The sequence below is a fragment of the Streptomyces sp. NPDC059850 genome, from assembly GCF_042731515.1.
In the GTDB taxonomy this organism is placed as follows: domain Bacteria; phylum Actinomycetota; class Actinomycetes; order Streptomycetales; family Streptomycetaceae; genus Streptomyces.
This window is the reverse complement of the sequence record NZ_JBHWJI010000018.1, coordinates 86,938-139,763: the sequence shown is the minus strand read 5'-3', so window position 1 is coordinate 139,763 and position 52,826 is coordinate 86,938. Positions and strand designations below refer to the sequence as shown.

General features: G+C 71.3%; 41 protein-coding genes and 1 pseudogene. 29 read left to right on the top strand and 13 right to left on the bottom strand.

Annotated elements, in window-relative coordinates:
* Positions 1-134: 134 nt before the first annotated feature.
* The 4 genes from ACFV9T_RS17600 to ACFV9T_RS17585 form a co-directional block, all read right to left on the bottom strand.
* Complete coding sequence (locus ACFV9T_RS17600; protein ID WP_385441102.1) at positions 135-1,070, bottom strand: amino acid ABC transporter permease; 936 nt, start codon at positions 1,068-1,070, stop codon at positions 135-137.
* Positions 1,067-1,714: an amino acid ABC transporter permease gene (locus tag ACFV9T_RS17595; protein ID WP_385441100.1), complete on the bottom strand. Its 648-nt coding sequence runs from the start codon at positions 1,712-1,714 to the stop codon at positions 1,067-1,069. Before ACFV9T_RS17595 ends, ACFV9T_RS17600 begins: the two co-directional genes overlap by 4 nt.
* 84 nt (positions 1,715-1,798) lie before the next feature.
* Complete coding sequence (locus tag ACFV9T_RS17590; protein ID WP_385441099.1) at positions 1,799-2,707, bottom strand: glutamate ABC transporter substrate-binding protein; 909 nt, start codon at positions 2,705-2,707, stop codon at positions 1,799-1,801.
* A 99-nt stretch (positions 2,708-2,806) separates the two neighbouring features.
* Positions 2,807-3,583: an amino acid ABC transporter ATP-binding protein gene (locus tag ACFV9T_RS17585; RefSeq protein ID WP_385441096.1), complete on the bottom strand. Its 777-nt coding sequence runs from the start codon at positions 3,581-3,583 to the stop codon at positions 2,807-2,809.
* 296 nt (positions 3,584-3,879) lie between these two features.
* Between ACFV9T_RS17585 and ACFV9T_RS17580 the strand changes: the two genes are divergently transcribed.
* Positions 3,880-4,596 (top strand): response regulator transcription factor, encoded by a 717-nt coding sequence (locus ACFV9T_RS17580; protein WP_385441094.1) that lies wholly within the window; start codon positions 3,880-3,882, stop codon positions 4,594-4,596.
* A gap of 18 nt (positions 4,597-4,614) precedes the next feature.
* Positions 4,615-6,030, top strand: coding sequence for an ATP-binding protein (locus ACFV9T_RS17575; protein ID WP_385441093.1), 1,416 nt, complete (start codon positions 4,615-4,617; stop codon positions 6,028-6,030).
* Between the two features lie 21 nt (positions 6,031-6,051).
* Here the strand turns inward: ACFV9T_RS17575 and ACFV9T_RS17570 are convergent, their stop codons facing one another.
* Positions 6,052-7,041 carry a TAXI family TRAP transporter solute-binding subunit gene (locus tag ACFV9T_RS17570; RefSeq protein ID WP_385441091.1) on the bottom strand — a complete coding sequence of 330 codons (990 nt, stop codon included), beginning with the start codon at positions 7,039-7,041 and terminating at the stop codon, positions 6,052-6,054.
* 97 nt (positions 7,042-7,138) lie between these two features.
* Here ACFV9T_RS17570 and miaB point away from each other — a divergent pair, with 97 nt between their 5' ends.
* Entirely contained in the window at positions 7,139-8,629 is a 1,491-nt protein-coding gene (gene miaB, locus ACFV9T_RS17565) for a tRNA (N6-isopentenyl adenosine(37)-C2)-methylthiotransferase MiaB (protein ID WP_385441089.1), read from the top strand.
* 113 nt (positions 8,630-8,742) lie between these two features.
* On the top strand, positions 8,743-9,462 hold the full coding sequence (locus ACFV9T_RS17560) for a class III extradiol dioxygenase subunit B-like domain-containing protein (RefSeq protein ID WP_385441088.1): 720 nt from the start codon (positions 8,743-8,745) through the stop codon (positions 9,460-9,462).
* Between the two features lie 93 nt (positions 9,463-9,555).
* Here the strand turns inward: ACFV9T_RS17560 and ACFV9T_RS17555 are convergent, their stop codons facing one another.
* Positions 9,556-9,816, bottom strand: a complete 261-nt coding sequence (locus ACFV9T_RS17555) for an antitoxin (RefSeq protein WP_385441086.1) — start codon at positions 9,814-9,816, stop codon at positions 9,556-9,558.
* A gap of 25 nt (positions 9,817-9,841) precedes the next feature.
* Positions 9,842-9,997: a gliding motility protein gene (locus tag ACFV9T_RS17550; RefSeq protein WP_385441084.1), complete on the bottom strand. Its 156-nt coding sequence runs from the start codon at positions 9,995-9,997 to the stop codon at positions 9,842-9,844.
* A 273-nt stretch (positions 9,998-10,270) separates the two neighbouring features.
* Here ACFV9T_RS17550 and miaA point away from each other — a divergent pair, with 273 nt between their 5' ends.
* The 6 genes from miaA to hflX all read left to right on the top strand — a co-directional run bounded on the left by miaA (position 10,271) and on the right by hflX (position 18,461).
* Complete coding sequence (gene miaA, locus ACFV9T_RS17545; RefSeq protein ID WP_385441082.1) at positions 10,271-11,209, top strand: tRNA (adenosine(37)-N6)-dimethylallyltransferase MiaA; 939 nt, start codon at positions 10,271-10,273, stop codon at positions 11,207-11,209.
* Positions 11,210-11,315: 106 nt separating this feature from the next.
* Complete coding sequence (locus tag ACFV9T_RS17540; RefSeq protein WP_385441080.1) at positions 11,316-11,816, top strand: hypothetical protein; 501 nt, start codon at positions 11,316-11,318, stop codon at positions 11,814-11,816.
* Positions 11,817-11,890: 74 nt separating this feature from the next.
* Positions 11,891-12,826, top strand: coding sequence for a diaminopimelate epimerase (gene dapF / locus ACFV9T_RS17535; RefSeq protein WP_385441078.1), 936 nt, complete (start codon positions 11,891-11,893; stop codon positions 12,824-12,826).
* Positions 12,827-12,963: 137 nt separating this feature from the next.
* Positions 12,964-15,168, top strand: coding sequence for a RelA/SpoT family protein (locus ACFV9T_RS17530; RefSeq protein ID WP_385441077.1), 2,205 nt, complete (start codon positions 12,964-12,966; stop codon positions 15,166-15,168).
* Positions 15,169-15,279: 111 nt separating this feature from the next.
* Positions 15,280-16,839, top strand: a complete 1,560-nt coding sequence (locus ACFV9T_RS17525; RefSeq protein WP_385441076.1) for a M1 family metallopeptidase — start codon at positions 15,280-15,282, stop codon at positions 16,837-16,839.
* Positions 16,840-16,958: 119 nt separating this feature from the next.
* Positions 16,959-18,461 (top strand): GTPase HflX, encoded by a 1,503-nt coding sequence (hflX, locus tag ACFV9T_RS17520; RefSeq protein WP_385441074.1) that lies wholly within the window; start codon positions 16,959-16,961, stop codon positions 18,459-18,461.
* A gap of 90 nt (positions 18,462-18,551) precedes the next feature.
* Here hflX and ACFV9T_RS17515 read toward each other — a convergent pair whose 3' ends face one another.
* Positions 18,552-19,727: a trypsin-like serine peptidase gene (locus ACFV9T_RS17515; RefSeq protein WP_385441072.1), complete on the bottom strand. Its 1,176-nt coding sequence runs from the start codon at positions 19,725-19,727 to the stop codon at positions 18,552-18,554.
* A 250-nt stretch (positions 19,728-19,977) separates the two neighbouring features.
* On the opposite strand from ACFV9T_RS17515, the gene ACFV9T_RS17510 reads away from it, so the two are divergent.
* From ACFV9T_RS17510 to ACFV9T_RS17495, 4 genes are all read left to right on the top strand, one after another.
* Positions 19,978-21,516 carry a diaminobutyrate--2-oxoglutarate transaminase family protein gene (locus ACFV9T_RS17510; RefSeq protein WP_385441070.1) on the top strand — a complete coding sequence of 513 codons (1,539 nt, stop codon included), beginning with the start codon at positions 19,978-19,980 and terminating at the stop codon, positions 21,514-21,516.
* Positions 21,517-21,835: 319 nt separating this feature from the next.
* Positions 21,836-23,791, top strand: coding sequence for an IucA/IucC family protein (locus ACFV9T_RS17505; RefSeq protein WP_385441150.1), 1,956 nt, complete (start codon positions 21,836-21,838; stop codon positions 23,789-23,791).
* A 66-nt stretch (positions 23,792-23,857) separates the two neighbouring features.
* Entirely contained in the window at positions 23,858-24,544 is a 687-nt protein-coding gene (locus ACFV9T_RS17500; protein WP_385441069.1) for a GNAT family N-acetyltransferase, read from the top strand.
* Positions 24,545-24,711: 167 nt separating this feature from the next.
* On the top strand, positions 24,712-26,712 hold the full coding sequence (locus ACFV9T_RS17495; RefSeq protein ID WP_385441068.1) for an ATP-dependent DNA helicase: 2,001 nt from the start codon (positions 24,712-24,714) through the stop codon (positions 26,710-26,712).
* A gap of 132 nt (positions 26,713-26,844) precedes the next feature.
* Here the strand turns inward: ACFV9T_RS17495 and lexA are convergent, their stop codons facing one another.
* Positions 26,845-27,648: a transcriptional repressor LexA gene (gene lexA, locus ACFV9T_RS17490; protein WP_385441065.1), complete on the bottom strand. Its 804-nt coding sequence runs from the start codon at positions 27,646-27,648 to the stop codon at positions 26,845-26,847.
* 465 nt (positions 27,649-28,113) lie between these two features.
* Here lexA and nrdR point away from each other — a divergent pair, with 465 nt between their 5' ends.
* From nrdR to ACFV9T_RS17470, 4 genes and pseudogenes are all read left to right on the top strand, one after another.
* A complete protein-coding gene (gene nrdR, locus ACFV9T_RS17485) occupies positions 28,114-28,635 on the top strand; it encodes a transcriptional regulator NrdR (protein WP_385441064.1) in 522 nt (173 codons plus the stop codon).
* A gap of 115 nt (positions 28,636-28,750) precedes the next feature.
* Positions 28,751-31,615 carry a vitamin B12-dependent ribonucleotide reductase gene (locus ACFV9T_RS17480; RefSeq protein ID WP_385441062.1) on the top strand — a complete coding sequence of 955 codons (2,865 nt, stop codon included), beginning with the start codon at positions 28,751-28,753 and terminating at the stop codon, positions 31,613-31,615.
* Positions 31,616-31,939: 324 nt separating this feature from the next.
* Positions 31,940-33,127 (top strand): annotated as a pseudogene (locus ACFV9T_RS17475) (pyridoxal phosphate-dependent aminotransferase); the annotation flags it as partial.
* 146 nt (positions 33,128-33,273) lie between these two features.
* Positions 33,274-33,879, top strand: a complete 606-nt coding sequence (locus ACFV9T_RS17470) for a YdbC family protein (protein ID WP_385441061.1) — start codon at positions 33,274-33,276, stop codon at positions 33,877-33,879.
* A 43-nt stretch (positions 33,880-33,922) separates the two neighbouring features.
* Here the strand turns inward: ACFV9T_RS17470 and ACFV9T_RS17465 are convergent, their stop codons facing one another.
* Positions 33,923-34,549, bottom strand: coding sequence for a TetR/AcrR family transcriptional regulator (locus ACFV9T_RS17465; protein ID WP_385441059.1), 627 nt, complete (start codon positions 34,547-34,549; stop codon positions 33,923-33,925).
* A gap of 142 nt (positions 34,550-34,691) precedes the next feature.
* On the opposite strand from ACFV9T_RS17465, the gene ACFV9T_RS17460 reads away from it, so the two are divergent.
* The 4 genes from ACFV9T_RS17460 to ACFV9T_RS17445 all read left to right on the top strand — a co-directional run bounded on the left by ACFV9T_RS17460 (position 34,692) and on the right by ACFV9T_RS17445 (position 37,883).
* Complete coding sequence (locus ACFV9T_RS17460) at positions 34,692-35,351, top strand: histidine phosphatase family protein (RefSeq protein ID WP_385441057.1); 660 nt, start codon at positions 34,692-34,694, stop codon at positions 35,349-35,351.
* 11 nt (positions 35,352-35,362) lie between these two features.
* A complete protein-coding gene (locus ACFV9T_RS17455) occupies positions 35,363-36,265 on the top strand; it encodes an ADP-ribosylglycohydrolase family protein (protein ID WP_385441056.1) in 903 nt (300 codons plus the stop codon).
* Positions 36,266-36,456: 191 nt separating this feature from the next.
* Entirely contained in the window at positions 36,457-37,158 is a 702-nt protein-coding gene (locus ACFV9T_RS17450) for a ribonuclease HII (RefSeq protein ID WP_385441054.1), read from the top strand.
* A gap of 68 nt (positions 37,159-37,226) precedes the next feature.
* Entirely contained in the window at positions 37,227-37,883 is a 657-nt protein-coding gene (locus tag ACFV9T_RS17445) for a hypothetical protein (protein WP_385441052.1), read from the top strand.
* An 80-nt stretch (positions 37,884-37,963) separates the two neighbouring features.
* Here ACFV9T_RS17445 and ACFV9T_RS17440 read toward each other — a convergent pair whose 3' ends face one another.
* Both ACFV9T_RS17440 and ACFV9T_RS17435 read right to left on the bottom strand, forming a co-directional pair.
* Positions 37,964-38,584: a hypothetical protein gene (locus ACFV9T_RS17440; RefSeq protein WP_385441050.1), complete on the bottom strand. Its 621-nt coding sequence runs from the start codon at positions 38,582-38,584 to the stop codon at positions 37,964-37,966.
* Between the two features lie 220 nt (positions 38,585-38,804).
* Positions 38,805-40,994, bottom strand: a complete 2,190-nt coding sequence (locus ACFV9T_RS17435) for a DEAD/DEAH box helicase (RefSeq protein WP_385441049.1) — start codon at positions 40,992-40,994, stop codon at positions 38,805-38,807.
* 110 nt (positions 40,995-41,104) lie between these two features.
* Between ACFV9T_RS17435 and ACFV9T_RS17430 the strand changes: the two genes are divergently transcribed.
* The 6 genes from ACFV9T_RS17430 (at position 41,105) to ACFV9T_RS17405 (ending at position 49,714) form a co-directional block, all read left to right on the top strand.
* A complete protein-coding gene (locus ACFV9T_RS17430; RefSeq protein WP_385441047.1) occupies positions 41,105-42,490 on the top strand; it encodes a DUF4192 domain-containing protein in 1,386 nt (461 codons plus the stop codon).
* Positions 42,491-42,657: 167 nt separating this feature from the next.
* A complete protein-coding gene (locus tag ACFV9T_RS17425) occupies positions 42,658-43,419 on the top strand; it encodes an NUDIX domain-containing protein (RefSeq protein ID WP_385441046.1) in 762 nt (253 codons plus the stop codon).
* A 130-nt stretch (positions 43,420-43,549) separates the two neighbouring features.
* Positions 43,550-45,622 (top strand): ATP-binding cassette domain-containing protein, encoded by a 2,073-nt coding sequence (locus ACFV9T_RS17420; RefSeq protein WP_385441044.1) that lies wholly within the window; start codon positions 43,550-43,552, stop codon positions 45,620-45,622.
* A gap of 119 nt (positions 45,623-45,741) precedes the next feature.
* Positions 45,742-46,692: a FadR/GntR family transcriptional regulator gene (locus ACFV9T_RS17415; RefSeq protein WP_385441043.1), complete on the top strand. Its 951-nt coding sequence runs from the start codon at positions 45,742-45,744 to the stop codon at positions 46,690-46,692.
* Positions 46,693-47,101: 409 nt separating this feature from the next.
* Positions 47,102-48,673 carry an RNA polymerase sigma factor gene (locus ACFV9T_RS17410; protein WP_385441041.1) on the top strand — a complete coding sequence of 524 codons (1,572 nt, stop codon included), beginning with the start codon at positions 47,102-47,104 and terminating at the stop codon, positions 48,671-48,673.
* Positions 48,674-48,883: 210 nt separating this feature from the next.
* Positions 48,884-49,714: a S1 family peptidase gene (locus ACFV9T_RS17405; protein WP_385441038.1), complete on the top strand. Its 831-nt coding sequence runs from the start codon at positions 48,884-48,886 to the stop codon at positions 49,712-49,714.
* Positions 49,715-49,909: 195 nt separating this feature from the next.
* Here ACFV9T_RS17405 and ACFV9T_RS17400 read toward each other — a convergent pair whose 3' ends face one another.
* Positions 49,910-50,140 (bottom strand): hypothetical protein, encoded by a 231-nt coding sequence (locus tag ACFV9T_RS17400; protein ID WP_123103422.1) that lies wholly within the window; start codon positions 50,138-50,140, stop codon positions 49,910-49,912.
* Positions 50,141-50,582: 442 nt separating this feature from the next.
* On the opposite strand from ACFV9T_RS17400, the gene ACFV9T_RS17395 reads away from it, so the two are divergent.
* A complete protein-coding gene (locus ACFV9T_RS17395) occupies positions 50,583-52,706 on the top strand; it encodes a type IIA DNA topoisomerase subunit B (RefSeq protein ID WP_385441037.1) in 2,124 nt (707 codons plus the stop codon).
* Positions 52,707-52,826: the final 120 nt, after the last annotated feature.

Here is a 52,826-nt window from a genome sequence, read left to right as displayed (position 1 = left end):
GTCCGTCTCGTAGGATTCGGGCTTTTTTAACCCGGTGTTGGTAAAAATTAACGCCTCCCCGGGCGGGGGTGGCCGCGCGACTGGGGGGGCGGGGGGGGGGCGGGCCCCCCCCCCCCCGTCAGGACCCGCTTGCCTCAGCCGGTCTTACCGGCAGGCTGGTCCGGAGCGGACGGGTCCACCGTCTCGAGCGGGTCGGCGGCCGCGAGCGGCTGGGCGGCGTCCGCGACCGGGATGCCGGTCTTGGCGCGACGGCCGCGCCGTTCGATCCACGTGGCCAGGGCGGAGAGAGCCAGGCACATCGCGATGTAGATCGTGCCCCCGACGATGATCACCGGCACGAAGGGGTTGTCGTCGTTGACGACGATGTTGTTGGCGAGCTGCTGGAGCTGGAACAGCAGCTCCTGGTAGGTGATGACGTAGCCGAGCGAGGTGTCCTTCAGGGTCACCACGAGCTGGCTGATGATGGTCGGCAGCATCGCCCGGACGGCCTGCGGAATCAGGACCGTCGTCATGACCTGGGTCTTGCTCATACCGAGGGCGTAGGCGGCCTCACTCTGCCCGCGCGGCACCGAGTTGATGCCCGCACGCAGCACCTCGGCCTGCACCGAGCCGTTGTAGACGGTCAGTCCGATGACCAGCGCCCAGAAGCCGGTGCTGTCACCGGTGAGGCCCAGGTCGGTCCGGTAGGTGAGGAAGAGCACCCACAGCACGTAGATGGTGATCAGCAGCGGGATGGCCCGGAACAGTTCGATGAATCCGGTCGCGAGCCAGCGTATGGGCCGGTGGTCCGAGAGCCGGGCGACCGCGAGCACGACCCCCAGGACCAGCGAGAGTACCGCCGCCACGGCGAACACCTGGAGGGTGGTGAGCACGCCGTCGCGGATGCTGGTCCGCACGCCGGCGTTGTTGAAGATGTCCCACATCTCCGGCGCGAACTGTCCCTTGGCGTTCAGCCGCAGGACGATGAAGACGATCAGTCCGAGAACGGCGAGGGAGCCGATGACCGAGTAGACGCGGTTGCGGATACGGGCCTTGGGGCCGGGCGCGTCGTACAGGACGCTCGCGCTCATCGGGCCACCTCCAGACGGCTCTCCAGCAGTCGGAAGGCACCGCTGATGGTGAAGGTGATGACGAGGTAGCACAGGGCGACCCAGAGGAAGATCCACCCGATCGCGAAGCCCTTGTCGCTGAGCAGCTTCGAGACGTTGAACAGTTCGGTGTTGCTGAAGGCGCCCGCGATGGCCGAGTTCTTCGTCAGAGCGATGAAGATACTGCTCATGGGAGGTATCACGGTCCGGGTGGCCTGGGGGAGGACGATCATCCGCAGCGTCTGGGTGAAGGTCATGCCCAGGCTGCGGGCGGCCTCCGCCTGGCCGAGCGGCACGGTGTTGATACCGGACCGCACGGCCTCGCAGACGAAGGACGACGTGTAGCAGCCCAGCGCCAGCATCGCGAGAACGAACGGACTCGTCCCCGGGAACAAGATCTGCGGGACCACGAAGAAGGCGATCAGGAACAGCAGGGTCAGCGGGGTGTTGCGCAACAGGGTGACCCACGCCGTGCCGAAGGCGCGCAGCGGCGGAATGGGGGACACCCGGAAGCCGGCCATGATGATGCCCAGGATGAGGGCGAGCGCCGCACTGGCCGCCGTGAGGGCGAGGGTTCCGAGGAACCCCTCACGGAATTGGGGCAAATGATCGAGGAGTACGTTCATCGATTCTCCGCGGTAGCGGTCGGGTCAGCGGCGTGCGGAGCGCACCGGCTTCACGGGTGAACGGGGGACCGGGGGCCGGACCGCTCAGTAGCGGGGCAGCGGGGTCTTCGGCGCGACGTAGGAGGAGCCCGACTTGCCGAGCGTGCCGACGTACGCCTTCTTGTAGTCGCCGTTCTTGATGTGCTTCTCCAGCGAGTCGGTGATCGCGTCGCGCAGCACCTTGTCGTCCTTGTTCATCCCGATGCCGTACGGCTCCTCGGTGAACGGCTTCTCGACCAGCTTGAGCTTCGACGGCCGCTGGGCCGCGTAGCCCTTGAGGATCGCGTCGTCAGTGGTGACCGCGTCGACCTGGCCGTCGAGGAGCTGCTTGACGCACAGCGAGTACTTGCTCAGCTCGGTGGTCTTGGCGCCGTACTTCGCCTTCTTGATCTCCTGGAGCGGAGTGGAGCCGACGATCGAGCAGACCTTCTTGCCCTTGACGCTGTCCGGGCCGGTGATGCCCTTCTCGTCCTTGCGGACCAGCAGGTCGGCGCCGGCCTGGTAGTACGGGCCCGCGAAGCCGACCTGCTTCTTGCGCTCGTCGTTGATCGTGTAGGTGCCGACGTAGTAGTCGACCTGGCCCTTGGAGATGGAGGTCTCGCGGACGTTGGAGTCGACCGTCTTGAAGGTGATCTTGTCGGCCGAGAAGCCCAGGTCGGCGGCGACCATCTTGGCGATCTCGATGTCGAAGCCGGAGCGCTTGCCCGCGGTGTCCACGAAACCCAGGAAGGGCTGGTCGGCCTTGGCGCCGATGACGATCTTGCCGCGCTTCTGGGCCGCCTGCAGGGTCGGCGAGTCCAGCTTCACGTCCTTGGCGACCGTGTACGAGCCGTCGAAGACGTCGCCGCCCTTCGGCTTGTCGCCGGCTGTGCCCGACTCGCCGCCACAGGCGGTCGCGGTCGCCGCCAGAGCGAGTGCCACCGCTGCGGCCGCTGCCGTGTTACGCATCCTCATGGTGCTGCCCCATCCTTGGTTCCGTACGTCTTCGCGGACTTGACGTCATCGCAAACTTGGTGCGCCGAAGCGGGCTCACTGACTCACTGGCTGAGCGGCTCAGTGGTGGAGGATCTTCGAGAGGAAGTCCTTGGCCCGGTCGCTGCGCGGGTTGTTGAAGAACTGGTCCGGCTCGGCCTCTTCGACGATCCGGCCGTCCGACATGAAGACCACGCGGTTCGCGGCGGAGCGCGCGAAGCCCATCTCGTGGGTGACGACGACCATCGTCATGCCGTCCCGGGCGAGCTGCTGCATGACCTCCAGCACCTCGTTGATCATCTCCGGGTCGAGGGCCGAGGTCGGCTCGTCGAAGAGCATCACCTTCGGGTCCATGGCCAGTGCCCGCGCGATCGCCACGCGCTGCTGCTGGCCGCCGGAGAGCTGGGCGGGGTACTTGTCCGCCTGGGCGCCGACGCCCACCCGGTCGAGCAGCTTGCGGGCCTTGTCCTCGGCGGCCTTCTTGTCGGCCTTACGGACCTTGATCTGGCCCAGCATCACGTTCTCGAGCACCGTCTTGTGCGCGAAGAGGTTGAAGGACTGGAACACCATTCCGACGTCCGCGCGAAGGCGGGCCAGCTCCCTGCCCTCCTGGGGCAGCGGCTTGCCGTCGATCGTGATGGAACCGGCGTCGATCGTCTCCAGCCGGTTGATCGTGCGGCACAGCGTGGACTTTCCGGACCCCGACGGCCCGATGACGACGACCACCTCACCGCGGGATATGGTCAGGTCGATGTCCTGGAGGACATGCAGCGCGCCGAAGTGCTTATTGACTCCGGACAGCGAGACCAACGCGTTCGCCACTGATGCGGCGTCCTTGGTCACCGATACTTCGCTCATTCGGCTTTCCGCTCCCGTCCTCCTTGGTTGGGAGGACATTAATGAGCAGCCACGATCAGCGTCATTACATCTGAGCGGAAATTGAGGATAACGATCTGGCCTCGGCCCGGCACACTGTGTAAAGGGCCCTAAGGGCGTCGTACCGGCTGCATAACGGAAACCTCCCTGTGACTGTATGCGTCTTGACGCCCGCGCGTGGATCGGAGTGGATTCCCTGGGGCCGTGTCTTCGGTCACGTTCGGGCCGCGCGCACCTGAGTCGCGTAACCCATGAGGTGGAAGGTGGAGGAGGGGCTGGTGAGGCTGCTGCTCGTCGAGGATGACAACCATGTCGCCGCGGCCCTGTCCGCGGTGCTGTCCCGGCATGGCTTCGACGTCACCCACGCCCGCAGCGGCGAGGAGGCGCTACGGGCACTGCTGCCCGGCGCGGGCGCGCCCTTCGGCGTCGTACTCCTCGACCTCGGTCTGCCGGACCAGGACGGCTTCGAGGTGTGCGGACGGATCCGCAAGCTCACCGCGACACCCGTGATCATGGTGACCGCGCGTTCCGACGTACGGTCCCGCATACACGGGCTCAACCTCGGTGCGGACGACTACGTGGTCAAGCCGTACGACACCATGGAGCTGCTCGCCCGTATCCACGCCGTCAGCAGGCGTACGCTCCCCTCCGACTCCGGTGCCGGGGCGGGTACTGAAGAGAGCGGAGAAGGCCCGCAGCCGCCGCTGCGGCTCGGCCCGGTCACCATCGAACTGCCCACCCGCCAGGTCTCGGTCGACGGCGCGACGATCTCGCTCACCCGCAAGGAGTTCGACCTGCTCGCGCTGCTCGCCCAGCGCCCCGGCGTGGTCTTCCGCCGTGAGCAGATCATCAGCGAGGTGTGGCGCACCAGTTGGGAGGGGACCGGGCGCACCCTGGAGGTGCACATCGCCTCGCTCCGCTCCAAGCTGCACATGCCTGCCCTGATCGAGACGGTGCGTGGCGTGGGCTACCGTCTCGTCGCCCCGGTCGGCTGAGCGGCCAGGGCCTTACGCGTGCGCACTCGCCTCCTCCCGCTGCTCATCGTCCTCATGGCGGGCGTCCTGCTGGCGCTCGGCTTCCCGCTCGCCGGGAGCCTGGCCGCCCGTGAGCAGCAGCGCGTGGTCGTCGACCGGATCGACGACACCGCCCGCTTCGCCGCGCTCGCCCAGTTCGTCACCGCGGGGCCGACGGCCGTGGCGGAGGAGGAGGGCGAGGGGGGCAACGAACGGCTCAATACGCTGAGTTCGGAACTCGCGCGCTACCACGATCTGTACGGCATCCGGGCCGGGGTGTTCTACCGGGACGGCCTGCGGATGGCCAAGGCGCCCGCCGACTGGCGGCTGCCCCGGAGCGGGCACGGCGCAGAGGCCTTCGACGAGGCCCTGGCCGGGCGCCGCAGCCACGATCCGCCGCAGGTGTGGCCCTGGCAGCAGGGCAGGCTCACGGTCGCCTCCCCCGTCGTACGGGACGGGGACGTGGTGGCCGTCGTGGTGACCGACTCGCCCACCGGCCGGATGCGCTCGCGCATCCTGCACGGCTGGCTGGTCATCGCGGGTGGGGAGTGCGCCGCGATGCTGCTCGCGGTGGGGGCCGCGATCCGGCTCACCGGCTGGGTGCTGCGGCCCGTACGCATCCTGGACACCGCCACGCACGACATCGCGACCGGGCGCATGCAGTCGCGGGTCGCGGCCGCCTCGGGCCCGCCGGAGCTGCGCCGGCTGGCCCGCTCGTTCAACGAGATGGCCGACAACGTCGAGGAAGTCCTGGAACAGCAGCGGGCCTTCGTCGCCGACGCCTCCCACCAGCTGCGCAACCCGCTCTCCGCGCTGTTGCTGCGCATCGAGCTGCTGGCGCTGGAACTGCCGGACGGCCATGAGGAGATCGCCTCGGTACGTACCGAGGGCAAGCGCCTGGCCCGTGTCCTGGACGATCTCCTCGACCTGGCCCTGGCCGAGCACACCGCGGCCGACCTGCGGCTCACCGATATCGCCGAACTGGCCGCCGACCGGGTGGACGCCTGGCTTCCGGTCGCCGGGCGCGAGGAGGTCGGCCTGGCCTATACGGGCCCTTCGGCCATCACCGGCTGGGCCGATCCGGTGGCCCTGTCCAGCGCTCTGGACGCGATCGTCGACAACGCGCTGAAGTTCACGCCCCAGGGGTCGCACGTCGAGGTCTCGGCGCGGGCCGAGGGCGAGACCATCGCCCTGACCGTCTCAGACGGCGGCCCCGGCCTCACCGAGGAGGAGCTGTCCCGGGTCGGTGACCGCTTCTGGCGCAGCAACCGGCACCAGAACGTCTCGGGTTCCGGGCTGGGCCTGTCCATCTCCCACGCCCTGCTCACGGCGGGCGGCGCCACCATGGACTACGCGCCCAACGAGCCCCGCGGGCTGCGCGTCACCATCACCCTGCCGCGCGGCAAGCCGCAGTGAGCCGCGTGCTGTCCCGGAGTCTTACGGCTTCTCGGAGCGGTAGTAGCGCGCCGCGCCCTTGTGCAGCGGCAGCGGATCGGTGAAGACGGCCGTCCGCAGGTCCACCTTCTGCGCGGCGTGCACCTTCGCCCCGATGCGGTCCCGGTTCTCTATCACCGTGCGGGTGACGCCCTTCGCCAGCTCCGGGTCCACCCGGTCCGTGGTGACCAGGAGATTCGGTACCGCGATCGTCTTGACGTCATCTGGCTGGCGCATCTCCTGATACGCGTCGGCGGGCACGGTCGCCGCCCGGTAGTAGCGCGTCACCCCGCCCTGCCGGTGCAGCGGGCCGGTGAGGTCGCCGAGCTGGACGAGCCGGATCGGATACATCCGGGCCAGGGTGCGCACCGCGGTGGTCGGCAGCCCGCCGGACCAGAAGAAGGCGTCCAGCTTCCCCTTCCGCAGCAGCTTCGGCATCGTGTCGATACCGGAGCGCACGGCCGTGATGTCCTTGTCGAAGCCGAGCCCGGCGGCCTTGAGCAGCCCCCGAGTGATCAGCTGTACGCCCGAGCCGTCGTCCCCGACGCCGACCCGCAGGCCGCGCAGATCCCGCGCCGAGCGCACCTTCGAGCCGCGCGGCACGATCAGCTGCATGTAGTCGTCGTACAGCCGCGCGCAGGCGCGCAGCCGCCCGGCGTCCTTGCCGTGGTAGGCGGCGACGGCGTCGGTGGCGGCGATGGCGAAGGTGGCCCGGCCCCGGGCCAGCCGCTCCACGTTGTCGGGCGACCCCCGGGTCTCCTGAAGCGTGACGTCCACATCGGGCAGGTCCCGGGACAGGTCCCGCCTCAGCATTTCGCCGTAGGTCTGGTAGACGCCGGTGGAGACCCCCGTCGCGAAGGTCACCTTCCCCCGGGGCTTCTCTCCGCCGCCGACCGGCAGGAGCCACCACAGCAGCAGCGCGAGCACGACCACGCCCGCCGCGGCGGACTGCAGGGCGCGGCGCCGGTCCGGGCGCGGAAGGTGGACGGCCATGGGCAGGATCCTGCCAGGCCCCGTCCCAGGAAGGGAGAGGGGTCCCGGGAAGGGAGGGGCGGGGGAGCGGGACGAACACGTACCCTGGTCGATTGAGATGAGTGCGAAGACTTACGAGGTGCGCACCTACGGGTGCCAGATGAACGTCCACGACTCCGAGCGCCTGTCCGGCCTGCTGGAAGGCGCCGGTTATGTCCGCGCGCCCGAAAGTACGGGTGAGGGCGAGGCCGACATCGTCGTCTTCAACACCTGCGCGGTGCGGGAGAACGCCGACAACCGGCTGTACGGCAATCTCGGCAGGCTCGCACCGATCAAGGCGCGGCGCCCGGGCATGCAGATCGCCGTGGGCGGGTGCCTGGCCCAGAAGGACCGGGACACCATCGTCAAGAAGGCCCCCTGGGTCGACGTCGTCTTCGGCACCCACAACATCGGCAGCCTGCCGGTGCTGCTGGAGCGCGCCCGGGTCCAGGAAGAGGCCCAGGTCGAGATCGCCGAGTCGCTGGAGGCCTTCCCCTCCACCCTTCCGACGCGGCGCGAGTCCGCGTACGCCGCGTGGGTCTCCATCTCCGTCGGCTGCAACAACACCTGCACGTTCTGCATCGTCCCGGCGCTGCGCGGCAAGGAGAAGGACCGCCGCCCGGGCGACATCCTCGCCGAGGTGGAGGCACTGGTCGCCGAGGGTGTCACCGAGATCACCCTGCTCGGCCAGAACGTGAACGCGTACGGCTCGGACATCGGCGACCGCGAGGCGTTCAGCAAGCTGCTGCGGGCCTGCGGGAACGTGGAGGGGCTGGAGCGGGTCCGGTTCACCTCGCCGCATCCGCGTGACTTCACGGACGACGTCATCGCCGCCATGGCGGAGACGGAGAACGTGATGCCGCAGTTGCACATGCCGCTGCAGTCCGGTTCGGACACCGTGCTGAAGGCGATGCGCCGCTCGTACCGGCAGGAGCGCTACCTCGGCATCATCGAGAAGGTGCGCGCCGCGATGCCGGACGCCGCCATCTCGACCGACATCATCGTCGGCTTCCCCGGCGAGACGGACGAGGACTTCGAGCAGACCCTGCACGTGGTCCGCGAGGCGCGGTTCGCCCAGGCGTTCACCTTCCAGTACTCCAAGCGGCCCGGGACGCCCGCCGCCGAGATGGACGGGCAGCTGCCGAAGGCGGTCGTCCAGGAGCGGTACGAGCGGCTGGTCGCCCTCCAGGAGGAGATCTCCTGGGAGGAGAACAAGAAGCAGGAGGGGCGGACGCTGGAGGTGCTCGTCGCCGAGGGCGAGGGCCGCAAGGACGACGCCACCCGGCGGCTGTCCGGCCGCGCCCCCGACAACCGCCTGGTGCACTTCACCCGGCCCGAGGAGCCGGTGCGCCCCGGTGACGTCGTCACCGTCGACATCACGTACGCCGCGCCGCACCACCTGCTGGCCGAGGGCCCGGCCCGGGGCGTCCGGCGCACGCGCGCGGGCGACGCCTGGGAGCGGCGGAACACGGCCGGGGAGAAGAAGCCCGCGGGCGTGATGCTGGGGCTGCCCACCATCGGCGCGCCCGCCCCTGCCCCAGCGCCCGCGACGGGCTGCGGCTGCGACTGACGACCGGCCGCTGATCCGCCACTGTCCGGCCTCAGACCGGCCACTGACCGGCCAGTGTCCGGCCGCTGGCCGACCGCGACGGCGGGTCCGCCCCGCCGGATAGGCTGGCGATCATGCTGATCGCCGCCGCCGTCTGTCCCTGTCCGCCGCTGCTGGTGCCCGAGGTGGCCGCCGGAGCGGCCCCCGAGCTAGACGGGCTGCGCGCGGCCTGCCTGGACGCGGTGGCGGCGCTGGCGGCGGCCCGGCCCGAGCGGCTGATCGTGGCCGGACCGGCGGAGCAGGCCGGGCGCGGGGCCCATGCGCAGGGTGCCACCGGATCGTTCCGCGGCTTCGGCGTGGACGTGGAGGTACGGCTCGGGGGCGCGGCGCCCGGGGGCGGCGCGGTCGGCGGGCCGCTGCCGCCGTCGCTGGCGGTCGGCGCCTGGCTGCTGGAACGCGCGGGGTGGGACGTTTCTCCCGTCGAGGGGCTGGGCGTGGGGGAACCTCTCGAGGCCGAGCGGTGTATCCAAGTCGGAAGGAAGCTCGCCGCGTCGGCGGAGCGGGTCGCGCTGCTGGTGATGGGCGACGGCAGCGCGTGCCGGACGCTGAAGGCACCGGGCTATCTCGACGAGCGCGCCGCCGCGTTCGACGCCGAGCTGGCGCGTGCGCTGGCGGCGGCCGACACCGCGGCCCTCGCGGCGCTCGACGAGCAGCTGGCCTACGAGCTGAAGGCGGCTGGCCGCGCACCGCTGCAGGTGCTCGCGGGAGCGGCCGAAGGGGCGGGGCTGAAGGGGGAGTTGCGGTATGACGAAGCGCCATACGGCGTGGGGTATTTCGTGGCCCGCTGGGCGTAGCGCGGGCATCGCGCACCGCGGGCGCGGTGGGGCGCGGGCACAGGACCGCCGCGGCCGCGAGGCATCCGCTCCGCGGCCGCGTAGCGGCGGGGGTCAGGCGCTGTCGCCGCCCTGGTCCTTGCGCTCGTTCCCGCCGCGGTCCTCGTTCCGGTGGGAGAGGCGGTTGAGGGCGCCCTTCGCCTTGCCCGTGCCAGTCTCGATCCTTGCGCTGTACTTGCCCTTGGTCCTGGTGTCGACCGTCTTGGCTGCCTTGTCGAGACCCCGCTCGATCTTGGCCTCGTGCTGCTGCGCGAAGCTGCCGGCCCGGTCCTTCATGACACCGGCCTTGGCCTTGAGATTGTCCAGCAGGCCCATGGGCCACCTTCCCTCATCGGATCCCTTATGTGCGGGCGCCCTCACCGGCCTCGCTGTCGGCCGTCTCGGCCGCGGACTGCTGCTTCGGGATGGCTGCCGTCCCCTCTCCCGTCGCGGCCCCCTCCTCGCTCCGCTCCGGCTCCGCCTCGGCGGAGGCCCCGGGGGCCGGTGCCGCTGTCACGGCGTCGGCCGCGGACTGCTCGGATGGCGCTGCTTCGGACGGACGGCTCGTCTCCTTCGACGCACGACGAAACCTGGAAAACACGCCCATATCTACTCCATAGCCTACTCGTGTGGGCGAAATCCCGTGCCGCTCGGAGCGTCCCATTGCGCCGCTCGCGGGCACCGGTCCCCCGAACCGGTCCTCGGAACCTCGCAACAGGCAACGAACACGGCCGTCCCCCGTCACGTCGCTCGTTCGAGGAGGCCCCCGGGGGTTTGCGAGACTGGGCGGGTGAATACAGCAGGCCATCCGCCGCGAGTCATCGCCGTCGTCGGCCCCACCGCGGCCGGTAAGTCCGATCTGGGCGTCGCGCTCGCCCGGCACCTCGACGGCGAGGTCGTCAACGCCGACTCCATGCAGCTCTACCGGGGCATGGACATCGGCACCGCCAAACTGACGGAGGAGGAGCGGCAGGGGGTGCCCCACCGTCTGCTCGGCATCTGGGACGTCACCCAGACGGCCAGCGTCGCCGAATACCAGCGACTGGCCCGCGCCGAGATGGACCGGCTGCTCGCCGAGGGCCGTACACCGGTCCTGGTCGGCGGCTCCGGTCTGTACCTCCGCGGCGCGATCGACGCGCTCGACTTCCCGGGCACCGACCCCGCCGTGCGGGCCCGGCTCGAAGCCGAGCTGGCGGAGCTGGGCCCGGGAGTCCTGCACACCCGGCTGGCGGCCGCCGACCCCGAGGCGGGCCGGGCGATCCTGCCCAGCAACGGGCGGCGGGTGGTGCGGGCGCTGGAGGTCATAGAGATCACCGGCCGCCCCTTCACGGCCAACCTCCCCGGTCACGAGGCCGTCTACGACACCCTCCAGATCGGCGTGGACGTCGAGCGGCCCGAGCTGGACGAGCGGATCACCGTGCGCGTGGACCGGATGTGGGAGGCCGGCCTGGTGGACGAGGTCAGGGGGCTCGAAGCGGCCGGGCTGCGGGAGGGACGTACGGCCTCCCGAGCCCTCGGCTACCAGCAGGTGCTCGCCGCCCTCGCCGGAGAGTGCACGGAGGACGAGGCCCGGGCCGAGACCGTGCGCGCCACCAAGCGGTTCGCGCGCCGCCAGGACTCCTGGTTCCGCCGCGATCCGAGGGTCCACTGGCTCAGCGGAGCGGCCGCGGACCGGGAAGAACTCCTGGCGAGCGCGCTCGCGTTGGTTGAACGGGCGGTCACAGCCTGATCACGTGATGGCATCGGGACGCTCCGCTCGTCATCGAGGCCCCCGCGAGCATGCCATCATCGAGCTCCGATCGTGCGTGTGTCTGGAGTGGGGAGGGCGTGTGGCGATGGAGGCCGGCCCTCGCAACGCATCGCAGCCAGCAGCGCGGGACTCGCCGCACGGCGAGCCCGGGCCGCTGACCCCGGACGGCCCCGACGAGGTGCCCGCGCTCCCCGAGCTGGGGGACCCGGTTCTCGACGAGGCGGGGGAGCCCGGCGAAGCGGGCTCCGGGGAGTCCTTCCGCGAGCTGCGCCCGCCCCGCCGGATGCGGATCTGGCAGATCGCGCCGATCGTCGGCCTCGCCATCCTCGGCTCGCTGATGTTCGCCTTCCCGCTCGCCTTCGAGTTCGGCGACGGAGGCGCGGTCGTGGCCATGCTCGGCCTGCTGCTCAGCTGCTGCGCGGCGGGCTGGGGCCTGATGGCCGCCCGCCGGGTGGGCTACACCTGGCCCGGCCTGCCGCCCCGGGGCTCCGGCCGCCGCCCGGACTGGCGTTTCGTCGTGCTCTACGTGGTGATCGTGGTGCTGCTCGCGGCCCTCACCATCTGGCGCGTGGCCCGCCTGCGCTAGAAGGGGTCCCCGGTGCTCCCGGGCCCGCCCGGCACGGAGCGACGGGCTGTGCCGAGCCCCCGTAGGATCGAGGAATGAGCAACGCGCCCCGGCTGCGGTTCCTGAAGGGCCACGGCACTGAGAACGACTTCGTCATCGTCCCCGACCTGGACGGTCACCTGGAGCTGTCCGCGGCCGCCGTCGCCCGGATCTGCGACCGCCGCGCCGGTGTCGGCGGCGACGGGCTGATCCGCGTCGTGCGGTCGTCGGCGCACCCTGAGGCGCGGGCGATGGCCGCCGAGGCCGAGTGGTTCATGGACTACCGCAACGGCGACGGCAGCGTCGCCGAGATGTGCGGGAACGGCGTCCGCGTGTTCGCCCGGTACCTGCAGCGGGCGGGGCTCGCCGAGGAGGGCGACCTGACGATCGCGACCCGGGCCGGGCTGCGGCATGTCCACATCGCCAAGGCCGCCGGGGACGCCAAGGCGGCCGGGGAGCCCGGGGGCGCCCCGGACGGCGGCGCGATCACCGTCGGCATGGGCAAGGCCGCGCTGCCCGAGCCCGGCCCCGACGGCGGCATCACGGTCACGGTCGGCGACCGGACCTGGTCCGCCCGCAACGTGAACATGGGCAACCCGCACGCGGTCGCCTTCGTCGACGACCTCGACCAGGCCGGGACCCTGTTCACGGCTCCCGCCGTGCACCCCGCCACCGCGTACCCGGACGGCGTCAACGTCGAGTTCGTCGTCGACCGCGGCCCGCGGCACGTCGCGCTGCGCGTGCACGAGCGCGGCTCCGGCGAGACCCGTTCCTGCGGCACCGGCGCCTGCGCCGTCATGGTGGCCGCCGCGCGCCGCGACGGGGCCGATCCGGGCGTCACCGGGCACCCCGTCACGTACACGGTGGACGTACCGGGCGGGCGACTTGTGATCAGCGAGCGGCCGGACGGTACGGTGGAGATGACGGGCCCTGCCGTGATCGTTGCCGAGGGGGAGCTTGATCCCGTATGGCTGGACGCGGCCCTCGACTGAACTCGTCCCTCTCATGGGTGATCCGTTTCACTCTGGGCGAGAGCCGGTCAGCCGTGCGTGGTGGGCTCGATAGCATCAAGCACCGGCCCCGGGGGAGTGCCCACGCCGGTTGACGCTCGACGCCGCCGGAGGTGCCCATGAGCGCAGAGGCTCCAGATCAAGCCGCTCTCGGCCGCAGGCGCGGCCTCCCCCGCATCGACCTGCGCAATATCCGCAGATTCGGCCGGGCCGCGCTGCAGGGACCGGCATCCCGGGACCGGCTGCCGGACGCGATCGAACACGTCGCGAAGGTGCACCGCGCGTACCACCCGGGCGCCGATCTGGACGTGCTGCGCCAGGCGTACGTCCTCGCCGAGTCCTCCCACCGCGGCCAGATGCGCAAGAGCGGTGAGCCGTACATCACCCATCCGCTGGCCGTCACGCTCATCCTCGCCGAACTGGGCGCCGAGACCACCACGTTGACGGCGTCTCTGCTCCACGACACGGTCGAGGACACCGAGGTGACGCTCGACCAGGTGGGGGAGCAGTTCGGCGAGGAGGTGCGCTATCTCGTCGACGGCGTCACCAAGTTGGAGAAGGTCGACTACGGGGCGGCGGCCGAGCCCGAGACGTTCCGCAAGATGCTCGTGGCCACCGGCAACGACGTCCGGGTGATGTCGATCAAGCTCGCCGACCGGCTGCACAACATGCGCACCCTCGGCGTGATGCGCCCCGAGAAACAGGCCCGCATCGCCAAGGTCACCCGCGACGTCCTGATCCCGCTGGCCGAACGGCTCGGCGTGCAGGCGCTCAAGACCGAGCTGGAGGACCTGGTCTTCGCGATCCTCCACCCCGAGGAGTACACCCGCACCCGGGAGCTGCTCCAGTCCCACGCGGACCGCCCCGACCCGCTCACCCGCGCCGCCGGGGACGTACGGGCCGTGCTGCAGGAGGCGGGCATCACCGCCGAAGTCCTGGTGCGCCCACGGCACTTCGTCTCTGTCCACCGCGCCGGGATCAAGCGTGGCGAGCTGACCGGATCCGACCTCGGGCGGCTTCTGGTCCTCGTCGCCGACGACGCGGACTGTTACGCGGTCCTCGGCGAGCTGCACACCTGTTTCACCCCGGTGATCTCGGAGTTCAAGGACTTCATCGCCGTCCCCAAGTTCAACCTGTACCAGTCGCTGCACACGGCCGTGGCCGGGCGCACCGGTGAGGTCGCCGAAGTCCTCATCCGCACGCACCAGATGCACCGGGTCGCCGAGGCCGGGGTGATCGCCCTCGGCAATCCGTACGCCCCGACCGAGACGGCCACCGCGCCCGAGGGCGAGCGGGCCGACCCCACCCGCCCCGGCTGGCTGTCCCGGCTGCTCGAATGGCAGAGCGCCACCCCCGACCCCGACATCTTCTGGACCGCGCTGCGCGACGACCTCGCCCAGGACCGGGAGATCACGGTCTTCCGGTCCGACGGCGGCACCCTGGGCCTGCCCGCGGGCGCGAGCTGCGTGGACGCCGCGTACGCCCAGTACGGCGAGGACGCCCACTCCTGTATCGGGGCCCGGGTCAACGGGCGGATCGCGACGCTCAGCACCGTGCTGTGCGACGGTGACACGCTCCAGCTGCTGATGACGGGGGACGCGGCCTCGTCCGGGCCCTCGCCGGAATGGCTCGACCACGCCCGTACCCCGGCCGCGCGCATCGCCATCAACCGCTGGCTGGCCGCCCACCCGGCCGACCCGGCGCACGAGCCGCCGCAGGGCCAGGCGCCCGGCGCCGAGCATCTGCACGGCCCCGAGGATCCGGACGAGGCCGATCCGGACGATGTCGATCCGGAAGACGCGGGCGACGAGGGCACCGCCGCGCTGCCCGGGGTCCCCGCGGGCCGCCCGGAGGCGGGCATCGTCGTCGACCTGCCCGGCGTGATCGTACGGCTGGCCCGGTGCTGCACCCCCGTACCGCCGGACGCCATCACCGGCTTCGCGGTGCGCGGCGGCGCCGTCACCGTCCACCGCGAGCGGTGCCCCGCCGTGGCGCGGATGACCGCCGCCGGGCGGGAGCGGGTCGGGGTGCGCTGGTCGGAGGAGGACGACGGGGACGGGGGCGACTACCGGGTCACCCTCTTCGCGGAGGCGTTCAGCAGGCCCCATCTGCTCGCGGACCTCACCGAGGCTATCGCCGCGGAGGGCGCCGAGGTGGTCGCCGCCGCCGTCGAACCGCCGCGTGAGCAGCGGGTCCGCCATACGTACACGCTCCAGCTGTCCGACGCGGGGCGGCTGCCGACGCTGATGCGGGCCATGCGCGACGTTCCCGGCGTCTACGACGTGACCCGGGAGGGCCGCCGAGTGGCGACCGCCCGTTCCTGAACTCCTTCGGGTGGATCGGGCCCGGGTGGGACTGCGCCCCCGCCCGGGCGCTGATAGCCGTAAGGCATGACGCATTCTCCGGGCCCCCGCCCTCCCGGTCCCCTTCCGCCGATGGGGCGCCGCAGGACCGCCCTCGTGGCCGTCGCCCTGGCCGCCGTCCTCGCCTCGGTCGGCCCGTCCTCCGCCGCCTTGCCGGTGAGCGCCACGGGCCCGCGGGCGCTCGGCATCGGCGACCCGCTCTACCCGCGGCTCGGCAACCCCGGCTATGACGTCACGGCGTACGACATCGCCCTGGACTACCGCCGCGCGGACCGGCCGCTGAACGCCGTCACCACCATCGACGCCCGCGCCACCACCGGATTACGCACCATCAACCTGGACTTCACCCAGGGCACCGTGCGCTCCGTGAGCGTCGACGGCGCGCCCGCCGCGTTCACCACCGCACACGAGGACCTGGTCATCACCCCGCGCGCCAAGATCGCGCGGGGCGCCGGGTTCCGGGTCACCGTCCGGCACACCAGCGACCCCGGGGACGGCGCGGGAGGCGGCTGGGTCCGCACCCGGGACGGGCTGGCCATGGCCAACCAGGCCGACGCCGCCCACCGGGTCTTCCCGTGCAACGACCATCCGTCCGACAAGGCGCGCTTCATCTTCCGGGTCACCGCGCCGAAGAACCTCACGGTCGTCGCGGGCGGCCTTCGGACCGGGCGCGTCCACGAAGGGGCGCGCACCACCTGGACGTACCGCCTCGCCCACCCCATGGCCACCGAGCTGGCGCAGGTCTCCATCGGCCGGTCCGCCGTGCTCCACCGCACCGGCCCGCACGGGCTGCCGGTGCGCGACGTGGTGCCCGTAGCGGACCGCAAGAAGCTCGCGAAGTGGCTCGCGCGCACTCCGGGGCAGCTGGCCTGGATGGAGAAGCGGGTCGGACCGTACCCGTTCGAGGACTACGGTGTGCTGATCTCCCACGCCACCACGGGCTTCGAGCTGGAGACCCAGACGCTCTCGCTCTTCGAACGCGGTCTCTTCATCGGCGACGAGTTCCCGCGGTGGTACGTGGAGTCGATCATGCTGCACGAACTGGCGCACCAATGGTTCGGCGACAGCGTCAGCCCGCGCCGCTGGTCCGATCTGTGGCTCAACGAAGGCCACGCCACCTGGTACGAGGCGCTGTACGCGGAGCAGTACGGCAAGGCGAGCCTGGAGCGGCGGATGCGGCTGGCCTACGAGCAGTCCGACGCCTGGCGCGCCGAAGGAGGGCCACCGGCCGCCCCCAGGCCCGCCGCACCCGGCAAGCAGATCGGGCTGTTCCGGCCGATCGTCTACGACGGCAGCGCGCTGATCCTGTACGCGCTGCGGCAGCGGATCGGCCGGGCGGACTTCGAGCGGCTGGAGCGGCAGTGGGTGGTCCGCCACCGTGACGGCGTGGCCTCGACCGCCGACTTCATCCGGCTGGCCTCGGAGGTGGCGGGCCGTGACCTGACGGGCTTCCTGCGCGCGTGGCTGTACGGGGAGAAGACGCCGAAGATGCCCGGGCACCCCGGCTGGAAGCCCGACCCGGTGCCGGACGCGAGGCCGGGCGCGAAGCAGGGCGCCAAGCCGGGTGCGAAGCCTGGCGCCAAGCCCGCGACCCATGGCCCGGCGGCGCGCCATACCGCGAAACACGGGTGACGGCCCCGCCGCCGCGTGCGACCATCGAGGAGTCGGCGTCGCCGCCGGAGCGGTGGGGAATCCCACGGGTCCGTCGCGCGTTGACGACAGTGACGATGTCCCTCGACGTAAGGATTCCTTTGACCCACTCCTCTTCCCTTCCGCAGGACCGGCAGCGCCTCGCCGAGAGCCTTCGGGCCGACGCCCTGATGGAAGAGGACGTCGCCTGGAGTCACGAGATCGACGAGGAGCGTGACGGCGACCAGTACGACCGCTCCGACCGTGCCGCGCTGCGGCGCGTGGCGGGGCTCTCCACCGAACTCGAGGACGTCACCGAGGTCGAGTACCGGCAGCTGCGCCTGGAGCGCGTGGTGCTGGTCGGCGTCTGGACGTCCGGCACGGTGCAGGACGCGGAGAACTCCCTCGCCGAGCTGGCCGCGCTCGCGGAGACCGCGGGCGCCGCGGTGCTCGACGGCGTCATCCAGCGCCGTAACAAGCCCGACCCGGCGACGTACATCGGCTCCGGCAAGGCCGAGGAACTGCGCGATGTCGTGATCGACTCCGGTGCCGACACCGTCGTGTGCGACGGTGAGCTGAGCCCCGGCCAGCTGATCCACCTCGAGGACGTCGTCAAGGTCAAGGTGGTGGACCGTACCGCCCTGATCCTCGACATCTTCGCCCAGCACGCCAAGTCCCGCGAGGGTAAGGCGCAGGTCTCGCTCGCCCAGATGCAGTACATGCTGCCGAGGCTGCGCGGCTGGGGTCAGTCGCTGTCCCGGCAGATGGGTGGCGGTGGCTCCGGATCGTCGGGCGGCGGTATGGCCACCCGTGGTCCCGGTGAGACCAAGATCGAGACGGACCGGCGCCGCATTCGCGAGAAGATGGCGAAGATGCGTCGCGAGATCGCCGAGATGAAGACCGGCCGCGACATCAAGCGGCAGGAGCGCAGGCGCCACAAGGTCCCCTCGGTCGCCATCGCCGGGTACACCAACGCGGGCAAGTCCTCGCTGCTCAACCGGCTCACCGGCGCGGGCGTGCTGGTGGAGAACGCGCTGTTCGCCACCCTGGACCCGACCGTGCGCCGGGCCGAGACCCCCAGCGGGCGGCTGTACACGCTGGCGGACACGGTCGGCTTCGTGCGCCATCTGCCGCACCACCTGGTCGAGGCGTTCCGTTCCACCATGGAGGAGGTCGGCGACGCCGATCTGATCCTCCATGTGGTGGACGGCTCGCATCCGGTGCCGGAGGAGCAGCTGGCCGCGGTGCGCGAGGTGATCCGTGATGTGGGCGCGGTCGATGTGCCCGAGATCGTGATCATCAACAAGGCGGACAAGGCCGACCCGCTCGTGCTGCAGCGGCTGCTGCGCATGGAGCGGCGCGCGATGGCCGTCTCGGCGCGCTCCGGGCAGGGCATCGACGAGCTGCTCGCGGTGATTGATGACGAGCTGCCCCGGCCGCAGGTCGAGATCGAGGCGCTGGTGCCGTACACCGAGGGCAAGCTGGTCTCGCGTGCGCACGCCGACGGTGAGGTGATCTCCGAGGAGCACACCCCGGAGGGCACGCTGCTCAAGGCACGGGTGCACGAGGAACTGGCGGCCGAGCTGCGGCGGTTCGTACCGGCCGCGGCAGGCATCCAGCAGTAGTACCGAACGGCCTCACGGCCCGAACGGCCTCACGGCGAAGGCCCGCCCCCGATCCGGGGGCGGGCCTTCGCCGCTGCTGAGCGCGGGTGACTACTGGCCCGCGAACTTCTTGCTGACCGCGTTGTAGATGCCCTTGGCCTCGGGGCCCAGGTGAGGGCCCGCCAGCCAGGTGGCGTCGGACGGGCCTATCGAGGTGTTGGAGACCAGCGCGGGCTTGCCGTCCGCACCGTTCGCGACCCAACCGCCGCCGGAGGAACCCGCGGTCATCGTGCAGCCGATGCGGTACATGGTCGGCTGCTTGGCGTCCAGCGAGAGCCTGCCCGGCTTGTCGGCGCACTGGTCCATCTTCTGGCCGTCGAACGGCGGGGCGGCCGGGTAGCCGGTGGCCGTGATCTCGTCGATGGACTTCACGGCCGGTGCGTTGAAGTCGACCGGCAGCGCGCCGCCGACCGTCTCCTCCAGCGACTTGCCGCCGCTGACCTCAGGCTTCACATGCATGACCGCGAAGTCGTACGGAGCGCCCTTGCCGCCGGTGGCCGCGCCGCTGTCGATCCACTGGGAGGAGGTCTGCGCCCAGTCGGCCCACCAGACGCCCTTGGGGGCGAGTTCTTCCCTGGTGGCGTTCTTCAGCTCGGCCGCCGACTTGCCGGAGTCGTTGTACGAGGGCACGAACATCAGGTTCTTGTACCAGCCGCCGCCCTTGCCCGCGTGGACGCAGTGGCCCGCCGTCCAGACCATGTTGGACTTACCGGGGTGGGCGGGGTCCTCGACCACGGTCGCGGAGCAGACCATCGACCCCTCGGGGCCGTCGAAGAAGACCTTGCCCGCGTAGGGGACGCGGGAGCTGTACGGGCTGTCGACCTCCTTGGCCTCCACCGGCTGCGGATCGGGGTCGGTCACGCCCTGGTCGTCCGCGATGTCGCTGTCGTCGACCTGCTCCTCCGGCTCCTGGGCATCCCGCATCCGGTCCGGCTTCCACAGCCCCTTGATGATCGGGTTGATGAAGTCGCCCGCCTCGCGGAGCCAGTCGTCCCGGTCCCACTTGTTCCAGGCGCCGTTCTTCCACTGGTCCAGGTCGACGCCGAGGTTCTGCAGCTTGTCGTTGAGATTGTCGGGCAGCTTGATGTCGTCCGCGCCCTGCTGGCCCGACGATGCGGAGGCCTTGGCATCGGCCGAGTCGTCCGACGATCCGCACGCGGTGGCGGTGAGCGCCAGCACGGCGGCGACGGCCGCCGTGGCGAGGGCGGGCCGGCGTTTGAAAGGCATGGGCGGAACTCCCCCTGATGTTCTGAACTGCTTCACGGCCTGACTGCTCACGGCCTGTCTGGATTTGTCATGCTCCCCCCGACAGGGGGGTGATCCCCCACTATGCCGGTGCCGCCTACGACGACTTCAGGCGGGTCCTTGGTTCCCGGCGGCAAGGATCTTCGGTCAGCCCGTGATCCCCGGCCCCACCTGTCGTTGGTACGTACGGGGGACTGCCGGAGGGTGTTCAGCAGCGAGAGGACCGTGAGCCGTGGCCATGACCCAGCTCCCGCCGATGACGCCGGACCCTTCGCCGCCCGCCGGACCGGACGGCGACGGGTCCGGCGAGGACGCTCCGGCCATCCTGCGGCGCCAGTCACTGCGGGAGTCGGCCGCCCGCACCTACGCCCGGGCGCTGCCCATCGTCCCGGTGCGCGCCCGCGGGCTGACGATCGAGGGAGCCGACGGCCGCCGCTACCTCGACTGCCTCTCCGGAGCCGGGGCGCTGGCGCTCGGGCACAACCATCCGGTGGTGCTGGAAGCGATCCGCGCCGTGCTGGACTCGGGAGCCCCGCTCCAGATCCTGGACCTGGCCACGCCGGTCAAGGACGCCTTCACGGACGAGCTGTTCGCCACGCTGCCCCCCGAACTCGCCGCGCACGCACGGGTGCAGTTCTGCGGGCCCGCGGGCACGGACGCCGTCGAAGCCGCGCTCAAGCTGGTACGCACCGCCACGGGGCGGGACGGCCTGCTGGCCTTCTCCGGGGCCTACCACGGCATGACGGCCGGGGCGCTGGCCGCCTCGGGCGGCGCCCCCTCGGTGAGCGTGACCCGGCTGCCGTATCCCTACGACTACCGCTGCCCGTTCGGGGTGGGCGGTGAGCACGGCGCGGAACTCGCGGCGCGCTGGACCGAGCGGCTGCTGGACGACCCGAAGGGCGGGGCGGGCGCACCGGCCGGGATGATCCTCGAACCGGTGCAGGGCGAGGGCGGGGTGATCCCCGCCCCGGACGGCTGGCTGCGCCGGATGCGGGAGATCACCACGGCCCGCGGCATCCCGCTCATCGCGGACGAGGTGCAGACCGGCGTGGGGCGCACGGGTTCCTTCTGGGCGGTCGGACACAGCGGCGTGGTGCCCGATGTGATGGTGCTGTCGAAGGCCATCGGCGGCAGCCTGCCGCTGGCCGTCGTGGTCTACCGGGAAGAGCTGGACACCTGGCGGCCCGGCGCCCACGCGGGCACCTTCCGGGGCAATCAGCTGGCGATGGCGGCGGGCGCGGCCACGCTCGCGTACGTTCGCGAAAACGGTCTCGCGCAGCGGGCCGCGGTCGTCGGCGAGCGGATGCTGACGCGGCTGCGCGCGCTCGCCGCGCAGTGGCCCCACATCGGGGACGTCCGAGGCCGCGGCCTCATGATCGGCCTCGAACTGGTCGACCCGGCGGATCCGGCCCCCGGCCCTGGGCACCCCGGTGCTACGGCCGACACCGCCGTGACGACCGGTGCCTTCACCGGTACGAACGGCCGCTTCGCCGACCGTACGGAGACCGGCCCCGCCGCCCGCCCCGCCGCCCCGACGCTGGCGGCCGCCGTGCAGCGGGAGTGCCTGCACCGTGGCCTGATCGTCGAACTCGGCGGCCGCCACTCCGCGGTGATCCGCCTCCTTCCGCCACTGACCATCACCGACGAGCAGGCCGAAGCCGTCCTGGACCGGCTCGCCGATGCCCTGGACGCCGCGATCCGCGCCCTCGGTGACCGCGCCGCCCATGAACTCCCGCCACCTGCCCCGCCCTTCACCGGAGGCCACCGGTGACGCGCCCCGCGGCCGTGAGACCGCACCACCACCGCACCATCGAAGGAGGCAGGCGCCAGGCTCCCGGCGTGAAGGCCGTGACGCGAGCGCCGCACCCACCATGCCGCACTCCCCTGGGCGAACCCCCCTGTATCCCCAGCCGGACCCGGAGGACGGTGCCATGAGCGACCGTACGGCCCCCGTCCCCGCCCCCGTCGCCGGGCACTCCGGAGCCGGAGGTGAGGCCCCGCCCTCCAGGCCCTCCGCGCCGCCAGCGTCCGCCGCGGAGACGACGGCGGGATTCCCACCCGGGACCGCGCTGACGGAGCCACAGCGCCGGATGCCCCACCCGGCGGCGGCATCGCCCCAGCCTCCAGCCCTGCAGCCCGAGTCGGCAGCACCTCCAGCCGTGCCACCGACCGCCGCGCCGCCCCTCGCCATGACGGCCCCGGTACCACGGCAGGATCACAGCGGTCACGACGTACCCGAGGACCCCGCGCCCACCACCGGGCAGGACCCGCTCGACCATCCCGATCCGCAGGTCGCCGCCGACGCCGCGGGGGTCGAGAACCTGCTGCGCTGCTGGGTACGGGAGACCGCCGCAGGGCCCCCGGACCGGGACATCCTGCGCCTCCCCCTCGCCGCGAGCGGCACCTCCCTCCAGGTGCCCGTGCGCTACTGGTCGGCCACCGGCTGGCACCGCTTCGGTGAGCCGGTGCTGGAACACGGCCCCTGGGACGCCCCCGCCGTCGGCGCGGTGGCCCTCGCGGCGCTGCTCACCCGGGAGGCGGCGTACGCGGCCCGCCAGGAGGAGACCGACGCGGAGGCCTCCGAACTCATCGGCCGGGTAGCGGACTCCGTACGACGCACCGCCCAATTCCTGGCCCACCGCAGGGCCGCGCCCGCCGACCCCGGCGCCGGGACCCCCTTCCTCAGCGCGGAACAGGCCCTTCTCCTCGGACACCCCCTTCATCCGACGCCGAAGAGCCGTGAAGGTCTCTCCGACGCCGCGTCACCTGTGTGCTCTCCCGAATCGCGTGGCTCCTTTCCCCTGCACTGGTTCGGCGTCGACCGGTCCGTGCTCGCCTGCGAGTCGGCCTGGACCGAACGCGGCAGGACCGTGCCGGCCGAGCGGCTGGCCCTCTCCCTCGCGGGCAGCGGTCTGCGACTGCCCTCCGGAACCGTGCCCTTGCCCCTGCACCCGTGGCAGGCCCAGGAGATCCGGCACCGCCCGGCCACCGCCGCGCTGTTCGACGCGGGCCTGCTGCACGACCTCGGCCCGGCCGGCGGACACTGGCACCCCACCTCCTCCGTGCGCACCGTCTACCGGCCCGGCGCGGCAGCGATGCTCAAGCTCTCCCTCGGGCTGCGGATCACCAACTCCCGCCGCGAGAACCTCCGCAAGGAGCTGCACCGCGGCGTCGAGGTCCACCGGCTGCTGCGCAGCGGGCTGGCCGAGCAGTGGCGGGCCGCCTTCCCCGGATTCCCCGGCTTCGACATCGTCCGTGACCCGGCCTGGCTCGCGGTGGACGGGCCGGACGGCGACCCCCTGACCGGGCTCGACGTCGTCATCCGGCACAACCCGTTCGGCCCGGGCGACGACGCCGTCTGCGTCGCCGGGCTCCTCTCGCTCCGGCCCTGGCCGGGGCGGCCCGCCATGCGCTCACACCTGGCCCGCCTCGTCGCCCGGCTCGCCGCCCGCACCGGCCGCTCCTCGGCCGCCGTCAGCGCCGAGTGGTTCCTGCGCTATCTGCACACGGTCGTACGCCCCGTGCTCTGGCTGGACGGAGAGGCGGGCATCGCCCTGGAGGCACACCAGCAGAACACCCTGGTGCTGCTGGACCCGGACGGCTGGCCGGTCGGGGGACGCTACCGGGACAACCAGGGCTACTACTTCCGCGAGTCCCGGTATGACGATCTCCAGCGGCGGCTGCCCGGCATCGGCGGGGGCAGCGACACCTTCGTATCCGACGAGGTCACCGATGAGCGCTTCGCCTACTACCTCGGCGTCAACAACATCCTCGGCGTGATCGGAGCGTTCGGGTCGCAGCGGCTCGCCGACGAGCGCGTGCTGCTGGCCGCGTTCCGCCGCTTCCTCGCCGACGCCGCGTCCGGCCCCGGCAAGCTCCGCTCGCGGTTGCCCGCCCGCCTCCTGGAGACGCCCACCCTGCGCTGCAAGGCCAATCTGCTCACCCGCCTGCGCGGCCTGGACGAACTCGTGGGGCCGGTCGACACCCAGTCCGTCTACGTCACCATCGCCAACCCCCTTGTCACGTCCGCCGCTTCCACGGCATGACCTCCGTCCACCCCGCCGATCACGCCCTCACGGCGCGTCCGAGATCCATGAGAGGAGAGCGTCCCCGTGCCGCACTCCGACTCCAGCACCGACGACACCCTCGACATGCGGACGCGCCAGGAAGAAGAGACCGCCCGAATTCCCGAGGGCCAGCTGACCGGCCCGGAGTTCGGCACTCGCCCCGACCTGCTCGACCGCATCGCCGAATGGGGTCCCACCAGCACCCCGGCGGGCACCTTTCAGCTGGTCCCGGTCCGCGTCGGGCGCGATCTGCGGCTCATCGCCCGGTGGATGAACGACCCGGCCGTGGCCGCCTTCTGGGAACTCGGCGGCCCCGACGACATCACGGCGAGCCATCTGGGCGGCCAGCTCGACGGTGACGGCCGCAGCGTGCCCTGCCTGGGAGTGCTGGACGGCGTCCCGATGAGCTACTGGGAGGTCTACCGCGCCGATCTCGACCCGCTCGCCCGGCACTACCCGGCCCGGCCGCACGACACCGGCGTCCATCTGCTCATCGGCCGCGTCAGCGACCGTGGCCAGGGCCTGGGCACGACCCTGCTCCGCGCCGCGGCCGATCTCGTACTCGAACACCGCCCGTCCTGCGCGCGGGTCGTGGCCGAACCCGATCTGCGCAACGCCCCCTCCGTCGCGGCCTTTCTCGGCGCCGGTTTCCGCTTCTCCGCCGAGGTGGACCTGCCCGGGAAACGCGCGGCACTGATGCTGCGCGACCGCGCCCTGCGCCACCTGCTGTGAGCCATCGTGACCCCCTGTGTTCCGCGACGGCTTCCGAGCGCCGCCTTTTCCTGTGATACACCGCTCGGCCCGTCCAGGTTCCGCCCATACCACGCGTTCCCTCCACGGAGGGTGATACGACCGTGGGCGGGAGTGATGTCGGTGCCGCCGCGTAGGCTGACAGCCCTATGACTGACACGTCCTCGCCTCCGCTCGCAGACCTGCTGCACGCCGCCGTCGACGCCGTCGGCGGTACCGAACGCCCTGGCCAGACAGCCATGGCCGAAGCCGTGGCCGAGGCGATCGACGACACGTCCCATCTGCTGGTCCAGGCCGGTACCGGCACCGGAAAGTCGCTCGGCTACCTGGTGCCCGCCCTCGCCCACGGCGAGCGCGTCGTCGTTGCCACGGCGACCCTCGCCCTGCAGCGCCAGCTCGTCGAGCGCGATCTGCCGCGCACCGTCGACGCCCTGCATCCGCTGCTGCGCCGCCGCCCCGAGTTCGCCATGCTCAAAGGGCGGTCCAACTACCTGTGCCTGCACCGCCTCCACGAAGGCGTGCCGCAGGAGGACGCCGACGAGGGCGGGCTGTTCGACCCCTTCGAGGCGGCCGCGCCCACCAGCAAGCTGGGCAAGGACCTGCTGCGGCTGCGTGACTGGTCCGACGATACGGAGACGGGCGACCGCGACGACCTGACCCCCGGTGTCTCCGACCGCGCCTGGTCCCAGGTGTCGGTCACCTCCCGCGAATGCCTCGGCGCGTCCAAGTGCGCCTATGGCGCGGAGTGCTTCGCCGAGGCCGCCCGCGAGCGCGCCAAGCTCGCCGAGGTCGTCGTCACCAACCACGCGCTGCTCGCCATCGACGCCATCGAGGGCGCCCCGGTGCTGCCCAGCCACGAGGTGCTGATCGTCGACGAGGCGCATGAGCTGGTCTCCCGCGTCACCGGCGTCGCCAGCGGTGAGCTGACCCCCGGCCAGGTCAACCGGGCCGTGCGGCGCGCCGCCAGGCTGGTGAACGAGAAGGCGGCCGACGCGCTCCAGACCGCCTCGGAGACCTTCGAGCGGATCATGGAGCTGGCGCTCCCCGGCCGCCTCGAGACCATCCCCGAGGACCTGAGCTATGCCCTGATGGCGTTGCGTGACGCGGCCCGTACGGTGATCTCAGCGCTCGGCGCCACCCGTGACGCCTCGGTGCAGGACGAGGACGCCGTCCGCAAGCAGGCCCTGGGCGCGGTGGAGAACATCCACCAGGTGGCGGAGCGGATCGTGGAGGCCTCCGAGTTCGACGTGATCTGGTACGAGCGGCACGACCGCTTCGGGGCCTCGCTGCGCGTCGCCCCGCTGTCCGTGTCCGGTCTGCTGCGCGAGAAGCTGTTCGAGGACCGCTCGGTGATCCTCACCTCCGCCACCCTCAAGATCGGCGGGGACTTCAACGGGGTGGCCGCGTCGCTCGGCCTCGCTCCGGAGAGCCCGCAGGACCCCGAGGGCGGCGAGGACGCCGCTCCGCGCTGGCAGGCCCTCGACGTCGGCTCGCCCTTCGACTACGCGAAGCAGGGGATCCTCTACGTCGCCAAGCATCTCGCCCAGCCCGGCCGCGAGGGCAGCCGCGGCGACATGCTGGATGAGCTGGCCGAGCTGGTGGAGGCCGCGGGCGGGCGCACGCTCGGGCTGTTCTCGTCCATGCGCGCCGCCCAGGCCGCCGCGGAAGACCTGCGCGGACGGCTCGACGTGCCCATCCTCCTCCAGGGCGAGGAGACTCTCGGCGAGCTGATCCGGGCCTTCGCCGCCGACGCCAGGACCTGCCTGTTCGGCACGCTGTCGCTGTGGCAGGGCGTGGATGTGCCGGGCCCGAGCTGTCAGTTGGTGGTCATGGACCGGGTGCCCTTCCCGCGCCCCGACGACCCGCTGATGAGCGCGCGGCAGAAGGCCGTGGAGGAGGCCGGTGGCAATGGCTTCATGGCGGTCGCGGCCACGCACGCCGCGCTCCTGATGGCGCAGGGCGCGGGGCGGCTCGTGCGAGCCTCCGGGGACCGTGGCATCGTCGCCGTTCTGGATCCGCGGGTCGAGCGGGCCCGCTACGGCTCGTTCCTGCGCAAGACCATGCCGGACTTCTGGTACACGACCGACCGCAACCAGGTGCGCCGCTCCCTGGCCGCGATCGACGCGGCGGCCAAGGCCGAGGGGGCGTAGCGCGCGAGGGCGGGCATCGGGTCGGGGCGGGTATTCGGGCCAGGCCGGGCATACAGCAGGGCCCCGGAACCGGCGCAGTGGTCCCGGGGCCCGGTCGTTGGGCACGCCGGGGGCGTGCCTCGGTCCGTCGGCTCAGACGCGCCGCAGCACTGCGACGACCTTGCCCAGAATGGTCGCCTCATCACCGGGGATCGGCTGGTACGCGGCGTTGTGCGGGAGCAGCCAGACATGGCCGTCCTCGCGCTTGAAGCGCTTCACCGTCGCCTCCCCGTCGAGCATCGCGGCGACGATGTCCCCGTTCTCGGCGACGGGCTGACGGCGCACCGTGACCCAGTCCCCGTCGCAGATGGCGGCCTCGATCATGGAGTCGCCGACCACCTTCAGAACGAACAGCTCACCGTCGCCGACCAGCTGGCGGGGGAGCGGGAAGACATCCTCGACCGACTCCTCCGCGAGGATCGGCCCGCCGGCCGCGATCCGGCCCACCAGCGGGACGTAGGACGCAGCGGGCTTGCCGGTGGTGTCCGTCGGCTGGGTGCTGGGCTGGTCCGAGCCACGGACCTCGTACGCCCGGGGCCGGTGCGGGTCACGCCGCAGGAAGCCCTTGCGCTCCAGGGCCATCAGCTGGTGGGCGACGGACGAGGTGCTGGAGAGGCCCACCGCCTGGCCGATCTCCCGCATGGACGGGGGGTACCCACGCCGCTGCACAGAGTCGCGGATGACCTCGATGACGCGACGCTGCCGGTCGGTCAGCCCTGAGCTGTCCGCCCGGATTCCTGGAGGTCGCCCGGGTAGTGATCGGGTCGTCTTCTGCCCCTCAGGGTTCGTGCTCGCGTCGTTGATCGCGTGCGTTTGATTCATCGCGTGCGTCTGTTCGAGTCGGCTCTGGGAGCGCTCCTGGGCGGTAACAGTGGCGCTCTCTGCGGTGGTGGTCACGACGGCCCCTCTCGAGATGTTCTCCCTAGTTGGACAACGGTAGTTGCTTTCGAAAGGTTGCGCCAAACACACGTTCGAGTGAAATATCCAAGATGAGCTGACGTGATCACAGGCTTGGGTGTATGGGGCAGTCTCGGGCGCGGGTTGGCGAGTGAGTTTCGGCCCCGTCCGGCGGTGGGGCCCAGTCTTGCACCCCGGGTCCTGTGGAGCCGGGACCCGTGGGGTTCGCGTAGTCTCGTGCCTGCTCCCGAGCCATGACACGCCATGCGGTGCGGTTGGGTGCCAGACACCAGATCTAGTGGTTTGATGGATGTCAGCCACCCACAGCTTGTGGTCCCTGGTGATTCGTTGCCGAGATCTTCGCCTATGCTTGTGGTCGCTTCGACGGGCCTGCGCGGCCGGTCGGGGCTTGTCAGTCATGCTCAGTCATGCGCCGTTTTTGAGGGTGAGGGAGGGTACGGAGCCATGCACTGCCCCTTCTGCAGGCACCCCGACAGCCGCGTCGTCGACAGCCGGACCACGGATGACGGCTGCTCGATCCGCAGGCGCCGCCAGTGCCCCGACTGTTCGCGTCGCTTCACGACCGTGGAGACCGCGTCACTGATGGTGATCAAGCGGAGTGGGGTCACCGAGCCCTTCAGCCGCGACAAGGTCATCTCCGGGGTTCGCAAGGCATGCCAGGGCCGTCCCGTCACCGAGGACGCCCTCGCCAAGCTCGGTCAGCGCGTGGAAGAGGCCGTACGGGCCACCGGAAGCGCCGAGCTGTCCACCCACGACGTGGGGCTCGCCATACTCGGTCCGCTCCAGGAGCTCGACCTCGTCGCCTACCTGCGCTTCGCCTCCGTCTACCGCGCCTTCGACTCGCTCGAGGATTTCGAGGCCGCGGTCACGGAGCTGCGGGACCAGCAACGGCCTCCCGCGCACGACCGCGGACCCGGCGCCGACGGGGTCGAGGAGGCCCCCGCGCCCGTCACCGCCGCCGACTGACCGGCGGCCGAATACCTGCCCGGGGCGCATCGCGCCTCCGGGTGAAAGACAAGAGACACCGTGCCCGGGAAGAAATGGGCACATCAGGGCGTTTTCGCCCGTACAGGGAGGCGGAATGACAGAGACGGCGAGCGGCCCCGCACGAGGCTCCCGCTCCAAGGGAAGCAAGAACAAGGGTCTGCGTATCGAGCGCGTCCACACCACCCCCGGCGTGCACCCGTACGACGAGGTGGTCTGGGAGCGCCGTGACGTCGTCATGACCAACTGGCGTGACGGGTCGGTCAACTTCGAGCAGCACGGTGTGGAGTTCCCCGACTCCTGGTCGGTCAACGCGGTCAACATCGTCACGAGCAAGTACTTCCGTGGGGCGGTCGGCTCCCCGGATCGCGAGGCGAGCCTGAAGCAGCTCATCGACCGAGTGGTGGGCACCTACCGCGCGTCCGGCGAGGCCAACGGCTACTTCGCCTCCCCGGCGGACGCCGAGATCTTCGACCATGAGCTGACGTACGCGCTGCTCCACCAGGTCTTCAGCTTCAACTCGCCCGTGTGGTTCAACGTCGGCACCAAGCAGCCGCAGCAAGTCAGCGCCTGCTTCATCCTCTCCGTGGACGACTCCATGGAGTCGATCCTGGACTGGTACAAGGAAGAGGGGATGATCTTCAAGGGCGGCTCCGGCGCCGGCCTGAACCTCTCCCGCATCCGCTCCTCCAAGGAGCTGCTCTCCTCCGGCGGCAACGCCTCCGGGCCCGTCTCCTTCATGCGCGGCGCCGACGCCTCCGCCGGAACGATCAAGTCGGGCGGCGCGACCCGCCGGGCCGCCAAGATGGTCGTCCTCGACGTCGACCACCCGGACGTCGAGGCGTTCATCGAGACCAAGGTCAAGGAAGAGGAGAAGGTCCGCGCCCTGCGCGACGCGGGCTTCGACATGGACCTGGGCGGCGACGACATCACGTCCGTCCAGTACCAGAACGCCAACAACTCGGTCCGGGTGAACGACACGTTCATGAAGGCCGTGGAGTCCGGTTCGCAGTTCGGCCTGCGCAGCCGCATGACCGGTGAGCCCATCGAGGAGGTCGACGCCAAGTCCCTCTTCCGGAAGATGGCCGAGGCGGCCTGGGCCTGTGCCGACCCGGGCATCCAGTACGACGACACGATCAACCACTGGCACACCTCGCCGGAGTCGGGCCGGATCACCGCGTCCAACCCGTGCAGCGAGTACATGCACCTGGACAACTCCTCGTGCAACCTGGCCTCGCTCAACCTCATGAAGTTCCTTGAGGACGACGGCTCCGGCAACCAGCGCTTCGACGCCGAGCGCTTCGCCAAGGTCGTCGAGCTGGTCATCACCGCGATGGACATCTCCATCTGCTTCGCGGACTTCCCGACCCAGAAGATCGGTGAGACGACCCGCGCCTTCCGCCAGCTGGGCATCGGCTACGCCAACCTCGGCGCCCTGCTGATGGCCACCGGTCACGCCTACGACAGCGACGGCGGCCGGGGCCTGGCCGGAGCCATCACCTCCCTGATGACCGGCACCTCGTACAAGCGCTCCGCCGAGCTGGCGGCCGTCGTCGGCCCGTACGACGGCTACGCCCGCAACGCGGACGCCCACAACCGCGTCATGAAGCAGCACTCGGACGCCAACGCCATCGCCAAGCGCGTGGACGACCTGGACACCCCGGTCTGGGCGGCGGCCACCGAGGCATGGCAGGACGTGCTGCGCCTCGGCGAGAAGAGCGGCTTCCGCAACGCCCAGGCGTCGGTGCTCGCACCCACCGGCACCATCGGCCTGATGATGGACTGCGACACCACGGGCGTCGAGCCGGACCTGGCCCTGGTGAAGTTCAAGAAGCTGGTCGGCGGCGGCTCGATGCAGATCGTGAACAACACGGTCCCCAAGGCGCTCAAGCGGCTCGGCTACCAGCCGGAGCAGGTCGAGGCGATCGTCGCCCACATCGCTGACCACGGCAATGTGATCGACGCGCCGGGGCTGAAGCCCGAGCACTACGAGGTCTTCGACTGCGCGATGGGCGAGCGTTCCATCTCGCCGATGGGCCATGTGCGGATGATGGCCGCCGCTCAGCCGTTCCTGTCCGGCGCGATCTCCAAGACGGTCAACATGTCGGAGACGGCCACCGTCGAGGAGATCGAGGAGATCTACTTCGAGGGCTGGAAGCTGGGCCTCAAGGCGCTGGCGATCTACCGCGACAACTGCAAGGTCGGCCAGCCGCTCTCCGCCAAGAAGAAGGAGGAGAAGGCGGTTGAGCAGGCCGAGCCGGAGGTCGAGAAGGTCGTCGAGTACCGCCCGGTCCGCAAGCGCCTGCCCAAGGGCCGTCCCGGCATCACCACCTCCTTCACGGTCGGCGGCGCCGAGGGCTACATGACGGCGAACTCCTACCCGGACGACGGGCTCGGCGAGGTCTTCCTGAAGATGTCCAAGCAGGGCTCGACCCTCGCGGGCATGATGGACGCCTTCTCCATCGCCGTCTCGGTCGGCCTCCAGTACGGGGTGCCCCTGGAGACGTACGTCTCGAAGTTCACCAACATGCGCTTCGAGCCGGCCGGAATGACGGACGACCCGGACGTGCGGATGGCCCAGTCGATCGTCGACTACATCTTCCGCCGCCTGGCGCTGGACTTCCTGCCCTTCGAGACCCGGTCGGCGCTCGGCATCCACTCCGCCGAGGAGCGCCAGCGTCACCTGGAGACCGGTTCGTACGAGGCGTCCGAGGACGACGTCGACGTCGAGGGCCTGGCCCAGTCGGCGCCGCGTCGGCTGGAGGCACCGAAGGCCACCACGGCCGTGTCCCAGTCCGAGACGTCCGCCCCGAAGGAGGCCCACAGCTCGACCGAGCTGGTCGAGATCCAGCTGGGCATGAACGCGGACGCACCGCTGTGCTTCTCCTGCGGCACCAAGATGCGCCGCGCGGGCAGCTGCTACCTGTGCGAGGGCTGCGGCTCGACGAGCGGCTGCAGCTGATCGTCCGCCCTGGCGGGTGACCTCTGACGCGGGGCGTGGCCTTCGGGCCGCGCCCCGCTCGCATGGGCGGAGGCGGTCAGAAGTCGGGGGGACTGTAGCGGTTTCCCCATCTCCTGTCACTCGACTTCTCACACGCACCATGAAATTCGACAACGCCCCGACTGGCGGTGGCTCGTGCGCCACGCTCTGTGCAGCGGAGTCGAACGTCGTGCGCAGCACGGCCCATGTGACCGAGGAGGTCTTGCTGTGACTGTCGCCGCCATCGGCAACACGGGTAATGCCGCACAGCTTTTCCGGGGCACCAACCACAGTCCGTCGTACTTCATGCTGAACCGCGCCGGGGTAGCGGGCGGCGGACAGGACATCGTGGATTTCTGTATCCCCTGTAATCCCTACTTCCCCACCCCTGGCATGTTCGACGAGCTGTCGGCCATGCTGCGCGACATTCTCACCTATTACCCCAGCTCCGCCGATACGATCACAGCCGAACTGGCGCATCTGCTCGATCTCCAGCCACAGACCATGGCGATGGGCAACGGCTCGACGGAACTCATCACCTGGATCGACCATTTGCTGGTCAAGGACAGCCTGGCCGTGCCGATCCCCACGTTCGGCCGGTGGACGGATCAGCCGGACGAGACCGGCAAGCGCGTGGACATGTTCCGGCTGCCGGAACGGCACGGCTTCGCCCTCGATCCCGATGCCTTCGTGTCGTTCATCCGGCAGCGGGGATCGCGCACCGCCGTCATCTGCAATCCCAACAATCCCGACGGCGGTCTTCTCTCCCGCGACGCCGTCATATCGTTCATGGATGCCCTCGCGGACCTCGATCTGGTCGTCATCGACGAGTCCTTCCTGGAGTTCGTCGACCCTGATTCCGGTCCGTGGCCGAGCGTCGTCGACGAGGCCGTGGTGCGTCCGAACGTCGTTGTCCTGCGCAGCCTGGGAAAGAACTTCGGCCTGCACGGCGTGCGCTTCGGCTACCTGGTGGCGAACCCCTCGCTCGCCCGGAAGGTCCGCTCCAGGCTGCCGAAGTGGAACCTCAATTCCTTCGCCGAGATCATCGTCTTCATGCTCAAGGACCACCAGCAGGATTACGAGATGAGCCTGCGGATGCTCGCCCGCGACCGGCAGGAGATGATTTCGCAGCTGGGCTGTCTGCCGGGGATGACCGTCTACCCCTCCCAGGGCAACTTCGTGTTCGTCAAACTGCCGGAAGGGGCGGACGGCGTGCAGGTGCGGGACCGGCTGCTGTCCGAACACGGCGTGCTGGTGCGCGAGTGCGGCAACAAACTCGGCAGCAGCAGCCAGTTCATGCGGCTGGTGGTGCGTTCGGAACCCGATGTGCAACGGCTGTTGTCCGGGCTCAGCAGCGTCCTGTATGGAAGCGCCTGGTACGCGCCCCTACCCGGAGGGCAGCAGCTGCAGGCGGCGTACGCGCCGACTCCGGGCATGCGGCTGGCGGGGCCCGGCGGAGGCATGCAGGGTGCCGGTGTGGGCCATCCGGGGCCGGGGACGGGGCGCAGGAGGCGCTGACCGGATGCCGCTGGCGCAGACGTACGTGCTTCCCGCCGCGGCGCCCCGCGTCCATCTCCGGGGCGCGGGGTGGACCGATTCCTGTGTGATGCGGGCCACCGTCGGGGCCGTAGGATGGCGCGGTGCTGGTCAAGTGGATTCGCTGCACCGTGGTGGACCGCCCGGGGTTCGAGCGGGGGCAGCGGAAGTGGGCGGGGATGCCCGGTGAGCCTGGCTTCCGGGGGCAGGGCGGTGGCTGGAGCCGGGGGCGGCCGAACGTGGCGCACATCTTCGCGTTCTGGGAGAGCCGGGCGTTCTACGACTCCTTCATGGCGCGGTCGCACAATCGGTTGGCGGCCGCGCAGACGGGCACGTACCGGAACATGCAAGTCCGGCTCTTCGAGCATCGCTTCGATGTGAAGGTCGGCTTCCAGCCCCGGTTCAACGACGCGGACGTGCTGCGGGTCGCGCACTGCCGGGTGCACGCGGACCGGGTGGAGCACTTCACGCTGGTGCAGGAGAAGGTGTGGAACCCGGCGATGGCCGGGTCGCCCGGCATGCTGCGCGGGGTTTTCGGCGAGGCACCGGGAAACGAGTTCCTCGTGCTGTCGATGTGGGACTCGGCCGCCGAACACGGCAAGTACCGGGTGGAGCGGGTGGAGCGGCTGGGGCTGCGCGCCCAGACGGAGGCGGATGTGGCCGCGATAGCCGGGGACGTGGTGGGCGTCGAGTCCGCCTGGACGGTCTGACGGCGCGACCGTGCCCGGCTTTCCGGAGGGAGGCCTCCGAGCGTCACCCGGCCGGGAGATACGCCCCGGCCCGTACGGCGGCGGCGACGGCTGCCGCCGATTGGTCGGCGAGCGGTCCATCGATGGGTTCACGGGTGATCAGCGCCCGGAAGAACAGCGGAGCGGACACCGCCCGCACGACCGCCGCGGCGTCGGTACCGGCGGGTGCCTCACCCCGGTCGACCGCCCGCGCCACCACGGATTCACACCGGGCGAACCGTTCGGCATAGAAGTCACGGAGCGCCTCCGCCGCGCGCCGGGAATGGAACGCGGCGGCGACGAAGGCGGTCGGCGCGGCCGTGGCGGGTGCGCCGCCGAAGGTCTCGGTCACTTCGTGGGCCAGGGCCCGCAGATCGCCGTCGAGGCTGCCGGTGTCGGGAGGCGTCCAGGAGGCCTCCCCAGTGAGCTGGAGGGCGTCGGCCACCAGCCCCTCGACGCTGCCCCAGCGCCGGTAGACCGTCGTCTTGTGGACACCGGAGTGTTCGGCGACGTACTCGACTGTCAGGCCCGGGTAGCCGTGCTCGGCGAGACCGGTGAGCACGGCGTCGCGGACCGCGGCGCGGGTGCGCGCGGTGCGCCCGCCGGGGCGGATGGTGCCCGGGGTGTGGGCCGCGTTCTCCGACAATTGCAACTCCTGTTGCCTTAGCGGGTTTCTCGTGTCATCCTGAGGGTAATGCGACTGTGGTTGTGTTTACAGGGCGCGATCGAGCCACCGGAGGCGGCGGAGGAGGGGAGCAAGGCGCTCGTCGCACGCCCGATCTAGGGTGGGCGGCATGGCACGACCCCGGCGCATCATCCTCATACGGCACGGAGAATCAGAGGGGAATGCCGATGACTCGGTGTACGAACGCGTGCCCGACCATGCCCTGAAGCTGACCGAGACCGGGCGGCGGCAGGCACAGGAGGCGGGCGTCCGGCTGCGTGCCACCTTCGACGAGGAGCGGGTTTCGGTCTATGTGTCGCCGTACCGGCGCACCCATCAGACCCTCGGGCTGCTCGGCCTGGATCCGTCCCGCACCCGGGTCAGGGAGGAGCCGCGGCTGCGCGAGCAGGACTGGGGAAACTGGCAGGACCGCGAGGACGTGAAGAAGCAGAAGGCGTACCGCGACGCCTACGGGCACTTCTTCTACCGCTTCGCACAGGGGGAGTCCGGGGCGGATGTCTACGACCGGGTGGACGCGTTCCTGGAGAGCCTGTGGCGCAGCTTCGAGGACCCGGCGCACCCGCCGAACGTCCTGCTGGTCACCCATGGGCTGACCATGAGGCTGTTCTGCATGCGCTGGCTGCACTGGAGCGTCGCCGAATTCGAGTCACTGTCCAACCCGGACAACGCCGAGACGCGGACGCTGCTGCTGGGCTCCGACGGCCGCTACCACCTCGACCGCCCCTTCGAACACTGGTGTACTCCCGAGCCCTACGGGCTCACCGGTTAGAGTGCGCAGCGATGACCGCTGACCGTTACCACCGGGCTCTGGCGAGCCTGCGCGGGCTGTCCGTGGGCGATGCCCTCGGCTCCCAGTTCTTCGTCCCCGCCAACTATCCCTTCCTCAAGCGCCGGGAACTGCCGCCCGCCCCCTGGCAGTGGACCGACGACACCGAGATGGGCTGCTCCGTGCTGGCCGTCCTGGCCGGGCACGACCGGATCGACCAGGACGCTCTCGCCCGGTCGTTCGCCGTGCGCCACGACTTCGACCGGGGGTACGGCCCCGCCGTGAACCGGATGCTCCGGCTGGTCAGGGAGGGCGGCGACTGGCGCGATCTGGCCGCCGGACTGTTCCAGGGGCAGGGCTCATGGGGTAACGGCGCCGCCATGCGGATCGCTCCGCTGGGCGCCTGGTACGCGGGCGACGTGGAGCAGGCGACGCATCAGGCGGAGATCTCCGCGTACACCACGCACCAGCACCGGGAGGCCGTGGCCGGGGCGATGGCGGTGGCCGCCGCGGCAGCCGTGGTGGCCGATCCGGCGGGCCACGGCGGGCCGGAGGCCCTGCTGGACCGGGTGGTCGGGGCCGTCCCGCGCAGCGCCGTCCAGGCGGGGCTGCGGCGCGCCCGCGACATGCTGGACTACGCGGACGCGGGTACCGTCGCCGCGGTGCTGGGGTGCGGCCGCCGCACCAGCGCCCATGACACCGTGCCCTTCGCGCTCTGGGCCGCGGCCCGGCACCTGGACTCCTTCGAGGACACGTTCTGGACCACCGCGCAGGCTGGTGGGGATGTGGACACCACCTGCGCGATCGCCGGCGGAGTGGTCGCGTCCGGTTCCCGTGGGGCACCGCCTCGCGCATGGCAGGAGCACACGGAGCCGCTCCCGGCCTGGATCCCGGCCTGGATCCCGTCCGCGGACTGACGAACGGGACCTGCGTCGTCCCAGATCACGGCGGTGTTCGCGGCGACGCCGAACCGCCCCCGCGCCGCGCCGCGTTGGCTACGGAGGGCCGGCGGAGCCGTCCGCGGCCGGGCCCGTTCCGGCGGCCCGGGGGCGTAGCGCTTGATCCGGGTACACGGCGCCCGGGTGAGCGGCGTAATGTTGTCCTCGCCATGGCCTACCAACCGCCCACCCACAGTGTCGAGCGCTCGCTCCGCGCCACGACAGGAGCCAAGATCGTCGTCGGTGTCGACGAGGTCGGGCGAGGGGCTTGGGCGGGCCCGGTGACGGTCTGCGCGGCGGTCACCGGTCTGCGGCGCCCGCCGACCGGGCTCACGGACTCCAAGCTGCTGAGCCCCAAGAGGCGCACGGAGCTGGCGCGCGAATTGGAGTCGTGGGTCACCGCGCACGCCCTGGGTCACTCCTCACCCGAGGAGATCGACGATCTGGGGATGACGGCCGCCCTCCGGCTCGCCGCGACCCGGGCTCTCGACGGGCTGCCCGTCCGTCCGGACGCGGTGATCCTCGATGGCAAGCACGACTACCTCGGCGCTCCGTGGAGGGTCCGCACGGTCATCAAGGGCGATCAGTCCTGTGTGGCCGTCGCTGCCGCCTCCGTGATCGCCAAGGTGCGGCGGGACGCGTTGATGGCCGAACTGGGAGACGCGCACGCGGACTTCCGGTTCGGGGACAACGCCGGATATCCGTCGCCCGTGCACCGCGCCGCCCTGCGGGAACAGGGGCCCACGCCCCACCACCGGCTGTCCTGGGCCTACCTGGACGGGCTGCCCCGCTGGCGGCATCTCAAGCGCGTGCGCACGACACCTGGACCGGTCGAGCTGGAGGTCGGCGGCCAACTCGGCTTCGACTTCTGAGCAGACCGACCGGTCCAAACCACCACCCGCTGGTGCGACTCGCACCGACGTTTGATAGACATCAGCCCATGCCTCTCATCCCCGAGGAGCCTCAGATTCACGAGAGTGTCCCGGGTCCTCGCGCGACACCGGCCGCAGGCCGCACCGCGCCGACCCCTCGTCCTGTCCCTGGTCCCGGCCCCCGGCCCGCCCCGCGGCGACCCGGCAGCCCCGGCCCGAACCGTGGTCCCGCCGGGACCTCGTCGGCACCGTCGCAGCGCACCACGAGCGACGCGGCGAAGCCCGCGCCGACCGCACCGGCGGCCTCGGCTGCCACGACCGCTCCCGCTTCGACGGCCGCGCCCCAGATCCAGCTGATCCCCGCCCCGGTGGACGGCGCCCTGGACGCGGCGGACGAGGCGGTCGACCTGCTGCTGGATTCCGGCCGGGCGCCAGGCGACATCCTGGTGCTGACCACCGGGGGCCAGCATCCGTGGGCGGCACACGAGTTGTCCTTCGGCGAGGCGTCCTACTGGGCGCAGCACGACGCCGGTGACGACGTCTTCTACGCCGCCGCGGAGGCCGACCGTCCCAAGGGCCGTTCGGTCGTGGTCGTCGCGGTCAACGGCGGGTCGGATGATGCCGTGGCCGGCGCACTGCCCCAGGCGATGAGCCGTGCCTCGGCGCTGCTGATCGTCTGCGGTGACCCGCAGCGCATCAACACCCTCATGACCGCGGGCGTCTGATTCCGCACTTCCCGTACGCCCGGTGCCCGGCAGCCCCTGACGCTCGTCAAGGAGCTGTCCGGCGTCCGGACGGCCGGCGGTCACACGGCCGCTGAGCGGCGCAGCACCTCGTGTGCCCTGTCCAGGGGCCGCGGCAGGGGCGCCGCGTCGCCCTCGGGCGCGGGAGCGATCTCCAGTGCGGTCCGGAGCGAAGCGGAGTGCGGCCGACGGCCGCCCCGCCCCTCTCCCAGGACCTGCCAGCCTTCCCGGGTCAGCGTGATGTACGCACCACAGCGCAACCCGTGCAGGGTGCAGGCATCCCGCAGCCCCCACATCCAGGCGCCGTCCTCCTCCGTCCACCGGCTCTCACCCTCGCGGCAGTAGAGCAGCACGGCGGTGCGGACCGGTGAGCGGCGCCGCAGATCGTGCGGGATCACCCGGCGCAGCCGCGCCAGGAGCGCGTTGCGGAACTCCCATCCGTCGGGTGCGGCGGAGCCGTGCTGGCTGAACGAGGCGCTTGCCGTGAGGCGTTCCTCCGGATCGAGGACCGCGACGACGGCTGTCGAGGGAGTCGGCAGATGGCGGCTGTGCAGCCCGAGAACGACCTCACGCGGATTGCGCAGCAGCGGAATGCCCGCGGCGGCCCATTCGGCGGGTTCGAGCATCCGGCCCAGCCGGACAGCGGGATCGGCGGACGGCGGCGGAGCGAAGCCGAAGGTCACAGTCCTCCCTTCGTCTGCGCGCCCATGGTCCGTGCGAGGGTCGGGCGCGGGCGCACACCACGACACGGCCCCGTCAGGACCAAGAGAGGACCGGCGCGGGGAGCTTCTGACAATTCTTGCGGGAAGCGCTCGCGTGCGGCAATGAGCAGGTGCCACACCCGGCCGGTTTGCGGCGATGTGCCTCCTAAATTCCTCACCCCCTCCCGGACACCGCCGTGACTCAGCCCTGCACGGCGAGGACCAGCGGAAACACCGCGGCCGCACCGGCCCGCCGGAGCAGCCGGGCCGCGACGGCCAGCGTCCAGCCGGTGTCTGCCAGGTCATCGACGAGCAGTACCGGGCCACCGGCCTCGGCAAGGGCCTCCGCCAGTGCGGGCGGCACGGTCAGCGCCCCGTGCAGCGCCCGCAGCCGCTGTGCGCTGTTGGTGCGCGGCACGCGGGTATCCGCCTCGGTGTCGTGGTACGAGACGGTGCCCAGCAGGGGCATCCGGCCGGTGGCGGCGATCCGCTCGGCGAGGCTCTGGATGAGCTGGGGCCGGGTGTGCGAGGCGACCGCGACCACACCCACCGGACGGGCCGGTGCGTCCGGGGCGCCCGATGCCCATCCGCCGGGGCCCTTGGCCCAGTCCGCGAGGACGGTCACCACCGCGCTCGCCACATCGTCGGGAACCTGGGTGTCCGGAGCCTGCGGTGCGAGCAGCGGTCGCAGCCGGTTTCCCCAGCCGATGTCGGAGAGGCGGCCGAGTCCCCGGCCGGTCGCGGCCTGCTCGCCCGCCGGAATGCGCCCCTTGAGGTCGACGCCGACCGCGGGCAGCCCGGTCGGCCACATGCGGCGCGGCTCCACCTCCACACCGGGCCGTCCCAGCTCACCGCGCGCCGCGTCGAGGGAGGCGTCGGACACCTCGGTGGTGAACCTGGCCCCCGCGCAGTTGTCACAGCGACCGCAGGGCGCCGCCTTCTCGTCGTCCAGCTGCTGCCGCAGGAACTCCATCCTGCATGCGGCCGTCGAGGCGTAGTCGCGCATCGCCTGCTGCTCCGCCTCGCGCTGGCGCGCCACCCACGCGTACCGCTCGGCGTCGTAGGTCCAGGGCCGGCCGGTGGCCGTCCAGCCGCCGCGCACCCGCCGCACCGCCCCGTCCACGTCGAGCACCTTGAGCATCGTTTCCAGACGCGACCGCCGCAGCTCGACCTGCGGCTCCAGGGCGGGCAGGGACACGGGCCGGTCCGCCGCCGCCAGGACGTCGAGTGTGCGGCGCACCTGCTCCTCGGGCGGGAAGGCGAGCGAGGCGAAATAGCGCCAGATCGCCTCGTCCTCGCGGCCCGGCAGCAGCAGCACCTCGGCGTGCTCCACACCGCGCCCGGCGCGGCCGACCTGCTGGTAGTAGGCGATGGGGGAGGAGGGCGAACCGAGGTGCACCACGAAGCCGAGATCCGGCTTGTCGAAGCCCATGCCCAGCGCCGAGGTGGCGACCAGCGCCTTCACCCGGTTCGCCAGGAGGTCCTCCTCGGCCTGCTGGCGGTCCGCGTTTTCCGTCTTGCCGGTGTAGGAGGCGACGGTGTGGCCGCGCTGCCGCAGAAAAGCGGTCACTTCCTCGGCCGCGGCGACGGTGAGGGTGTAGACGATCCCGGAGCCCGGCAGCTCGTGGAGGTGGTCGGCGAGCCAGGCGAGCCGGTGCGCGGCGTCCGGCAGAGGCAGCACGCCCAGGCTCAGGCTCTCCCGGTCCAGCGGCCCGCGCAGCACCAGCGCCCGCGCGCTCCCCTCGTCGTCGCCCGGCTTCTCGCGGCCGCCCGTGCCCAGCTGCTCGGCCACATCCGCGGTCACCCGGGCGTTGGCCGTCGCCGTCGTGGCCAGCACGGGCACGCCCCGGGGGAGGTCGGCCAGCATGGTGCGCAGCCTGCGGTAGTCGGGACGGAAGTCATGGCCCCAGTCGGAGATGCAGTGTGCCTCGTCGACGACCAGCAGCCCGGTGGCGGCGGCGAGTCGGGGCAGCACCTGATCGCGGAAATCGGGGTTGTTGAGCCGCTCGGGGCTCACCAGCAGCACATCCACCTCACCCGCGGCCACCTCCGCCTGGATGGTGTCCCACTCCTCGGCGTTCGCGGAGTTGATGGTGCGGGCGCGGATACCGGCGCGCGCCGCGGCCTCGACCTGGTTGCGCATCAGCGCCAGCAGCGGGGAGACGATCACGGTCGGGCCGCTGCCGCGCTCGCGCAGCAGCGCGGTGGCGACGAAATACACTGCGGACTTGCCCCAGCCGGTGCGCTGCACGACCAGCGCCCGGCGGCGGTCGGCGACCAGCGCCTCGATGGCCCGCCATTGATCCTCCCGCAGCCGCGCGGAGCCGGTGGTGTCCCCGACGAGGCGGGCCAGGACGCGGTCGGCCGAGATACGCAGATCTTCGTCGCTCATGCCCCCATGCAACCCGATCCCACCGACAACGCGCGAACGGGGCCCGCGGCCTGTGGATAACGTTATCCACAGGGCTGGCGGAGCCGACGGGGCTGAGGGACCGTCTGGTCATGACTCGAGACAACGACACGGCCGGCCTGTCCGGCCAGGAGCAGGTCACCCTCCGCAGCCCCGCCGAGCTGGCCGACGCCCTGCCCTATGTGCTGGGCTTCCACCCCGACGACAGCGTCGTGATGATCGCGTTGCACGGACCGCGCGGCCGGTTCGGCGGCAGACTCCGGCTCGGCATCCCCGGCGTCCGCGAGGAGTGGCCCGAGGTGTGCGATCAGCTCGCCGAGTGCCTGATCGGGGGCAGCGAGCGGCGCGGCGACCGGCCCGATGGGATCGTGCTGTTCCTGTGCCAGGAGCCTGCCGAGGGCGAGTCCGGGCGGGATGTGATGGAGCGGCTGCGGCCTCTCGCCCAGCGCCTGCGCACCGCGTGCGGCGGCTTCGAGGTGCCGGTCTTCGAGGCGCTGTGCATTTCCGGCGGCCGGTTCTGGTCGTATGTCTGTCCCGACCGGCGCTGTTGTCCGCCGGAGGGGGTGCCGCTCGCCCTGCCGGGCACTTCGGTGATGGCCGCGGCGGCGACCTTCGCGGGGGTGCGGGTGCGCGGTTCGCTGCGCGAGATGGAGGCCCGGCTCGCGCCGTTCTCCGGGGCCCGCGCCGACGGGCAGGAGCGGGCTCTGGACACGGCGGGGGGCCGGCTCGTACCGAGGATTCTGGGAGGTGTGGACGGTCCCGCCGTGCGGGAGGAGACCTTAGGTCTCGCGCGCCGGATGCTGGAGCGCCTGCGGGGCGCGCCGCCGATCGCCGATCCGGGCGCGGCCGATGTCCGCGACGACGGCCTGCTGGATGTGGAGGAAGCCGCCTCGGTGATCATCGGGCTGCAGGACCGGGTGGCGCGTGACCGGGCCGCCCAGTGGATGGAGGGACCGGACGCCGAGGCGGCGCTGCGGCTGTGGCGCGCCCTGGCCCGCCGCTGTGTCGGCTCGTACGGAGAGCACGCCGCGGCCCCGCTCACCCTCGCGGGCTGGGTCGCCTGGTCGTCCGGTGACGAGCCCTCGGCCCGGGTCGCGCTCGGCCGGGCGCTGCGCGTCGATCCGCACTACCTCTTCGCCAAGCTGCTCCATCAGGCGTGCAACGAGGGGCTCGATCCCGAGCTGTTGCGCCAGTGTCTGCGCCGGGACGGTGCGGACCACGCGGTGCACGCCGCCGTGCACGAGGAGCTGCGGCGGCTCGACGGCAGGGCGGCCGAGACGGCCCCAGAGACTGCGGGAGCCGAGGCGGAGGCGGACGGCACAGGGGTTCCGGAGCGGACCGGGCGGCGATGGCCCGGTCGCACCACCGGACCCGGCGGCCCGACCGGACCGGGCGCGTCCGGTGCCAGGCGCAGGCCGGAGGGCAGGGCGCGGACCCGGCGCAGGACGGGCGGGCGCGGCACGCGCAGCCGCCGCTGACCAGGGCGGCGCCGGACGGACCGTCAGGAACGCCTCGCATGTGATCGCCCCATACGGAAGGAGGTGCGAGGGCCGCACGGGAAAACGCCTGGGAGAGCGGTTTCGGGAACATTGCCGATCATGCTCAACGGCCTGATTATCGTCAGGCAGACGACTATGATCGACTCATGCCCTACGACCCATCGGCCTTCCCGGCTTTCGCCGTCACCGTGGATCTGGTCGTGCTCACCGTGCGGCGGCACGCGCTCTGTGCGTTGGCCGTCCGTCGCGGCGAGCCGCCCTTCAAGGGGCGATGGGCGCTGCCCGGCGGTTTCGTACGTGCCGACGAGGACCTGACCGCCGCCGCGGCCCGGGAGCTGGCCGAGGAGACCGGGCTGCTCGCCCATGACCCGGCGCTCCCGGTTCCACCGAACGCGGCCCACCTCGAACAGCTCGCCACCTACGGCGACCCGAAGCGGGATCCCAGGATGCGGGTGGTCAGCGTCGCGCATCTGGCGCTGGCTCCCGACCTGCCCGCACCCCGGCCCGGGGGAGACGCCCACAGCGTCCGCTGGGCCCCGGTCGAGTCGCTCCTCGACCAGGAAGGGGCCTTCGGCCGGGACGCGGACCTGGCCGCCCCGCTCGCCTTCGACCACGCCCGCATCCTGGCGGACGGCGTCGAGCGCGCCCGCTCCAAGATCGAGTACTCCTCGCTGGCCACGGCCTTCTGCCCCCAGGAGTTCACGGTCGGCGAGCTGCGCCGGGTGTACGAGGCGGTGTGGGGCGTGGCCCTGGACCCGCGGAACTTCCACCGCAAGGTCACCGGAACCCCGGGGTTCCTGGTGCCCACCGGGGGCACGACGACCCGTCAGGGCGGGCGGCCCGCTCAGCTGTTCCGGGCCGGGGGCGCCACGCTGCTCAATCCGCCCATGCTGCGTCCCGAGGTGTGACGGCCTGTGACACGACGACTCGTCAGGGGGTGTATGTGCCGACGAAATAGGACATAGCGGGTTACCGTGCTCCGGTACGTCACCAGTCCCCACGTGCCACCGAGCGGTTCCATGCCCCGCGGGAGAAGCCATGATCCAGGCCACCGGACTGACCAGCGCCCGCCGCCGCAACCACGCGCCCGCCATCGACGACCTCACGTTCGAGGCCCCGCCGGGCCGTGTCACCGCCCTGCTCGGCGGCCCGGGCGCCGGAAAGACCAGCACCTTGCGGCTGCTGCTGCAGCTCGACCGGGGTCACGGCTCCGTGTTCTTCCGGGGTCGCCCCCTGCACCGCATCCGGCGCCCGGCCCGTGAGATCGGCGTCCTCCTCGACGATGTCCCGGGCCATCCGGGACGCACCGTGCGCGGTCATCTGAGAATGCTCGGAGCCGCGGCCGGGGTGCCCGCCGCCCGCGCCGATGTCGTCCTCGACGTCGTCGGCCTCACCGACCTGGCGGACGAGCGCCTCGGCGACCTGGCCCTCGGGATGGAGCGTCGCCTCGCCATCGCCACCGCGCTGCTCGGAGATCCGCACACCCTGATGCTGGACGAACCGGGCCGGGGTCTGTCGGCCCGTGAGACCGACTGGCTCAACGGACTGCTGCGCGGATTCGCCGAACAGGGCGGGGCCGTGCTGATCACCGCCGAGGACGCCGAAGGGGTCACCCGGGTCGCGGACCGCGTCCTCACCCTGGAAGCGGGTCGGCTGGTGGCCGATCAGCCGGTCGACGAGTTCGCCCGTACCCGGCTGCGTCCCCGCATCGTCGTCCGCTCACCGCTCGCCGGGCGGCTGGCCGCCGTCCTGGAGGACGAGGCGCACGCCCTCCGGGAGGCGGCGGAGGCCGAGCGGCGGGCGGAGCGTGCGGCGGCGGCCGAAGCGGCGGCTCACGCCGAGGCGGAAGAGGCCGCGGCGGAGGGGGAGGGCAAGGCCGGGATCAAGGTCAAGGCCAAGGTGAAGGCCAGGATCGGCGGCCTGGGCCGGGCCAAGGACACGGGGAAGGCCGAGGGCGACGCCGTGCCCACGGGGGTGAGCGTTCCCGAGGCGGATGCCGAGCCCGTCACGGGCCCCGTCCCCGTACCTGTCCCCGCCACGGTCCCTGTTCCGGCGCCCGCCGCCGCGGCCCCCACGAGTGCCGTGGTGGCCGACCCGGAGCCCGAGGCCGAGGAGGAGCCGGTCGCCGACCCGTTCTCCGTGGTGCGGGACGACGAAACCCGCATCTCCGTCTACGGCCTCCCCGGCGCCTCCGTCGGCGAGGCCGCCTACCGCCACGGCATCGTGGTGCACCGGCTGGTCGAGGAGACCGCCGACCTGGGGCCCGCGACCCCCGCGGGAGTCCGCGCCCGCGACCCCGAGGCCACGGCGCCCCGGGTGCTCCACAGGCTCCGGCTCCCCGGCCCCGCCTGGCCGATGCGCTACGAACTGCGCCGCGCCACCGGAGTGCGGAGCGGCTGGCTGATCGGTGCCGTGGCGCTCGCCATCTCGCTCCTCGCCTCGGTTCTCCTCGCCCGTGAGGGCGGCGCCGGGGAGCTGCACCGGCTCACCGGCTGGCCCGCCGACCTCCCGCTGCCGCCCATCGCGATCGCCGCCGGGCTGCTGGGCGCCCTCGCCTTCGGCGATGAGTTCCGCTATCCGGCGCTGGCCCCCGCCCGGGACGCCGTACCGCACCAGATCGGTCTGCTGGCGGCCAAGTTCGTCGTCTGCGCGGTCGGTGCCACGCTGCTGTCGCTCGGCGCCATCGTCCTCGACAGCGCGGCGCTGCTGCTGCTCGTCGGCGGGGACGCGGTGCCGCTTCCGAGCGACTGGCCGGTGCTGATGGCGAGCGTTTTCGGCCTCACCATCGGCTGCTCGTGGGCCGGACTGCTCGCCGCGGGCGTCTTCCGGTCCACCGCGCTCGGGCTGGCCACGCTCCTCGCGGTGCCGATCCTGGCGGTTCCCGTGGTCCGGCGCGCGATGGAGGAGCCTTCGCTGCACGCGCTCGTCGCGCTGCCGCACCGGCTGCGCGCCGTGGCGCTGGACCGTCCGCCGTCCGTGCTCAACCGGGGAGTGGCGGCCGTGCTGCGGCTCGCGGGCCAGCCCGTGGGGCAGGCCCTGATGCTGTCGGTCGCGGTGCTGCTGTTCGCCTACGCCCTCACCGGGCTGCGCGGCAGAAGAGCCCGCCCGTAGGCGGCCCCGGAAGTGGTTGTGCGGATGCGGCTCATGAAGTGGTCGCGACTTCGGTGAAGGGTGCTGCTTTCTGTCCGAATCAGCGTCAATTGTGAGGTAATGGGCGATCACCCTTTCGTGTGCTTTTCACCAAAGACCTCAAGGGCCTCCGGAGCGTCGCCGACAAAGGATGCGTGAGTACCCTTGCGCACACCACCATGACCGCGGCTCGCCCCGCCGACTCCGGCCTCGCCGGCTCGGGCGAGCTTGACCGCTACTCCTACGCCGACGCCCCCGGCGCCGACCGCGGCAGCGCCCCCTCCTGGGACGGCGCGGACGCGGAGATCGGCCGGGTGGGCCGTCGCACGGCCGGCAACCGGGGCCGCGGGCTGCACGGCCAACTCGTCCAGCAGCTCGGCCAGATGATCGTCTCCGGCGACCTGGGCGCGGACCGCCCGCTGGTCCCGGAGGAGATCGGCCAGCGCTTCGAGGTCTCCCGCACCGTCGTCCGGGAATCGCTGCGCGTCCTCGAGGCCAAGGGCCTCGTCAGCGCCCGCCCCAACGTCGGCACCCGGGTCCGCCCGGTCAGCGACTGGAACCTGCTGGATCCGGACATCATCGAGTGGCGCGCCTTCGGGCCACAGCGCGACGACCAGCGCCGCGAGCTGTGCGAGCTGCGCTGGACGATCGAGCCGCTCGCGGCTCGCCTCGCCGCGGGGCACGGCCGTGAGGACGTGCAGCAGCGGCTGGCCGACATGGCCGAGATCATGGGGCACTCGCTGACCCAGGGCGACACCCTCACCTTCTCCCGCGCCGACGCCGAGTTCCACGCCCTGCTGCTCCAGGTCGGGGGCAACCGGATGCTGGAGCACCTGGCGGGCATCGTCGCCGCCGCCCTCCACGTCTCCGGCTCCCAGGCCAGCGGCTGTGACCGGCTCACCGAGGCGAGCGTCGGCCACCACCGCCGGATCGTCGAGGCGGTCGGGTCGGGCGACGCCGCGGCGGCCGAAGGGGCGATGCGCCAGCTTCTGACCGTCCACCCGGACCTCGATCACGCCGAGGTCGGGGTGCCCGCGCCGCGCGAGCACTGACCCGGCCCGGCCTGTCGGCGTACGGAGCGGCGTCGCCGGATCCCGGCCGCGGGTTCGGCGGCGCGGCGCGGAAAGTGTGACAGCGCGGGACGTGGCATGAGACGCAGTTCGGGCGGACCGGGAGAGCCGCCCGGGGGGCAGTGGGTGATCGACTCGGAGTTATCTGTCCCGTTGGGTGGGTATTAAGACCGATATGTGGTGTGACTCGGGCCACGACGATTGGGCGTAACGCTCTTTGGGGCAGCGCGATGATTAAAGAGGTGGCAGCCGCGGAGGGAATACGGATGTCGGTCGCGACGCTGTACTTCTCCGCACTCCGCCCGCGCGCCGTCGGTTCATCCCTGCCGGCGGTCGTCGGCTCCGGTCCACAGCGGACGGGGCCGGAAGCCGTTTCCAACGTTCCGAGAGGTTGTTCGTGTCGGCCAGCACATCCCGTACGCTCCCGCCGGAGATCGCCGAATCCGAGTCTGTCATGGCGCTCATCGAGCGGGGAAAGGCTGAGGGGCAGATCGCCGGCGATGACGTGCGTCGGGCCTTCGAGGCTGACCAGATTCCGCCAACCCAGTGGAAGAACGTTCTGCGCAGCCTCAACCAGATCCTCGACGAGGAGGGTGTGACGCTGATGGTCAGTGCCGCAGAGGCGCCCAAGCGCACCCGCAAGAGCGTCGCAGCGAAGAGCCCGGCAAAGCGCACCGCCACCAAGACCGTCGCGGCCAAGACGGTCGCCGCCAAGAAGGCCCCCGCCGCTCCGGCCGCCCCCGCGACCGCCGCGGGCGGCCCGGCCGAGGATGCCTCGGCGGCTCCCGCGAAGAAGGCCGCCGCCAAGAAGACCACCGCCAAGAAGGCGGCGGTGAAGAAGACGGCCGCGGCCAAGAAGACGGTCGCGAAGAAGACGACCACCAAGAAGGACGTCACCGACGAGATCCTCGAGGCCGAGGACGTCATCGAGGAGGTGCCGGCGCCGGGCAAGCCGACCCCCGAGGGTGCCGAGCCCGAGCCGGAGAACGCGGGCTTCGTGCTCTCCGACGAGGACGAGGACGACGCCCCGGCGCAGCAGGTCGCCGCAGCCGGTGCCACGGCCGACCCGGTCAAGGACTACCTGAAGCAGATCGGTAAGGTCCCGCTGCTCAACGCCGAGCAGGAGGTCGAGCTGGCGAAGCGGATCGAGGCCGGTCTGTTCGCCGAGGACAAGCTCGCCAACTCCGACAAGCTCGCCCCCAAGCTCAAGCGCGAGCTGGAGATCATCGCCGAGGACGGCCGCCGCGCCAAGAACCACCTCCTGGAGGCCAACCTCCGTCTGGTGGTCTCCCTGGCCAAGCGCTACACCGGCCGCGGCATGCTCTTCCTGGACCTGATCCAGGAGGGCAACCTGGGTCTGATCCGCGCCGTCGAGAAGTTCGACTACACCAAGGGCTACAAGTTCTCGACGTACGCCACCTGGTGGATCCGCCAGGCGATCACGCGCGCCATGGCCGACCAGGCCCGCACCATCCGTATCCCGGTGCACATGGTCGAGGTCATCAACAAGCTCGCGCGGGTGCAGCGTCAGATGCTCCAGGACCTGGGCCGTGAGCCCACCCCGGAGGAGCTGGCCAAGGAGCTGGACATGACCCCTGAAAAGGTCATCGAGGTCCAGAAGTACGGCCGTGAGCCGATCTCTCTGCACACCCCGCTGGGTGAGGACGGCGACAGCGAATTCGGTGACCTCATCGAGGACTCCGAGGCCGTCGTCCCGGCCGACGCCGTGAGCTTCACGCTGCTCCAGGAGCAGCTGCACTCGGTGCTCGACACGCTCAGCGAGCGCGAGGCGGGCGTAGTGTCCATGCGCTTCGGCCTCACCGACGGTCAGCCGAAGACGCTCGACGAGATCGGCAAGGTCTATGGCGTGACGCGTGAGCGCATCCGCCAGATCGAGTCCAAGACCATGTCGAAGCTGCGCCACCCGTCCCGCTCCCAGGTCCTCCGGGACTACCTGGACTAAGACGGGCCACCACCGCAGCGCACAGCGCCACACGAAGGCCGGGTCTCTCTTCGGAGGGCCCGGCCTTCGCGCTGCCCGAGGGCTGGCCTTGGAGTGAACCACCCGGTTGGCCGAGGACCGGCCACCCCGGTTGGACCACCCCAGGATGCGGACCGCGCCGGGCGGGGTGACGCTGGGTGGGCGACTCGCCCCGTACGGTCAGGAGGCTGCATGCGTAGGTCGCTGCCCTCGTTCTCCACCCGCTCCGCCATGCTGCTCGCCGCCGCGCTCGCGCTGCTGCTCGTCGCGCCCGCCCCGGCGACGGCCGACCGTGCCGTGGTGGGCGGACACCGGGTCCGTACGGCCGAGGCGCCCTGGGCGATCGCGCTGGCCAGCCGTGAGCTGTTCGGAGCGAAGCGCTCGGGGCAGTTCTGCGGGGGTGTGGCGGTGGCCCCCACGAAGGTCATCACGGCGGCGCACTGCCTGAGCCGGACGGTACTGGGCAAGAAGTGGCAGGAGGTACGGGACCTTCGGGTGATCGTCGGCCGTAACGATCTGCAGGGGGCCCGCGGGGTGGAGATGGCACCGGCGAAGGTGTGGGTCAATCCGGCCTACCAGGCCGACGACCGGGCCGGTGATCTCGCGGTGCTCACCCTGGGGCGGCCGCTGCCGCCCGCCTACGTCATCCCGATGGCGCGGGCCGGGGATCCGGGGTACCGGGTCGGGGGCCATGCGCTGGTGTACGGCTGGGGCGACACGGACGGTGACGGCAGCTACGCGCTGACGCTGCGGGCCACCGAGGTGCGCATCCTGGCCGACTCGACGTGCCGGAGCGCCTATCCCGGCAACGCGGAGGGTGATTACCAGTCGGCTTCGATGGTCTGTGCCGGGGTTCCGGGGGGTGGCCGGGACGCCTGCCAGGGGGACAGCGGGGGTCCGCTGGTCGCCGGGGGGCGGCTGGTGGGCCTGGTGTCCTGGGGGAGCGGCTGTGCGGTGGCCGGGCGGCCGGGCGTCTACACACGGATCTCGGCGGTGGTGTCGCTGGTGGCCGCGCATGCCTGAGACGGCCGGATGGACGGGCGCCTCAGACCCGGCCGGAGGCCTTCGAGGAGGCCCGCCGGGAGGTCCGGGAGGGTCTCCGGGGCGGGAAGGGGAAGGTGGGCCGCGACACGAGCGCGGGCGGCCCTCCCCTGGCTGGGGCGGGCCGCCCGACATCCGGCCCTTGGCCGGCTTCGCTCGTCGTCGTGGCGCGAGGCGTCAGCGTTCGTCGTCCGACGCAGACGCCGGAGCAGCGGTCAGCCGCTCGGTCTCGTCCTGTATTTCCGCGGCGATCTTCTTGAGTTCCGGCTCGAACTTGCGTCCGTGGTGGGCGCAGAAGAGCAGTTCACCGCCGCTCATCAGGACGACGCGCAGGTATGCCTGGGCGCCGCAGCGGTCGCAGCGGTCAGCGGCCGTCAGCGGGCTCGCGGGGGTCAGAACAGTAGTCACGTCGCCTCTTCTCTAGCTCGACGAGCTGTCGTACCAGGGTCAACATCCAACCAGCCCGATATCGTTCCCGCTCGTGGCTTTTTCTCAAAAATTGCTTCTGAGTGGGCCGGATGGTGACGGTTGGCGGCGAATGAGCCGTATTGCGTTGGTTTACGGATTCACGTCGCTTGTCGGGTTTTGTCCTCCCGGCCGGGTTGCCGGTTGTTCATGAGGACGTGCCCGGAGCCTAAATGGTTCATGCCTCCAAGGGAACGTGATGTGTGCTTCACGCCAAACGGGCTATCGAACGTACGAGCGAAACGGGCGTTCTCTGGACTAGGATGGTCGTTTCACGGGTGGCGGCACGAAGGCTCTATCAGGCCTCGGTACGCTCTGACGGGCGACCCGTGCCACCATCGTGCCCATAGTCGGGCCAACAGAAATTCAGCGAGGAGCGAACCGCGTGACCGCCGACACGTCCGTGCCGTCCACTGCGCTGCTCACCGGAGCAGACCGGGGCGGATCCAACTACACCGCGCGGCACCTTCTCGTCCTCGAGGGGCTCGAGGCGGTGCGCAAGCGCCCCGGTATGTACATCGGATCGACCGACAGCCGCGGTCTCATGCACTGCCTCTGGGAGATCATCGACAACTCGGTGGACGAGGCCTTGGGCGGCTATTGTGACCGCATCGAGGTGAACCTGCACGACGACGGCTCCGTCGAGGTGCGGGACAACGGCCGGGGCATCCCGGTCGACGTCGAGCCCAAGACCGGGCTGTCCGGCGTCGAGGTCGTGATGACCAAGCTGCACGCCGGTGGCAAGTTCGGCGGAGGCTCGTACGCGGCCTCCGGCGGTCTGCACGGCGTCGGCGCCTCCGTGGTGAACGCGCTGTCCAGCCGTCTCGACGTCGAGGTGGACCGGGACGGCAAGACCCATTCGATCAGCTTCCGGCGCGGCGTCCCCGGGATCTTCACCGAATCCGGAACGGACGCCCCCTTCGACCCCTCCGGCGGTCTCCTCAAGGGGAAGCGGGTTCCCAAGAACCGCACCGGCACCCGCATCCGCTACTGGTCGGACCGGCAGATCTTCCTCAAGGACGCCAAGCTCTCCCTGGAGAACCTGCACGCCCGCGCCCGTCAGACCGCCTTCCTGGTGCCCGGCCTGACGCTGGTCGTGCGGGACGAGCGGTCTCTCGACGGCCGGGACGGGCCCGTCGAGGAGACGTTCCGCTACGACGGCGGCATCAGCGAGTTCTGCGAGTACCTCGCCCAGGACAAGGCCGTCTGCGACGTGATGCGCCTGTCCGGGCAGGGCACCTTCAAGGAGACTGTGCCGGTCCTCGACGACCGCGGCCACATGACGCCGACCGAGGTCACCCGGGAGCTGGGCGTCGACATCGCGCTGCGCTGGGGCACCGGCTACGACGCCACCACCAAGTCCTTCGTGAACATCATCGCCACCCCCAAGGGCGGCACGCATGTCTCCGGCTTCGAGCGCTCGGTCACCAAGACCGTGAACGAGGTGCTGCGCTCCGCCAAGCTGCTGCGCGTCGCGGAGGACGACGTCGTCAAGGACGACGTCATGGAGGGCCTGACCGCCGTCGTGACCGTGCGGCTCGCGGAGCCGCAGTTCGAGGGCCAGACCAAGGAGGTGCTGGGCACCTCGGCCGCCTCCCGGATCGTGGCCAACGTGGTGGCCAAGGAGCTGAAGGCGTTCCTGACCTCCGCCAAGCGGGACGCCAAGCAGCAGGCCCGCGCCGTCCTGGAGAAGGTCGTCGCCGCGGCCCGCACCAGGATCGCGGCCCGCCAGCACAAGGAGGCGCAGCGCCGCAAGACCGCGCTGGAGTCCTCCTCGCTGCCCGCGAAGCTGGCCGACTGCCGCAGCGACGACGTGGACCGCAGCGAGCTGTTCATCGTCGAGGGCGACTCGGCGCTCGGTACGGCCAAGCTCGCCCGGAACTCCGAGTTCCAGGCGCTGCTGCCGATCCGCGGCAAGATCCTCAACGTCCAGAAGTCGTCCGTCTCGGACATGCTGAAGAACGCCGAGTGCGGATCGATCATCCAGGTCATAGGAGCCGGTTCGGGCCGTACGTTCGACATCGACGCGGCCCGCTACGGCAAGGTGATCTTCCTCGCCGACGCCGATGTCGACGGCGCCCACATCCGCTGTCTGCTGCTCACCCTCTTCCAGCGCTACATGCGGCCGATGGTGGAGCAGGGGCGGGTCTTCTCGGCCGTGCCGCCGCTGCACCGGGTGGAGCTGGTCAACCCGAAGCGGGGCCAGGAGAAGTACATCTACACGTACTCCGACAACGAGCTGCGGGAGACGCTGCTGGACCTGGAGCGCCGCGGGGTCCGCTACAAGGACGGCATCCAGCGCTACAAGGGTCTCGGCGAGATGGACGCCGACCAGCTCGCGGAGACCACGATGGACCCGCGCCACCGCACCCTGCGGCGTATCAACATCAGCGACCTGGAGGCCGCCGAGCAGGCCTTCCACCTGCTGATGGGCAACGAGGTCGCGCCGCGCAAGGAGTTCATCACCAACTCGGCGGCGACCCTGGACCGGTCGCGCATCGACGTCTGAGTCGCGGAGCACCTGAGGCGGCCGTCCCTCCACCCCCCCCCGGGGGGGCCGCCTGCACACCCAAAAAAACACAACACCAAAAACGGGTGTTTTAAAAAAAAGTAAAAAAAAAAGGTGTTA

Excerpts from the sequence above, each read along its gene's own strand:
- ACFV9T_RS17600 (WP_385441102.1), bottom strand. The coding sequence starts at position 1,070 with ATGAGCGCGAGCGTCCTGTACGACGCGCCCGGCCCCAAGGCCCGTATC.
- ACFV9T_RS17595 (WP_385441100.1), bottom strand. The coding sequence starts at position 1,714 with ATGAACGTACTCCTCGATCATTTGCCCCAATTCCGTGAGGGGTTCCTC.
- ACFV9T_RS17590 (WP_385441099.1), bottom strand. The coding sequence starts at position 2,707 with ATGAGGATGCGTAACACGGCAGCGGCCGCAGCGGTGGCACTCGCTCTG.
- ACFV9T_RS17585 (WP_385441096.1), bottom strand. The coding sequence starts at position 3,583 with ATGAGCGAAGTATCGGTGACCAAGGACGCCGCATCAGTGGCGAACGCG.
- ACFV9T_RS17570 (WP_385441091.1), bottom strand. The coding sequence starts at position 7,041 with ATGGCCGTCCACCTTCCGCGCCCGGACCGGCGCCGCGCCCTGCAGTCC.
- miaB (WP_385441089.1), top strand. The coding sequence starts at position 7,139 with ATGAGTGCGAAGACTTACGAGGTGCGCACCTACGGGTGCCAGATGAAC.
- ACFV9T_RS17560 (WP_385441088.1), top strand. The coding sequence starts at position 8,743 with ATGCTGATCGCCGCCGCCGTCTGTCCCTGTCCGCCGCTGCTGGTGCCC.
- ACFV9T_RS17555 (WP_385441086.1), bottom strand. The coding sequence starts at position 9,816 with ATGGGCCTGCTGGACAATCTCAAGGCCAAGGCCGGTGTCATGAAGGAC.
- ACFV9T_RS17540 (WP_385441080.1), top strand. The coding sequence starts at position 11,316 with ATGGAGGCCGGCCCTCGCAACGCATCGCAGCCAGCAGCGCGGGACTCG.
- dapF (WP_385441078.1), top strand. The coding sequence starts at position 11,891 with ATGAGCAACGCGCCCCGGCTGCGGTTCCTGAAGGGCCACGGCACTGAG.
- ACFV9T_RS17530 (WP_385441077.1), top strand. The coding sequence starts at position 12,964 with ATGAGCGCAGAGGCTCCAGATCAAGCCGCTCTCGGCCGCAGGCGCGGC.
- ACFV9T_RS17525 (WP_385441076.1), top strand. The coding sequence starts at position 15,280 with ATGGGGCGCCGCAGGACCGCCCTCGTGGCCGTCGCCCTGGCCGCCGTC.
- ACFV9T_RS17515 (WP_385441072.1), bottom strand. The coding sequence starts at position 19,727 with ATGCCTTTCAAACGCCGGCCCGCCCTCGCCACGGCGGCCGTCGCCGCC.
- ACFV9T_RS17505 (WP_385441150.1), top strand. The coding sequence starts at position 21,836 with ATGCCCCACCCGGCGGCGGCATCGCCCCAGCCTCCAGCCCTGCAGCCC.
- ACFV9T_RS17495 (WP_385441068.1), top strand. The coding sequence starts at position 24,712 with ATGACTGACACGTCCTCGCCTCCGCTCGCAGACCTGCTGCACGCCGCC.
- nrdR (WP_385441064.1), top strand. The coding sequence starts at position 28,114 with ATGCACTGCCCCTTCTGCAGGCACCCCGACAGCCGCGTCGTCGACAGC.
- ACFV9T_RS17480 (WP_385441062.1), top strand. The coding sequence starts at position 28,751 with ATGACAGAGACGGCGAGCGGCCCCGCACGAGGCTCCCGCTCCAAGGGA.
- ACFV9T_RS17460 (WP_385441057.1), top strand. The coding sequence starts at position 34,692 with ATGGCACGACCCCGGCGCATCATCCTCATACGGCACGGAGAATCAGAG.
- ACFV9T_RS17455 (WP_385441056.1), top strand. The coding sequence starts at position 35,363 with ATGACCGCTGACCGTTACCACCGGGCTCTGGCGAGCCTGCGCGGGCTG.
- ACFV9T_RS17450 (WP_385441054.1), top strand. The coding sequence starts at position 36,457 with ATGGCCTACCAACCGCCCACCCACAGTGTCGAGCGCTCGCTCCGCGCC.
- ACFV9T_RS17445 (WP_385441052.1), top strand. The coding sequence starts at position 37,227 with ATGCCTCTCATCCCCGAGGAGCCTCAGATTCACGAGAGTGTCCCGGGT.
- ACFV9T_RS17435 (WP_385441049.1), bottom strand. The coding sequence starts at position 40,994 with ATGAGCGACGAAGATCTGCGTATCTCGGCCGACCGCGTCCTGGCCCGC.
- ACFV9T_RS17430 (WP_385441047.1), top strand. The coding sequence starts at position 41,105 with ATGACTCGAGACAACGACACGGCCGGCCTGTCCGGCCAGGAGCAGGTC.
- ACFV9T_RS17425 (WP_385441046.1), top strand. The coding sequence starts at position 42,658 with ATGCCCTACGACCCATCGGCCTTCCCGGCTTTCGCCGTCACCGTGGAT.
- ACFV9T_RS17420 (WP_385441044.1), top strand. The coding sequence starts at position 43,550 with ATGATCCAGGCCACCGGACTGACCAGCGCCCGCCGCCGCAACCACGCG.
- ACFV9T_RS17405 (WP_385441038.1), top strand. The coding sequence starts at position 48,884 with ATGCGTAGGTCGCTGCCCTCGTTCTCCACCCGCTCCGCCATGCTGCTC.